This window comes from Vibrio sp. dhg, assembly GCF_003443775.1.
Classification (GTDB): domain Bacteria; phylum Pseudomonadota; class Gammaproteobacteria; order Enterobacterales; family Vibrionaceae; genus Vibrio; species Vibrio natriegens.
On sequence record NZ_CP028943.1, the window covers coordinates 1,383,863 to 1,441,533 of the forward strand.

The following is a 57,671-nucleotide window of genomic DNA, read 5'->3' on the forward strand; positions in this document are numbered from 1 at the left end:
TTTTACATCGTCTATTGAATTACGAAGATATGTACCAGAAGAAGTTGCATTCACAGGGTCTTCAATAGAAATAAACGATTCATACGACTTAACCAGCCTTGCACTAGAGCTCTACAAAGTCACCGGGATTATTACACCCGGAGGGAATCCAGAATATATAGAACACTCGGGGTACAACTCCCTGGGCGCAATGCTTTATGTTCTTGGTCAATTTGGCTTGCAGTGTAAAGTTGTCATTCGTGACGATGAAACAAACCGATACTTGCGTAAGGTGTTTCCTGTCGAATTCCAGCTGATGGAAAAATTACAGGTTCCGGTGAGCATTCTGGATATGGAGGAATCTACCCCAAATAAAACGATGCTTATATCCGTCATTTCGGTGGAGGATTCCTTGCATTACATTCTCAATAGTGCCCAAGGCGAGTGGTTCGACTCAGGCGTCGATGGCGTGACGAACTCCAAGTGGGCTTTCATTGAAAATTGGCAATCTTCAAACGATAAGAGAGAGGGGGCGTCTTGGCTAGGGGTATCCGTTCAAATTTCATATTAAACGCGAAATAGCGACCAAACTGGATGTGTTCTCAAGTGATAATTTATTGCTAGATATCGGCAGCTATTGCGATATCTAGCAATATTTCATCTACGCCAATTTACCGAGTTTTAACTAACTGGCCTTCATCGTTCTGACGAATGGTACGCCGTCGTTGTCATGATGAACATTCGCTTCCACTTGATAGATGTCTTTTACTAACTCTGTGGTTAAGACTTCTTTTGGCGAGCCTACGCTAACCAATTCCCCCTGTTTTATTACCAATAGATTATCGGCGTACTGCGCGGCGAGGTTGAGATCATGCAATACCATGATGCTCACGTAGTTCTCGGCACGGGTTTGAGTCACGAGATGATCAAGCAACACATGTTGGTGATGAAGATCAAGCGCGCTGACGGGTTCATCAAGCAGCATAATTTGTGGGTTACGCATGATGGCTTGCGCGAACAAAATCATTTGACGCTGACCACCACTTAAAGAGCTTACGTTCCGGTTCGCTAAATGCGCCATACCAATACTGTTTAGTATTTGTAAGCCTTCACCAAGTAATTTGTCATCGATGCGCAGGCTTAAACTGTCTAAACGTCCCATCAGTACAACTTCAAGAACGGTCAAACTAACCTGTAAGCCGATGTCCTGTGGCATGTAACCAAACTTGGCACGCCATGAGGAGAGAGACTTGCTATCTAGCTCGTCACCGTAATGAGAAATGGAACCACTGGCCAGATTCACATCTCCAAAAATGGCTTTGAGTAGCGTACTTTTACCCGCGCCATTTGGACCAAGAACGGCGGTTACCTGACCCGGTTCCAATGTGAAATTGAAGTTCTTGGCAAGGGTAAGTGACTCAATCTGAATATTTACATTATTTGCTACCAGCATCATTAACCTCGCTTCGCCAAAATCAACCAGAAAAAGAAAGGTACTCCGATGATCGCCGTAACGATACCGATCGGAAATAATGCACCTGGAACGATGATCTTTGACAGTACAGAAGCACCAGAAAGCAAGAACGCACCAATTAAGAAGGAGAGCGGTAAGAAGAAGCGCTGATCTTCTCCCACCATAGATTTGGCCATGTTTGGCGCGACGATGCCTACAAATCCGATGATCCCGACGAAACTGGTGACAGTAGCCGTGATGACAGCAACGATAAACAGTGTTTTCATGCGTAAGCGAGTGATGTTCACGCCGACGCTTTTCGCTCGCTCTTCACCCAGTCGTAGGGCGGTAAGCTTCCATGCGTCTTTCAGTAATAATATCCCGCCGACGAAGACAACTGCAGAGGTAATCGCGACTGTATTCCAGGTTGCTTTCGTTAAGCTACCAAACAGCCAAAACAGGATCTGCTGGCTAAGCTCTGGAGAGGAGACAAACTGCACCAGAGATAAGAGTGACTGGAATAAGAACAGTAGGGCAATACCCGCCAGAATGAGTTGTCCCGAGCTAATATGACGCGCTGAGGCTAACGAGAATAGAAAACACGCTGAAAGCATACAGCATAAGAATGCGCCCATCGGCACCGCGTAATAGCTGCTTAAACCGAAGGACCCCATATATAGAGTAATCGCAGCGCCAAAACCAGCCGCCGCAGCCATACCCAAGGTGTACGGACTGGCCATTGTATTATTGAGTAAGGTTTGCATCTCTGCGCCGCCCATACCAAGCGCGCCGCCAACAACAATCGCCATTATCGCGATTGGCAGTCGTAACTCAGTCACAATGATTTGGGTGGATGGCGCAACTTGGTATGGCAAGCCGATGAACTCAAACAGAGAGTGGAGTACTTTGGTTGCATCCAGTAAAGAGGGGCCTGTCATGATATCAAGAATGAAGGTCGTCAGGATGAGTAAGCCAAAAGCTCCGATCACCAAGATTCGACGTTTTTCACTCTTACGTTGTTGCTGAATAAGTTGTTCTAAAACTGCAGATTGCACGACTTACTACCTAATTATTATTTATTTTACGACCAGTAGAGGAGCCTACAGAGCTCGTGAGAAGGTGGCGATATTAGCACTAATGATAGTTAGTTGCATTATCGTTAACAAAAGAATTAATATACGCCACGAGGGTGGAAGTGTCTCTGCCTGACTCATGGAATAAAAAGGAACCTTCTTGATGTTGAAACACTTATTCGCGCTTGCTGCTGTTTGCGTTAGCACGTTGTCTTTTGCCGAACAAACTACCGTTACAGATGTATTAGGGCGTGAGGTTACGTTTGATTCGCCGGCGAAAAGAGTGGTAGTCGGATTCTACCCAGAAGATTACATGGCAATCGGTACCGAAGCGGCGTATGACAACGTTGTAGGCATGTCAAAGTACATTTGGCAGGCACGCTCAGCAAGTTGGCAGGCGTATGTGGCGCATCGACCATCATTGGATAATATCCCTGAGATTGGCCGTGTCGATACCAATGCGTTTTCTGTTGAGAAGGTAATAAGCCTGAGCCCGGATGTGGTAATGCTTGCGGATTGGCAGTTCAAAGCACTGGAGTCAGACGTTGAGCGCATGAAGAGCGCAGGTATTGCCGTTATCGTGGTGGATTACAACGCTCAAACGGTAGAGCGTCATGTTCAGACGACTAAGCTGATTGGTGAAATCACCGGCCAGCAAGAGCGTGCAGAGACCATCGCGAATGAATACAAACAGAACGTTGAGATGATCAGCGAGCGATTAGCCAAAGCCAATCTGGATAAACCGAAAGTTTACACCGAATACGGTGCGTCTGGTGTTAATGAGGTTGGCTACACATTTGGTAAAAACATGTGGGGCGCTATTGCGACAATGGCGGGTGGCGACAACATTTCTGCACCGTTTGTTGAATGGTGGGGCAAACTGAACCCAGAACAGATCATTGCAGCAAATCCTGATGTTATCGTAATGACTGGCTACGAGTCTGGCAGTGCGGATGATTCGATGATCATGGGCGAAGGTGTTGACGAAGCATTGGCAAAAGAGCGATTAGCGGGCTTTAAAAATCGTATTGGTTGGTCTTCAATTTCTGCGGTGAAAAACAACCGTATGTATGCAGCTTACCACGGTGCTTGCCGCACGATCATCGACGGCGCGTTGATCCAGTTTTATGCCAAAATCATGTACCCAGATGTGTTTAGTGACTTAAATCCAGAAGCGGCTTACGACAACTTTTATCAGAAGTACCTGCCGATCAAACCAGCTGGCACTTTTATGACCGAGCTTTAATCTAAAGCCTTAATATTTAATAAGCCGAAATGAGTCACTCTTGATTCACTTCGGCTTTTTATTTCCCGCCATTCATTGACTACGTGCTATTCCATTGACTAACAGTGGCTAGGCGATTAAGTTTTTAAGTTAGCTTATTTTTTAAAACTGAGCGGCTCTGGATTGAAATACCTGCTAGATCAAAACGAGCCATTAACGGCTTTTCATGCCCCTGATACCAGCTCGCCGGCATATTTGGCTTGAGCTTTACGTGCTCTTGCTTGCTCACCACCACATAGTGCAAAAACGTGTCTAGTGTTTTCGCCATAGCGTCGAAAGACATTTCTCCATCTTTGCTTAGCGTTTTAAGCAAACCAACGACTGCGTCTTCCGGAACCAGCGGATCAATCACACTGTTTTTTCGAGCTTGAACTGAGCTTGATGCAGGTAATTCATTACGCGCGGTTTCCCAACACGGCTTATTCGTTTTACTAACGAGGTTGTGTTTGTAGCAGTAAAAACTAAACAGGAAACGAGGGATGTTGTGCCAGCGTTCTGCCTGAACTTCCAGCCAAATGTGTTGAAGCTCGATATCAGCGTCGGTCATAGAGTTTTACGAAGTTATCAAAAGTAGCGCATTTTAGCGTGGGGCGATGGTATTCGTCCATAAAACGCCGCTTTTGAGCGATGTGAGTGTTTTGGATGCAGAATAAAAAAGGCTCTCGACGAAAGCGAGAGCCTTTGTATCCAACCAGTATCGCCAGTAAGAGGCGATATCTCTGTTTTCGATTATTTCACCAGGTAGTGCTTGATGAACTGAGTGATTTTCACCATATCGTCAACGGCGATGTACTCTTCCGTGGTATGCACTTTTGCCATCCCAGTAGAAAGGTTTACGGTTGTCAGGCCTTTCTTGTTGAAGTTGTTCGCATCGCTACCGCCACCCGTGCCTTTGGTAAACGCTTCGATGCCCATATCCGCGAATGCCGCTTTGATATCAGCAACGTGTGCATTGTCTTCTTCAATAACAAACGCATCGTATGCACGTTTAGATTCGATGTCGACTTCTGCACCGTGTTTTTCTGCAACAGACTCAAAGGTCGAGATCATGTGGTTGACTTGTGCTTCCAGTTTATCGCCATTTAGCGAGCGCGCTTCAGCGACAATTTTTAGCTCAGGCATAACAATGTTGGTCGCCTGACCACCGTTTACCATACCGATGTTAGCCGTCGTTTCTTCGTCGATACGAAGGAGTTTCATCTGATTGATTGCATCTGCCGCAACCATGATTGCGCTGATGCCTTCTTCTGGCGCAAGACCTGCGTGTGCCGGACGGCCTTTGATTGTAGCAACGATCTTTTGCTGGCCCGGAGCCGCTGTCACGATCGTTCCGATTGGGCCACCTGTATCAAGTACGATTGCCTCTTTTGACGTTACATGTGTCATGTCGAAGTACTCAGAGCCAAACAGACCACCTTCTTCATGCACAGTGAAAGCAAGTTCTAACGTTTTGTGCGCTAGATTTTCCGCTTGAATGCAACGTACAGCTTCCATAATTGCGGCGATACCGGATTTGTCGTCACCACCAAGGATCGTATTGCCTTTCGAGCGAATAATACCGTCTTCAATGATCGGTTCAATACCGATACCTGGCGTGACTGTATCCATGTGGCAACTCATCAGGATAGAGCCTTCTTTGTTGCCTTCCAAACGCGCATATACGTTGAAGCCATTGGAAATATGTTCTGGAACAGGAAGCTTTTGAGCGGTAAAGCCTAACTCGCCCAATTGTTCAGCCAGCGTTTCTGCAATTTGCTTTTCATTCATCGATTCGCTGTCAATGCGAACCAGTTGGCAGAAGTGGTCAACTAGACGTTCTTGATTAATTTGTGTCATTTGGAGGTCTCATCTTGTAGGGCGAGGGCGTAAACGGGGAGTTAGAACACGTCCTCTAAACAGAGTCGTTGTTATTACATACAGGAGAGTCAGGGATACTGAGGTGAATCAATAAAGTGAGGAGGCTGACACAATTATAACCAGATATGCTGAGAAACTGATCGCATTGTCAGGCTATGAGAGAAAGGTCATGCAAGCTGAAGGCGCTGCTTTAATGTAAGTGAATGATTTGTTTAAAACATCACCACACTGCCAATAAATATCACCACGGTAACAATCTGTTTACATTATTCTGTGTGGTTGTAATTCAATTAAAATAGAATAAGTAATTGAAATTAAAGTTTAATATTGTGAAATTTACGGGCAAATATTGCATAGAGATTGCGCGTAACAAATATTTTACATTTACACCTTCCAAACCTGAAAACAGAGATTTTGGTTGATGTATTCCAATTTTCTTCCGCCTGCGCCAAGTTAGAAAAATAGTTTAGAAACGCTGTAAACAAATTAATGACGCAAGGAGAAAGTCATGGTGGACGCATACAACCCATTAGGTACAGACGGATTTGAGTTTGTGGAATACACGGCTGCAGACAGTAAAGGCATCGAACAACTCAAAGCACTGTTTGTATCGTTAGGCTTCGCAGAGATTGCCAAGCACCGTTCGAAAGAAGCTTGGTTATATCGTCAGGGTGACATCAGTTTTATCGTCAATGCGCAGCCTCATAGTCAAGCTGAAGCGTTTGCGAAGGTACATGGCCCGTCAGTGTGTGGGATGGCATTTCGAGTAAAAGATGCCACGGCGGCGCTTGAGCACGCAATACAAAACGGCGGAACAGAATACAAAACCGAAATCGGGCCGATGGAACTCAGCATTCCAGCCATTTATGGTATCGGCGAGAGCTTGCTCTATTTTGTTGACCGATACGGTAAGCAGAGTATTTATGATGTCGACTTCCGTTTTTACGATGATGCGCAAGCGCGTCTGGCGAAATCTGATGTGGGTCTTTACGAGATCGATCACCTGACCCATAACGTTAAACAGGGCAACATGGATGTGTGGTCTGGTTTTTATGAGCGCATCGGTAACTTCCGAGAAATTCGTTACTTCGACATTGAAGGTAAACTCACAGGCCTTGTCAGCCGTGCGATGACCGCACCTTGTGGCAAGATCCGAATTCCTATCAATGAGTCCTCTGACGATAAATCGCAAATCGAAGAGTTTATCCGTGAATACAATGGCGAAGGAATTCAGCATATCGCTCTGACAACGGATGACATCTATCAAACCGTTCAAACGTTACGCGACCGTGGTATGGACTTTATGCCAACACCAGATACCTACTACGAGAAAGTTGACCAACGTGTTGAAGGTCATGGAGAAGACGTCAGTAAACTTCGTGAGCTGCAAATCCTTATTGATGGTGCACCAACGAAAGACGGTATCTTGCTGCAAATTTTTACGCAAACCGTGATTGGCCCGGTGTTCTTCGAGATCATTCAGCGCAAAGGTAACGAAGGTTTTGGTGAAGGTAACTTCAAAGCGCTATTTGAATCGATTGAAGAAGACCAAATTCGCCGAGGAGTACTGAACGATGCATAAATGGATCACATTCCCTCATCGGGAGGGAGTGTGCTCAAAGCAAGCACATGCTGATTTCCCGGAAGAGGCAATTTATGAACGTGAAGCAGGTCGAAGTGGATTCTTTGGCCCTGCGGCACATTTTCATCATCAACACGCACCAACAGGTTGGTCTGAGTGGGAAGGGGAGCTTCGCCCACGAGCGTTTGATTTCAATCTCGTAGAGAAAGCCAGCCACATAACGCCTTGGGCAGTGCCGCATTTACTGCATAACGCTAACTGCAAAATCCGTGTTTGGCGTATGGATGAAAAGATGGATTTTCTGGTAAGAAATGCGGACGGCGATGAGCTGCTGTTTATCCACCAGGGGACTGCCGATCTTTACTGTGACTACGGGCACTTAAAGGTGAGCGAAGGGGATTATGTCATGATCCCGCGCTCAACGAGCTGGCGCTTAGAGCCAAGCGAGCCGATGTTTATTCTAATGATAGAAAACACCGATGCGGCTTATACCTTGCCAGAAAAGGGCATGGTGGGAAATCACGCTGTGTTTGATCCTGCCGTACTGGAAACACCGTCGATAAACGATGAGTTCCGAGCGCAATATTCTGAGAACCGTACACAAGTACAGGTGAAACGTCACGACAAAGTTAGCGTGATCACCTATCCGTTTAATCCGTTAGATGCAATTGGCTGGCATGGTGACTTAGCGGTAGTCAAAGTGAACTGGCGTGATATTCGTCCACTTATGTCGCACCGTTACCACTTACCACCGTCCGCGCATACTACATTTGTAGGAGCAGGATTTGTGGTGTGTACCTTTGTTCCTCGTCCGATTGAGAGTGATCCTGGCGCGCTTAAAGTACCGTTCTACCACAATAATGACGACTATGACGAAGTCTTGTTCTACCACGCAGGCGACTTCTTTAGCCGTGACAATATTGAAGCGGGCATGGTGACATTCCACCCTGCAGGCTTTACGCACGGTCCTCACCCGAAAGCATTTAAAGCGGGTCAGGAGTACAAGAAGAAGTTTACCGACGAAGTGGCGGTGATGATAGATACGCGCCACGCGCTTCAGTTCTCGGATGAACTGGAAAAGGTAGAAAACAAAGAATACGTCTACAGCTGGCAAGAAAAATAAGAGGCAAGGATGAAATTAGCAACCAAGAAAAATGGTACTCGTGACGGCCTGTTGATGGTCGTGAGTAAAGATCTAACTCGCTGCGTACCAGCGACAGAAGTGTTCCATCCAAGAAATTTAGCGCCAACGATGCAAGTCGCGCTGGACAACTGGGAAGTAGTAGCGCCGCAATTAGAAGAATTGTACATCGCACTGAATAATGGCACCGTCGCTGGATTTGAAGAATTCGAAGCGCACTATTGTGAATCTCCTTTGCCACGAGCCTATCAGTGGGCAGATGGCAGCGCGTACGTAAACCACGTGGAGCTAGTTCGTAAAGCTCGTGGAGCAGAAATGCCTGAGAGCTTCTGGACAGATCCTTTGATGTATCAGGGTGGTTCAGATGCGTTTATCGGCCCTTGCGACAACATCGAATTTGCCAGTGACGAGTGGGGCATTGATTTCGAAGGCGAAGTCGCGGTAGTGACGGGTGATGTGCCAATGGGTGCGAGTATTGCCGAGGCGCAAGAATCGATCAGGCTCATCATGTTAGTGAACGATGTCTCACTACGCGGACTTATTCCTGCCGAATTGGCAAAAGGGTTTGGCTTCTTCCAATCTAAGCCGTCATCCGCATTTTCTCCTGTCGCGGTAACACCAGATGAACTCGGTGATGCATGGTACGAAAACAAAGTCCATTTACCATTGGTTTCGACCTACAACCACAAGCCATTTGGTTGTCCGAATGCCGGGATAGACATGACATTCGACTTCGCGGATCTCATTGTCCATGCGACTAAAACGCGTCCGCTGTCCGCTGGAGCGATCATCGGCTCTGGTACCGTGTCTAACAAACAAGGTACTGAACATGGCACATCGATTGAAGAAGGTGGCGTCGGTTATTCTTGTATTGCTGAAGTGCGCATGATTGAAACCATCCGCGATGGTAAACCGTCGACGAACTTTATGTCGTTTGGTGATGCAATCAAACTTGAGATGTTTGATGCAGATGGCAACAATATCTTCGGTTCGATTGATCAACAAGTTAGCCAGTACTTGAAGCATTAATGCAGGGAAAATGAATGAGCGAACAGATCACGCTTTATGGATATTGGCGATCCTCCGCGGCTTATCGTGTGCGCATTTGTCTGAATCTTAAAGAGATCCAGTATGAATCAAAATCGGTGCACTTGGTGCGTGAGGGAGGAGAGCAACACAGCGAGGAGTATCACAAACTGAATGCCTCTGAGCTGGTGCCGGTGCTGGTGGATGGTGAGCTTCGATTAAACCAGTCGCTGGCTATTATTCAGTATCTCGATGAAAATTATCCGGATGTTGCTGTCATTCCAAAGCGTTCGCCTTTACGATATCAAGCGCTTTCCATGGCACAGGATATTGCCATGGAGATTCACCCTTTGAATAATTTGCGCGTCTTGCAGTATTTGGAAGGGGAGTTGGCGTGTGATGCAGAACGTAAAGTCGCCTGGATTCATCACTGGATTAACAAAGGGTTTTCTTCATTGGAGGAGAAACTTGCATCCCATCGAAAAACGTATGGTGATTGTAAGTTCAGCCTGACCGATTCGCCGTCTATCGTTGATATTTGCTTGGTACCGCAAGTGTATAATGCGTTGCGCTTTGGTGTTGATTTGGCCGCTTATCCGATAATCAACTCGATTGTTGAAGCCTGTTACCAACTTCCGGCTTTCATTGATGCAATGCCAGAGCATCAACCGGATGCCAACAGTTAGATCTTAGAGCTTAATAGAGGCCTCTGTTAAGCTCATTTCCTACCTTGAATCTCACCATTATTGCAAAATTGAGCCCTTTTGTTGCTCTGGTCAACGTTTCGATTTAGGCTTGAGCAACTTGTTGTTTTCGGCTCGATTTCTCTATGACCAACATTTTTATCATCGTAGTTCTTCTGGTTGTTTTTTTCTTCATTATTCAAAAGTATGTGCTCAAGCATGATGACACCCGAGACTACTCATATCGCTCAAAAGGCGCTTTGTTAAGAGGGCAAGAAGCTGCGTTTTTCAATGCCTTAAGAACCGCTGTTGGCGATCACGCGGTGATATTTAGCAAAGTTAATATGTCCAGCTTGGTTGCGCCGAAGGACATTAAAAACAAAAGGCAGCTTTTTGTGGCGAGTAACCGTATTTCCAGAAGCTATTTTGACTATGTAATTTGTGACCCGCGTACGTTAGAACCGCGAGTGATCTTAGAGTTGGATGATGGAAAGCCTCTTAACAAAGGCAAGGCTGCGCGACAAAAGCTGCTGATTCACGTGTGTAAAACAGCCAATTTACCGTTAATTGGTACATCGACGAAGCACAGCTATCAAGTAGGGCGATTACGTCGTTTACTTGCGGCCCACATCGATTTGATTGAGCCGGATAAAGAGGTGCGTTTTTGTAAAAAGTGCAGCAGCCCGATGATAATTAAGACAGCCAGCCAAGGCGAATTTAAAGGCCGACGCTTTTTCACGTGTAGCCGTCAACCAAACTGTACTTACACCGAGAACTACAACGTGGTGTTTGATGTTCCAAACGAGTAACAATAAACGATTAGTGATCTAGAAAACGATAAGTAAAATTTATCTTGGCTGAGGCTTTGACTTGTTTGAGTCAAAGCCTTTTTAGTAACTTAGGACCAAGCATTTAGAAGTAATTTGGATATCAGTCCTATACTTTGAAAAGAGAAACAAAAAGTAGGTTAGTGCTATGCGATATGGATGGATTTTTGCTCTGCTGCTGTTCGTTTCAAATGCTAATGCTTTTCCTAATTTAAAGCCGTTGGAATGTAGGCTTACTGATACACCAGAAGACCATTTTTTGTTTTATCGAGATCAAATGGTTTATCACAGCGAGCAGTTTGTCATTTTTCAAAACTTCAAAGGGCGAGTTGTCACTCAAGTGGATCTTAAAACTGGCGAATTGATTCGTACCACCTATATCGGTGAACCATTTGAGCCTAAATACCAAATTCTGTTCGGTTCTTGTCCTGATGTTTCCTACACCTTGCAGATCTGGATATTGAGTGACGTACCTTATGATAATTAAGCAAAAATTCGAAAGTTACCTAGATCACGTTTTTATATCTGAATTGGATGCGTTTCGCTTATAAAAACGCCTGAAAACGAGGCTTGAGTTTACATTTTCGCCAAACGATTCAAAGTTAGTGAATTTATGCTTGCACCCCAGATAGCTTATGGCTAATATCCCACTCGTTCCAGAGAAATGCGTCCGTAGCTCAGCTGGTTAGAGTATCGCCTTGACATGGCGGGGGTCGGTGGTTCGAGTCCACTCGGACGCACCATTCTGATTTGAATGGTAAGCAGGAACACAAAATTTGGGTCCGTAGCTCAGTTGGTTAGAGTACTACCTTGACATGGTAGGGGTCGGCGATTCGAGTTCGCCCGGACCCACCAAATTTTATGCAAAGCCCGCATTCGTGCGGGCTTTGTTGTATCTAGGGTTTATCTAATCCAGCCCAAACTTTCTCATCTAGATTTTGCATATTTATGTGCATAATATGCACTGAGTCATACCTTATTAGGCACAGATGGTCACCATTGTGACCATTTGGTGACCACGAGTTCGCCGATAGCAATAAAAAGCAAAGCCGAAATGGATAGCCAATCAGGTTGGTTACGAAGATATCTGTGCATGTCGAAAGGTCTTTATCAATGTTGTTCGATTAACTCCACGAGAATTTCAAAAGAGATTTTGCTGATTCTGGTTGAATCGAATCTGTCCAAAAGTGTGCTTGAGAGCAGTAAGTGCTGTTCACAATTCTTGGTTATTTCGCATAATTCAAAAGCTACATATTTGCTACATGGAATTTTGTTTCTGGTTGAGTTTAATTGATTAACTTGTTGATATTGTATTATTTTTATTTATTGTTATTACACCTTAACGCGGTCTTTTATCAGATTATCTACTAGGAAATCACGCAAGTTTTATTACTGGTAACGACATCATAATCGACGGTGGTGTAATAGCGGCGATGCGTACCAATAAAGTTCAGTTGCCGGGTTAATATCTGCGATATTCCTAAAGGTTGTTACAAAACCCCCAACAGCAAGTAGTACAACAACGCCAATCTTTAATTTCGTGCTAGCCATTATTCAGGCACAAAATTATCCCCCCCGTTGTGTGTAAGTCATCACCAAATTCGTGCAGTAGTTTGTTGAGAGCTACCATTTCCGTGTTGAGAAACGAAAAGTTAAAATTTACCAATTTAGTGCATTCAGTGTGTAAAACTACTTAATAAAAAAATAAATATAATCAGTTAGTTAATAAAACAACACGCGTTGACTAAAACGTAAGTTGTTAGCTTGACCATTCATCACCCGCGCTTCTTTCTGTTCTAGATTCACCCGTGATTGTTCCTTCACCCCCAGTGCTGGTGCAATGCTTTATCGATAAAAGTGCAACAGATCTCAATGCATCTAGTTTTTATGCAATATTTATAATATTCATCACATAATGGGAATGTATTTTTCATTTTATGTTTAAAGTGAAAAATATATTCCGTAAAAATAGAACGTCAAATGCACAAAATATAGGTGAACGACATGAAACTATCCCGATGTACAGAAGTTCCTTCTGATTTCTCCTTCAATGGAACGCTGACTAACAAGCCCTTACCAAATGACAAATATACACATACGGAGGTGGTATGAATACGCAACGATATAATGCAACTTACGTTTACTGGCTTTGCTGTATCGCAACTTTGGGAGGCATTCTGTTCGGTTTCTCCACTGGTGTGATTGCGGGGGCCCAAGAATTTATACAACTTTATTTTGACTTAGACTCCACAGAGACTGGCTGGCTAGTATCCAGTATATTTTTTGGCTGCATCTTAGGTGCTGGTATTGCCGGAAAGCTGGCCGATAAGCTTGGTCGTAAAAAGACCTTGTTCCTGTCGATGTTGGCGTTTTTTATCTCTACCATTGGCTCCACATTTGCTGATTCCTTTACTGTTTTTTCACTTGCCCGCGTTGTGTCGGGAATTGGTATCGGCCTTGCGAGTACAGTGGCTCCGATGTACATGGGAGAAATTGCACCAAAAGAAATCCGCGGTAAATCTTCTGGGATCTGGAACGTTTCTCTAGTCGGCTCCCAAATGCTGATTTTCCTGATTAACTTTATTATTGCGAAAGGCATGGCGGAAACTTGGCTTGTTGAGCTAGGGTGGCGTTGGATGATGGGGGCTCAGTTTATTCCTGTGGCATTAATGTTCGTCGGAACACTGCTTCTGCCGGAAACACCTGAGTGGTGTATCAAAGCTGGCAGGGCTAAAGAAGCGGTGGATGTGCTTGCAAAAATCTATCCAGATCTAAATAAAGAAGAAGCACAACAGATATTTGAAGCTCGTAAGTCTGACAGTGATTCTACCTCTAAAGGTGCTAACAACCTGCGATTTATATTCCGTACTCCGGTCTTACGCTATGGCATGATCGTCGGATGTACGGTGGCGATGTTACAGCAAGTCACAGGTGCTTCTGTTGTACTTTACTATGCCCCGGTCATCCTACAAACGGGAGAGGTAACCCAAGAAACGATCCTTTTCCAGACGATCTTCCTTGGACTGCTGAATGCTATTGGTGCGTTTATTGGCATGAACTTGTTTGATCACTTTGGTCGTAAACCGATCATGAAAATCGGTACTGTCGGCTCGATCATTTCCTTGCTGATGATTTCTTACAGCATGTACACGCACCACACTGGTTACTTTTCGATTATGTCGGCCTTAATTTTTATTGTGATGTTTGCAATAAGCTGGGGTTCCGGCTGCTGGGTACTGATCTCTGAAATTTTTCCGGCACGAATCAAAGAGTATGGTATGGGCTTTGCCGTAATGCTGATGTGGATGGTGAACTTTGTGGTTGCTCAGGTATTTCCGATGATCAATGACATTCCTATTCTTCAGGAAACATTTAATGGTGCCTTTACTATGTGGATCTTCGCTGCTCTCAACGGCTTCTGTCTGTTCTTCCTGTCGCGATATGTTCCGGAAACCAAAGGCGTCGCACTAGAAGACATCGAAGATCTCTTGCAGCAGCACATGCAAAGTTTATCTAATCAACAACCAACTCAATCTACCGCTACAACGAAATAAGGTAAAAGGAAATTACTATGCTTAAAACACTACATGGCATTTCTACTCATTACTGTAATGTATTAACTGAAGTACGTATCGCGGCAGAAACCGGTTATGACGCTGTTGAGTTTCTCCATTATAAGCTATTGCGATATCTGGATAACGGTGGCTCAACTCAAGAGTTGAAGCAAACTATTGACCGCTATGGACTGAAAACCGGCTGTTTGAACGCACTCATTGATATTGAACGTTATCAAGGTGAAGAAAAACAGCAGTTGTTGGCAGATGCCACACGATTAACGCAGATTGCCGCAGAGTTAGAATGTCCTACTATCCAAATTCTGGCACAACACGGAATTGATCATTTACCGGCTGACCAAATCATGGACATCATTACAGAAAATGTCTCTCAAATTGCTGATATCGGTCTTGAATACGGAGTTCGCTACCAAATTGAAGTGATTGCTCACACTAAATTTAATACGTTAGGTCAGGCTCTTGAAGTCATTAGACGTATTAATAAACCCAATGTCGGTTTAGTCATCGACTTCTGGCATCTTTACGCCAGTGGTTCAACTCCTGCTGATGTGGCGGCACTGGATCCAAGCCTCATCTTTGGTGTTCATTTCTGTGATGGTCGAAAACCAGAGTCTGGAGAAGCATGGAAGGAAAACGTATTACGTGCCTATATGCCAGGTGAAGGAGACATTGATATTCAGGCATGGACGGACGCTGTAAAAGCGACTGGCTTTGATGGTGTCTGGTCTGCAGAACTTTTCAGTCCTCGTTGTTGGGAAATGGATCATCACGAATTGGCGCAAGCCGTGATTAAAAACATGACTGAGTATACCGGGTAAGCACTTAATTAAATCTAATAAGCGGTTATTCCGTTCAAATCTATGGCGGCATTTTTAAACGGTGCCGCCCGTTTCAATTTGAAATACACCTTCTTTATTTGGGGAAGAGCAATGAGCTCTCATCTGAGCTTGAAAGTACTATTAGCGTAACAACCAAACGGCTTTGTTGCCGAATTCGAATGAAAGGCACTACTCACCTAAAACGGCTGTATTTTATACAACGTACTGGGTTTCAGGCATACCTAGACTAGTGAGCTTGTTAAACGCTTTGATCATCGCGTAAGTTTCTCCAACTTGGGTATTGTAGATTCGCAGGATTAATGATTACCAAATAGTTTATTTACATAATGAATCGTTGTCTCTAACAGTGGACGTTTATGATAGCCGTACGTCTTCTTCCATTTCTTGTTTTAGCCATACAGCTTTTGACAACCAACAGCCTGATTACGCAGATATCCCTTTTCCCAAAAGGCAGCACCTCCACGCAGAGGGAAATGTGAGTGAGCCACGATTGATAAGAGAGGTATTGTACTGGAGCCAATTGGTGGTTTTGTAGCGGGGCTTCGGAATGAAATCATAGTCAATGAGTGAATGTCTCTGATCTAATCGTAAGATTCGGATTTAGTTCTCTCGATTTCTGCAAAAAAGCCAAGTTATTGTTAATGCGTGAGGATTAAATATTTCGTAATATTTTAAAATAAAAAATATATTTTATTGTAATACTTGTTAAACGATTGCGATAATTCTGTGACTTAGATAACATTGGACTTCTTGTTACATTCTGCAACACTTATTTACGAGTTATTCATTGGTGGAAACATAGATTATCCCATGTGGCTATTCTTGTTCTTCCGAATTGGTTAATCGTAAGTCAATGATTTAACCCAAAATGGAATAAACATTCCGCATTGCTTGTTGGTTTGTAAGTGTATTCCATACTTTTGACATGTATTTACATGAACGCAATAGGTTGATCTCACAATGGATAGAAGAAGTGCATTGAAACTTCTAGGTCGGGCGGCGTCCGCACTAGTAGTTGCACCACACGTTAACGCACGTGAAATGAAAGCGGTACCACATGAAACGGCAATGAGTGAGGACCACTTACCCGTGCCTGCTCAAGCTGGTTGGAAAGTCTTCGTTGACCCGAAAGATAGAGCTGTACTAAGTGCGATTTTCGATCGTCTGATCCCAGCTGACGAGTATGGTCCTTCAGCAAGCGAAGCGGGCTGTATCGAGTTTCTCGATGACCAGTTGGCTGGTGACTATGGTTCAGGCAAAGCGCTGTATCTGGAAGGTCCGATAGATCGCAAAAATGAAGCGGCAATCATGGGTAAACCGCAATTTCTCGCTACGCCTAAAGAACGCTACCTCTCAGGAATAAAAGCGCTGGAAGCATACTCAAAAAATAACTTCGGGTCTTCGTTGGATGCGCTATCTCCTGACAATATGGATCAGTTTCTGCTCAATTTAGAGGCTGGAAAAATTGAACTGGGCAAAGAGGTTGACGGTCAGGCCCTGTTCGAACTCATGCTACAAAATGCTCGCGAAGGTTACTTGTCTGATCCGCTTTACGGCGGTAACCGAAATATGGCTGGCTGGAAAATGATTGGTTTTCCTGGTGCACGCTACGACTACCGCCCTTATATCGCCCGAAGAGGCGAAGAGCTTGACTTGATTCCAGTCAGTTTAATCCCGAACGATTAATCCGGAGCAATATAATAATGACAATTCAAAGAGCAAAAGCCGACGTTGTGATCTGTGGCTTAGGGTGGTCGGGATCGATCATCGCTGAAGAACTGACACGCGCTGGTTTAAATGTCGTTGCAATCGAACGAGGCGCATGGCGCGATACATCAACCGACTTCCCACCAGCAGTGGACCCCGATGAACTGCGCTGGCAAACTCGCCGAGCGATGACTCAGCCAATGAGCGTAGAAACGACGACATTCCGTAATCGTACAGGTCAGGCTGCGGCTCCAGTGCGTAATTGGTCTGCGTATCAATTTGGCTGGAACGTGGGTGGCGCTGGTACACACTGGGCTGGAATGTCATGGCGCTTTACACCATGGGATTTTGAAGTCGCCACTCGAACTCGTGAGCGTTACGGGAAAGATAAAGCGAAAGATCTTCAACTTCAGGACTGGGGAATCACCTACGAAGAACTGGAACCATATTATGATCGCTTTGAACGTATTGCAGGTACTTCCGGTAAAGCAGGTAATATTCAGGGAGAAAAGATAGCGGGCGGTAACGTATTTGAAGGCCCTCGTTCGCGTGATTACCCAACGCCACCACTACTAGACACGAACTGGATGTCTAAATATCGTAAAGTCACCTCAGACATGGGATATCACCCATTTACCGTACCTGCGGGTAACTTATCTCAGGCCTATGTGAATCCACTTGGTGTTTCCATGGGACCTTGTACTTACTGTGGTTTCTGTGATTTTCATGGATGCGGTAACTTTTCTAAATCTTCACCGCAAGCTTGTATTCTTCCGGTTCTGATGCGTCGTAAGAATTTTACTTTGCTTACTGAAACCGAAGTGTTGCATGCCGTTAAACACAACGATGGCAAGAGCGTCAAAGGTGTTAAATTCATTACCAAAGAAGGTAAAGAAGGATTTCAACCTGCTGATATCGTGTGTATCACAGCTTACCAGATGGATAACGTTCGTCTGATGCTGCTTTCTGGCATTGGTGAGCAATACGATCCAAAAACTGGCAAAGGCACTATCGGTCGAAACTACAGCTACCAGACTTGTTCTAGTGTGACTGGCTTCTTCGATAACGAGAACATGAACCCATTTATCGGTGCTGGCGCGCTGGCGGTTCAAATCGATGACTTTAACGGTGATAACTTCGACCACAGCGATGTCGACTTTATCGGTGGCGCGGGCATCATGGCGTTTAATACCAACGGCCGTCCAATTCAGAATGCCGACGCTATCCGTCCGGGAACCCGACGTTGGGGTAGCGAGTGGAAGAAAGCGTACTCTCGTGATTACCAAAACGCTGCAACTATGTTCTGTCAGGGAACATCGATGCCATCACGGGATTCATATCTAAGTCTCGATCCAACATACCGTGATCGTCACGGTCAGCCATTATTGCGACTGACGTTTGATTGGAACAAGAACGACCAGCGTATGGCGAATTATGTGACCGACAAAGCGGTTAACATTATGAAGCAGGCTGGTGGTAAAGACTTGATGATCGACAATCAGGCAGAAAGTAGCTGGAACCCATACAAACAACACAGCTCTCATACCATTGGTGGGGCAGTAATGGGCGCGGATCCGACAACTTCAGCGTTAAATCCATACTTACAAAGCTGGGATGCACACAATGTGTTTGTGGTTGGTGCTTCTGCGTTTCCGAACAATGGCGGCTACAACCCAACGTTAACAGTGGGTGCGTTGGCAGTACGCGCGGCTAGAGCCATTCACCAGACCTACATTAACAATCCAGGTCAGTTGGTGAGGGGGTAAGAAAACATGAGTATCGCGAAAAAAGGCTGGTTCAAACTCGTAACCGTAGTCGTTGCTATTGCGTTGATAGTTTCTGGCTGGATGCTTTGGAATACGTTTGATCTTTCACGTTCTGATGTCGCTGATGACACGGTTAAGTTATCTGATTACAAAACTGATGATTTAGATGCGATTGAGCGCGGCGAGTACGTAATGCGAGTCGGGGATTGCTCGGCCTGTCATACTGCTGGTCACGGTGAAATGGCGGGTGGCTATGACATCGCAACGCCGTTTGGCTCTTTGTACAGTTCTAATATCACACCCGATCCAGAAACCGGTATTGGTAACATGACTGAACGGGATTTCTTCAATGCCGTGCGTCAGGGTATAGGTTCACACGGCTTCTTATATCCTGCGATGCCTTACACGGCGTACGTGAAGTACTCAGATCAGGATATGCACGATTTGTGGGCGTATTTCTCAACGGTTGAGCCTGTTAAAAACGACATTGAAGAAACGAAAGATATGCCGTTCCCATTCAATGTTCGCCTGTCGCTTGCTGGCTGGGATATGCTGTTCTTCCACAATGAAGCATTCTCTGTAGATGTAAACAAAGATGCAGAGTGGAACCGAGGTAAATATCTTGTAAATGGCGGTGGTCACTGTTCTGCGTGTCATAGCCCGCGTAACATTATTGGTGCAGAAATTGATAGTCGCTATCTGCATGGAGGAAACATGGGAGACTGGTATGCGCCGGATTTAACTCCTAACCAACACAGTAGCATTAGTCAGATGACGGTTGATGAGATTCATGAATATCTTAAAACTGGTTCAAATGGTATTGCGGTAGCCTCCGGTCCAATGGCGGAAGCGGTTCAGCACTCGACTCAGTACTTTACTGATGACGATTTGAAGTCTATTGGCCACTATCTGAAAAGTCTGGCTCCTTCAGGACAAGGTAAATCTTATTCTAAGCAAGGTGTAACTGAACAAGCTGCACTGGAGTACGAAGTAAATTGCTCAGCATGTCACGGACTCAAAGGAGAAGGTATTTCCGGGATGGTCCCTGCATTTGCGAACAATAAAACCATCGCAGCAGAAGATGCGACTAACTTAATCCATGCGATGCTTAAAGGGACTCGTGCCCCTTATACCGAGACTCGCACTACAGCCGCAGGAATGCCTTCGTTTGCTTGGAAAATGAGTAACCAGAAGATCGCTGATGTTCTGAACTATATCCGTAATACCTGGGACGAAAGCGGCGCACGCATAATTAACGTTCAGGAAGTTGCAGAAATGCGTTCTAAAGTAGAAGCAAGAGAAAAGCTAGAAACACCTTTGCAATAAGTCGTTGATTCATTTTAGACAAAAGAGGTAGCAGCGATGCTGCCTCTTATTCCAACCCCGTCGAGAATGAAATGTAATACCACTGGATAATATTTCTGTGGTTAAGTGAGCTACAATACACTTTTACACAGTAAACGCTTAATTAACCAGTAAAACCTTATTCAGCCTCACTGATTTCTACATTCCACGGCAGAAGAACGGAGAGATCTTCATTTGAAGAGCGCTTCGGTAATTCCCTGAAAGGTGTACTAAGTAGAAGTACGGATTGATGTCGTTCGCACGACAAGTTATGACCAGACTATAGAGGTTTGCACTTGCCGTTGATCCACCAACTGAAGTCGAGAAAATCCAATTTTTCGCCCAGTCGTAAAGGGACACACATCTCTTTCAGTCACGTTGTTATCGAGGCTTTGTTTCGTAATTCAGTTGAACTTAATCAGGAACTTACGATCTGATCGTGTAAACACCAAGCGATTCTGTCGTATCTTTTGTTTTTTCATATTCTTATTATTTATATATAAAATGTAACCGTTTACATTTTGGTGTGTTATATAAGTATGATTGCTTATAAAGTTATGCGGTGAAATCTCCGTTCAAACGACGAGTCTTGTAATCCTTGGAGTAAGGTAACTAAACACGTACAAGATGATACGTCGTTGTTCCGTAAATCGAACTGAGGTGAAACTAAGAATAGCTGGCTAATAGCGCAATATTTTTTGTCGTATGATGAGTTTATTCGAGAGCCTTCCTCTGCAGCGTAACCATCTAAGCGTCGTCTAAATTCATATTTCTCAGAGCAATTTTTGGAGTTCTCAATGAATTCAAATGGTACACACATTACATCGAATCGTTCACGCGGCGTAATTCTGTTTGTGCTGGCGATTGGCACTTTTCTTTTGGGGTTGACTGAATTTTCGGTGATGCCAATGCTACCGCTGGTGGCGGATAGTTTTGATGTCTCAGCGGCTAAATCTGGCCATATCATCAGTGCCTATGCTGCAGGTGTAGTGGTCGGTGCACCATTATTAATGATGCTGACACCTAAAATGAATCGCCGCAGTGCTTTGGTGTTGTTCGCTTTTTTGATTTTTGCTTTTAATGGTTTAAGCGCTGCCGCAACCTCGTTTGAGCAAATCGTATTGTTTCGCTTTTTAAGTGGCTTACCTCATGGTGCTTATTTCGGTACGGCGTTGCTTTTTGGCGCTCGCCTGGCTCCAGAGGGACGAAGTACGTTATATATGTCGCGGGTATTTTCTGGTCTTACCATCGCCACTATCGTCGGTGTGCCATTAGCGACATTATTGGCGCAAAACATTAGCTGGCGTTGGGCGTTGTTGCTGGTTTCAATTGGAGCTTTCGTCGCTTGTGTGCTGTTGTGGCGTGTATTGCCTTCGCTGCAGGCTGAAGGCGAGGGGCTAAAAAGTGACTTGGCAGTATTGAAAAATCCGCTGATCTGGCCAATTGTATTCATCGCGGTGATCGGCTTTGGTGGCGTGTTCTGCCTGTATACTTATCTAGCTGATACCATGATTGATGTAACTCAAGTGCCTGAATACTACATCTCGATTGCGATGGTGATTTTTGGTGTGGGATCGACTTTGGGCAACTGGTTGTTTGGTCATGTGCACGATAGGGTAGTCGCGAAAGTGACAGGCGTGGCTTTAGTTTATTGTGTGTTGCTAGCCATTCTGTACGTATCGGCTGCCGATAATCTTTGGTTCTTGTATCTGGTGGTATTTTTGTTGGGTGCGAGCCTAGGCTTAAGCACAGTGATACAAGCGATGTTGATGCGTGTTGCCAAAGGGGGACACGCGGTGATTGGGGCATTACTGCAGTGTGCCTTTAACTCGGCTAATGCGATTGGTCCATTGGCGGGTAGCTTAGTGTTTATCAATGGTTATAGTGCCAATTACACCGGTTATGTGGCAGCCATGTTATTTGCTGGTGGCTTTGTGATGTGGTTGGTGAGTCGACTGCAGATGCGCCAACAGCAAGCCGAATCAGTAAGCTAATGAAAATAAAATACCTGTCGTGACACTTCATGCCATTCAGATAAGCGCTGTTGGAGAGTCATAAAAATCATACTAAAATGGCAGCGACTTCATTGATACGCTGCCATTTGTACCACTTTTCTCCAGGCGACCTTCACCAGAGATATCATTACGCCAGTAGTCTTCTGTGTTAAATCCACCTTCATCAGCATCCATATATACATAAATATTGCTATTAAAAGCACCGAAACTATCCGCTGCGTCAACCAAGTTCAGACGACCCTAGCCACGAGAATCATTAATAATAGGGTAGTTAGACTCGATTTCTGTTGTCGCCAGTACCGCATGCCGCTGGTTATCACTCAGATATGGGAAACGAGATGCCAGAAGAACTTCAGATCCCTTCGGTTGTGTGACCATTTGGTGATTACGAGTTCGCCGAAAGAATCAAAAGCAAAGCTGATCGAATTCAAAGTTGTTTCGTGTAAACTTGACTATTTTTCCCATACTTGGCTCGTTTCCATCGACAATAAAATTACATGCAGATTCGTCTCTACAACAAATTTGGCTTCCAAGTAAATTAAAGTCCAAAGCAGCATATTGCTCGATGAAAGGAGTGGTGTGTTCAGGAATATATTTTTGAACCGAGGGCATTAATGCATAAGATGTTGAAGTATAGGAGTGAAGTTTCATATTAAACACGTAAGTAACTTCCGTTTCTTACCCAAACTAAGCTCTCATATCTGAGAGTTGTCCTATGATACGGGGTCTAGATCCTAAAGAGCGAAACAGGTCTAACTTATCGATTAACCTGTCACTCACCAGCGAATACTAAATCTGGACTAACTGCCACACTTTTTAAAAATTTATTCTATCCTTCTTTTATTAGATCTCTATTGTTTTACGACTAAATATGGATATTCCTCTTCCCAATGATGAATAACACAATTAGCTAGTTTACAAAAGGCTCCACTAGCTGATCACTTCTTCTCATGGTAACTGTGAAGATAACTTTGTGGTCTATTGTAATTGGCGTCAGATGGTAACGAAACGAGTCAGCTATTAACTCATAAGGAAATCACCATGAAATCAGTTATCAAAGCTATTGTAATTGTATTCGCAGCTACATCAATGAATGCTTTTGCAACCAATGTCATTGAAAGTTTGAGTATCGAAACGATAAAGCAAACCATGACAAAGGACCAAATTGAGCTTGTATTAAATAAGTGGAAAAATGAAAGATTAGCGAACATAGAGATAGAGTTAGAAACATCACTAAGCACAAGTCAAGTTCCTGCTGGAGCACGTGGTGGGATACTGAGAGCTCAGATTGAATACGAATATGAAAAGTTAGCAAAATCCCTTGGTTTATAAATCACTAGTCTATGGCTTATGGCAAACACAAATTTGCTACATTCTGTTCTAGCTCCTGAACCGACAACTTTAAGACGCTAGCAAGTTTGCATGAATTCATCTGATAAATTGATGGGGGTTTTAGAGTAAAACCCCCGTAATTTTACCTATTTTGAGTATTACGGCAGGGGGGAGTAGGTCTTTACGCACCAAGTAAAGGGAAACTTGCCAGCATATTTTTCAGACGGAGTGCATCCCAAGGTAAATGTTCTGTCACACCTAAACCAACAACCTCGACAGAACAATCTGCAATATCATTGATTAAACGTTGAACGGCTGCAAGCTTCATTGCACCTTGAGTTAAACCTTCAAATTTATCGGCAGGGACATCACGCTCAGCGAAATACAACGAGCCGAAATCGGCAATAGACATTACATCTAAGTCCAGATGAATGGCGACTTTAGTAATGCCTTTCGCTTTTATCCAGCCTGTAACTGGTGCACTGGTTTCAGCTAACTCTTCAGGTCCAGCAAAAGCCATATTATTTTTTTGAATAAAATCTGTTTCGTAGGGTAGGGTTGCTCCCAACCCAGCGAATATTACATTTTCAGGTTTGACGGGAGTTTTAACTACGGCTTTAAATTCATCGTCTCCGATGCCCATCAAGTTGCCGAGAACCATTGCATGAGCGTGGTTGTATTGTTCTGGTGTCAAAATATCCGGGTGTGCATCAACCCAGATGATGCCAAGGTCACCTTCATACTTTTCATTTAAATAGTTGAAAGGAGCAAGATCAACTAGGCAGTCACCACCTAAAACAACAATATTGTCTGGCTGGTGTTTTTCAATAATTGCCTTAGCACTGTGTAGTTGGTCTAGCAGTTGGGAGCGACCTCTTAGTCCTTCCTCTTCTGCTAGTTCGTTACCTGTTGGACGACTGACCGGAACTTCTTCAACCGGACCTTTCGGATCTGGTGCTAAAAATGCCAGCATTTGTGAACCAAAATGATACGCTTCGTTATTACCACCTTGCCATTGAGGGAAATGTAAACGCAGTGTTTTTGAGTCAGACATATATTCTCCTTTGAATTAGATAAGCCCCGAAGTTTGGGGCTAAATCGTATTTGAAAATAGATTTTAATTGTTGTTATGAACTTGCTGTCAGAGATACCTGACGGCGTTGAATTTTCACAGGTGCCGTTTCAATGAATAGCAATGAAAGAATTGCAATCAGAGCAAACGCACCACCGACAATTTCCATTGTGATATGTAAACCAAACAGGTCAGCTAATCCACCAGCGACGATAGGCATGATCACACCGCCTGCCATTTCTCCCACACCAGTAGGAATCCCGACAGCACTGCCAGCCTGTTTGGAAGGAACGCTTTCTGCGGGGATGATTGCCAAGTAAATAGGGGCAAGACCAAAGCCGAAGATGCCGGCAAAGCCCAAAAGTAAGAACATTTGAATTTGGCTAAGGCCAGTACTAAATGCGAATAAGAACATTAGTGCGCCGTAGATAGCTGAACATACAAATACGACAGGCTTTCTTCCCAAGCGATCTGAAAGCGAAGGCATAATGATCATGCCTAATGCACCACCAAAGCCCCAGCCTGAGATAATAAAGCCAACATCCGAGAGCTCTAAGTGAACAACCTGAGTTAGGTATAAAGCAACAAAGGTAGAGAAAACGTAAAGCCCACTTTGGAAACAACAGCTCATTAGTGTTGCGACCCAAACATTTCGAACTTTAAGTACTGATAGTGCGCTGCTTTTTTCAGGTTCAGATGAGTCTTTATTACTTGCTGACTGAGCTATTGGTTTATTTTTCATTACCTTATGTAGGCCATATGCAAGAAGGATCCCCGGAATACCTACGACGAAAAATACGGCTTCCCATGGAATAACTTCATTAAGCTGGGTGGCAATGATAGGGCCAAGACCAATTCCTAATAACGGGAAGAATGCCTGATGAACCCCCATCATTAGGCCTTTTTTCTCAGGTTTAACGTTCTCTGAAATGGTTGCGACACTTGTACTGAACACACCTCCTTCACCAATTCCCAGCAGGCCACGGATAGCCAGCATAGAAGCAAATGATTTTGCGATACCAGTAAGCCATGTCATAACGGAAAAGAAAATGGTAGAAAAAATTAGGACGCCTTTACGGCCATGGCGGTCAGAATAACTCCCAAGTAACCAGGTAGATATGGCGTATGTAAATGCCAATATTGAGGCTATTGCTCCAGCCTGAGCATTGTTAATTCCTAATTCAGGAACAATAACGGGGAACAGATATACAACGGCAAATCGATCCAACCCAATGATGCCAAACAGTATGGCTAGCAGAAGTACAAGCTTCCACTCAGAAGTCATTTTTTTCATATTACATCCATGTAAGTTAATAAATGTTCCATTAAGAACACTTATTAAACATATCGAGCTGCGAATATTCTTGACTCAGTCAGACAGGAAAATTTACTCAAAATGACAAATTAGAGTGAGGTGTTTAGTTGTCCAAATAAGTCAATAGAGATGGTAGTTAGAGTCAATTTATTAATGTTCGGGGGTGCTAAGTTGGCGGTGGTTAGTTAACCAAATGGTTAATGGAACAACAAAATATGTCAGAAATTAAGGAGTAATAATGCATACCGTCGCTTATCTCATGAAGAGAAAACCAGGGATGACAAAAGAAGAGTTTTTAAAATTGTATGAAGAGCATCGTGAAGTGATGGTTAGTAATGCACGAGGCTTGGTCAGTTATACCCAACACCCAATCAGAAAGCCGGAAGAAACGGGCGATACTTACACCACTAACGAATACGATGAGTATGATGCGCTATCTATCTATACGTATGAATCACCTGAAGATTCTGAGTTTAGTAATCATTTGACTGCTATTTCGAATGATAGTGCGAGATTTATCGATTTTGAAAGCATGATTTCGCTTCCTCTCAATAAAATTCAAGTCAAATAGATGTAAAAAGGAAGATTTGTCTCAGTATGAATCTTCCTTTCCGTTCGCTATTACCTATCTATTTTATTTTCCTGATAAAAGTTCTTTTGGTGTCATTCCATAGGCTTTTTTGAAAGCTCGGCTGAAATGCGAAAAGTCATTGAAGCCGCAATGAATGGCAACGTCCGATACACGTTTTACTTTTCTTCCTATCAGCATTTTGTAAGCCAGTTCTAGCCGTTGTTCCCATAGCCATTTAATTGCTGTTGTTCCTTCAGTTGCGAACAAGCGGTTAAGTGTGCGTGTTGTCATATAGTGCATTTCTGCGATGGTAGTGGTGCTCAGGTCTGTATCATGAAGGTTATGAATAAGAACTTGTTTAATCTTATCCAGCTTTTCTTTTTTCTTAGTATCCGTTGCACGATTGTCTAAATCAAACTCGACATTCAGAGCGGTGGATATGATATCCATAAGGGCTGAAGACAAAGTCAATTCTGAGGAAATATCATTGAGTTTAGGTAAACTGGCGTACTCTCTAATCGTTGAAGCCGCCAGTTTACCCATCGTACTGTTAGATTTTAGAGTCCGAGCGATAAACGGTGATACGTTATCAAAGTTGGTACGTATGAGACTCTTCGGAAATTTGATATTCAGAGCGCGATGATTTTCAGAGTAGTCCAGATAAAACGGTTTAGAAGAGTCGTACAAAACCATGTCACCACTGGTTATCTCAGCTTTACGCCCCTCTTGTTTAATTTCCCCAAACCCGTTCAATAGCAGGAGAAACTGGAGGTCTTCACTTTGATCCGAAGAAACGTCTTTTTCTGAACGATAATATTTCATAGGTACATTTATTTGGTGGTCGTTGAGTATCACTCCGCCAAAATGATGACCGAATAAAGAAGCATCTACAGTGCTGTTTTTACTATTCCCTAACTCACAATGAATCTTCACATAATTGTCAGAAATGACATTTTCCCAATAGTCGAACCTCTCAGAAGAACTGATCATATCTGTATTATGCATTAAGTTCATAATTACACCCTAAATTACGTTGGAAACGTGCAAATAATGCAAGAATTAAGCCTTTTTTAAAGTCAACAAAAACAGATGTATGGAGAAGATTTGCTTTATTAATTGAACCAAATTGATTGTTTTGCACTAAGTTGGTGCCTTGAAAGGGGTTCGATAGTATAACTATCTACTGACCAATAAGTCGGTAGGTTATGGCTTACGTCGTTGGTAAAAATACTGAGTGGCGCTCCAAATAACAGTAATGTTTTTCAAATCAACAGTAAGAAAAATTGTGCATCCTGAATCAATACCTGACAATAGTGATAGAACAATAACCTCAGAAAGCAAGGTTTAACTAATGGGCAGAAGCTATTCCACACGTGATGTTAGAGCACAAGAGAGTTTTGAATACTGGCAGAATTTAGTTGGCTCAACTTACTCGGCCTTTACCAAAAACAAAAACCTGACTGAAGGTGATTTTCAGGGGGAGTTATCAGTGAAATCTCTAGGGCGAAGCGCATTAATCACTCGTATACGCTCTACGCCCATGGAATACCATGAAATGGAAGAAGCGAGTTATACGGATGATTATTTCATTTGTTTATCGCTTTGTCCTTACGCACAACTGACGCAAAATAATACGACTACCGAACAATTGGCGGGCGATATTGTTGTTTATGATAACAATCAACCGTTCTCATATCGCTTTCCACAAGGTGACAACCAGATTGTGATTTCTGTTCCTCATTCCGTTTTTAACGTAAAAGTAAACAGCTCGGAGCGTTTGTTAAATAAGACATTGAAGAGTGACTCCCCGTTAGGGCGTTTCGTTGGCTCAATGATCGAACAGGCGTGGGAAAGCGAAGAGCAGGAAGACATTTTTGGTGACAAAATGCTCTCAGCTATTTTGTCCATGCTGAGCAGTGCTTTTGAAGCGGTTTCGCCAGAAGGTAATCGTGCGGTACAGCGTGACAAAAAAGACAATTTAACCTTGGTTCAGCAGTATGTTATTGACCATATCGGTGAACATTCGTTGTCTGTTGAATCAATTTCTCAGCAGTTTCATATGTCTTCAAGAACGCTGAGTCGGTTGTTTAGTAAAGAAAACACTTCGGTGATGAAGTGGGTATGGCAACAGAGAATTAAAGCAAGCTACAAGCTGATTATGACAAATTCAGATATACCAATAAGTGAGATTGCACACCAACATGGCTTTTCCAATATTTCTCATTTTAGCAAGATGTTTAAAGAAACCTACGGTGTCACACCTTCTCAACTTCGACAAGGCTAAGCTTGTCACTCAGAGCAAACAGGTTGTCCGTCAGAGAGTAACGCTGCTGTTGTAACCTCATTCATAATTTCTCCGTTTTTAACGAGGTTGCTGTGTGCAGCGTATGAACATTTTCGGAATAAGAATGAAAGCATTAGTCGCGAAGCAATTAGGTGCTCAATCGGTTCTTCAAATAGAAGAACGCTCAACTCCTCAAACTAAGCCAGGATTTACTCTGGTTAAAATGCATGCTGCAACAGTCAACCCTTTATCAAATCAGATCAGACTGGGGGCAGTACCAGCCGCAAAAGCTCCATTAGTGTTAAGCAATGATGGAGCTGGTGTCGTCGTAGAAAGTGACCTATTCAAAGCTGGGACAGCTGTCGCCATTTATGGTGGCGGCACATTGGGCATTACAGAAGATGGCTTGCAGCAAGAATTTGCTCTGGTAGAGAACAAATGGATTGTAGAGCTTCCTGCAAATACTGATCTGAATGTAGCCGCTGCGCTTCCGATTAATTACGTATCCGCGTATCAGGCAATCAGTCGAGTCGGTCAATTTAAAGCAGGCCAAACAGTGTTGATTTCTGGTGCAACCGGCTCTCTAGGTCACGCTCTGATTCAACTGGTTAACGCATTGGGAGGCACACCTATCGGTGTCGTTTCTACAAGTGGAAAAGTCGCTAAAGCTCTTGAGTCAGGAGCTAAACATGTCGTTGACCTTTCGTCACAAGACATGCTTTCTACCGTGATGGGTATTACGGAAGGCCAGGGTGTTGATTTAGCTTTCGATACTGTTGCGGCTGACGTTCTGGGGCAGTTGATGAAATGTTTGAAGACCCGCGGAGCAGTCGTATCGATAGGTTTCGCTGGCGGAGTTACATCAGAAATCGATATTGTTGATGTTGTCGTATATGAGAAAAAATTACTCGGATTTGATGCGCACTTAGAGACGGATGAAGATGTTGAACATGTTTTTCATGTTCTGAAAATTCTTTTAGAACAAGGCAAAATCAAACCACGGATAGACAGCGTATTTCCGCTAGAGGAATATGATGACGCTTATCAACATTGAACATCTCGTCAGGCTCAAGGGACGATTTTAGTTAAGTTTAACCATTAAGCGCAGTGCAAAACTTGGTTAGTTCGTAGTGGACAGCAAGCTTGGCACTGACAAACAAGTATTTGTCTTTTTCAGCCAAGTTTTCGTGTCTGGATTGCGTATATTAGTTTTCAAAGGAACAGAAATAATAAGGAAGGACTCAATGACTAAGATAGTTGTTAAGGAATTTATCGAGCTTAACCATAAACTTGAACATGGAATGGAAACCTATCCGGGACTTAGCCATGTTGAGGTATATGACCATTTCCCACGATTCGGCAATAACGCATTAATTGATGGTATTAACTTATTGGGTATCTCAGGTACTTACATTGATGCGCCTTATCACGAAGACCCAGATGGTGACAAGATTTGTGATTACCCGTTAGAAAAATTAGCCCACCTGCCGCTGATTGTGGTGAATAAGCCAGATAGCAGAGTTTCTTTTGAACGAGAAGACTTTGATGGATTAGAAGTATCAGGTAAAGCGGTACTGCTTAATAGTAAGCATGACCAGTTTTTCGGTAAGGAAGAGTACGGAATTAATACACCATACCTTTCTGTTGAAGCGGCTGACTATTTAGTTGAACAAGGTGTGGTATTAGTCGGGATAGATTCTCCACTGGTAGATAATATCGAAACATCTGAAGCTGCAATTCCGGTTCACAATATTCTCTTAAGCAACGGCATTGTTATCTGTGAAGACATGACCAACATCGCTGCCGCAGAAGGTAAAGATGCTTATCTGACAGCCGTTCCTCCCAGAGTTCCGCTAGCGAGTTTCCCTGCACGTGTATTTGCAACAGTTTATGAGTGATACAGCGGTTAGTCTGTATTCCAATTTAAGGTAATTTATTATGTCTGTAGAAAATAAAACCCTAAGACTGCTAATGCCACAATGGCAAGGCGGCAACAATCATGCTTATTATTTTGGCGCTCAACTATTAGCTTGGTTAGCACCTGAAACGAATGGTCCGGTTGAAGAAGTAAACGTAACTTTTGACGAAAACCGTCAATTAGAAAATGAAAACGGCATCGTTGGCCGCTCAGAGATCATTCCGCAAATCCAGAATTCAAAAGAGCTGATTGAAAAACACAGCCCAGACAGTTTAGTTGTGTTAGGTGGTGACTGCTTGGTTGACCTGGCACCATTTGCTTACTTACAAGAAAAGTATGGTGATGATTTAGGTATTCTTTGGGTTGATGCTCACCCGGATATCATGACTTCAGAAGAATTTGAGCATTCTCATGCTTCTGTATTACGTGCATTGATGGGTGAAGGTGACAGTGACCTGACTGATTTCGTTAGCACACCAATAAAAGCTAATAAAATCATGTACGCGGGTGTTAATAACGAGAGCGAGTTTGAAGCTAACTTTCTGAAAGACCGTAATATGCGCGTATGTCGCCCTGAAGAAATCCAAACTGAAATCACTTCGATCCAAAAATGGGTAGAAGAAGAAAACATTAAGGTTCTTGCTATTCATTTGGATTTAGATGTACTCAGCATTGCTAACTTTGGGTCACTTCTCTTCAAAAATCCAAATGTTCCTGAGGATGCTTATGAAGGCATCGCTCAGGGCCAAATCACAATGGATGATGTTGTAAAAGTTATTAGTGTAGCCAGTGAAAATACTGAAGTTGTCGGCTTGGGTATTGCAGAACACCTGCCATGGGATTCATTGAATCTGAAGAACATGCTCGAAAAATTACCGTTGCTTGGTAACAAATAAGTAGCTCTTCCTAGTATTGTTGATGATTGTGTCTGTTTGGATAAGTAGTTTTACTGCTTATCCTTTTTTTGTATCTGATTATCTTGTTATGTTTCTTTGGCTCTGAATTAAGGCGTTTAAATTCAGGCTCCGATTTATGTCCTAATTATCATAACTCTTGTCTCGGTCAGACAAGTATCACTCCGCTTTAGAACGCTAAGATGTCCTTAATGCATGATTTAGATGTATAAATATACGGCTTACGTAAAAACCATTTCGATGTAAATGAAAGTGAGCCCTAAATCTCAATAATTTTGAGAAAGGACAACAGCGCAATGGAAGCAAAAAATATACTGACGGCGAATAATATATCTAAACGATATGGTGGCGTATTTGCTTTAAATGATGTCAGTTTTTCTCTCCGCAGCGGAGAAATTCTCGGTCTATGCGGGGAAAATGGAGCGGGCAAAAGCACGCTGGTAAAAATTCTTGGCGGTTATGTCACACCAGACACAGGAACATTAGAAATTGGCGGCATGAACGTCGAGCTAGGTAAACGTGTCGACCCCTCTTTGATTACTATCGTCCATCAGGAACTTTCAATCCTGCCGCATCTGAGCGTGCTGGATAACATTGTTATCGGGATGAAAGAAAATGGGCAAATCTATCGTAGAGGTCGCTATACAGAACAAGTCACTAAACTGCTTGCCGATGTGGGTTTAGAACATATTTCTCCTCACCAGCTTGCGGAAACACTCTCTTTAGCAGAAAGACAATTGGTTGAGATTGCACGTGGGCTTGCAAGTGGTGCACATGTACTACTTCTTGATGAACCGACTGCAACTCTTTCTGATGCAGAGATTGAAAAAGTCTTTTCTATTATGCGTAAGCTGAAAGCAGCCGGAACCACGTTGGTCATTATCAGTCACCGTTTGGATGAAGTCTTTACCATCACCGATCGCGTTACGGTGTTCCGTGGCGGTAAACATATCTTTACCCGTAATACCAAAGATGTCACAGGACCGGAACTGGTTAGTGCCATGCTTGGTCATGAAGTTGAGAGGGGCGTTATCAGGCCTCAACGACAGCATGGGGACGTATTGCTTGAATGCAAAAATGTGCAAATAGAGAATGGTTATGGTCCGTTAGATTTTACCTGTCACAAGGGTGAAATCGTCGCCATTGTTGGCCAGCTTGGTGCCGGAGCGGATTTATTCTTGCGTACATTAGCCGGTTTAGCACCAGCAGAGCAGGGGGTTGTATTGCTCAATCAGAACCCTATAGCACTCAACTCTATATATGATGCTGAGCAACACGCTATTTCTTATGTACCAGAAGATAGAGCCGGTAAAGGCGCATTTCTGGAAGCGCCAATTGGCATGAATCTAACTTCAAGAGCGCTGGATGTTCTGTCTCATTGGGGTGTGATTTCAAAACCTAAGGATACAAAAAACGGTGTGGAGCTAGCAGAGTCATTTACTCTCAATCCGGATCGAAATCATGAACCTGTTTCTTCACTCAGTGGTGGTAACCAACAGAAAGTGGTTCTGGGTAAAGCCATTGCAACGAATCCCAATTTACTGCTGCTAAATGAGCCAACCCGGGGCGTGGATATTGGTGCACGTGCCGATATTTACCAGCGCTTAAGAGATCGAGCGGATCAAGGGCTTTCAATTGTCTTTTACTCTACCGATCTGGAAGAGATTCTCGACTTTGGTGATCGTATAGTCACGGTATTTAAAGGCGAAGTAATAAACAGCGTATTAAAGAAAGATGCGACTCAGGAAAGCATCTTACAAGACATTCTGCACGGAAAAGCGAGGGATGCAGCATGATTGGAGCAACCTCTTCAAAATCATCCTTACCATTTATCTCCCTGAACGGCGCGGCGTTTTCTCCAACCCGTATTCAGGCAACATCGGTAAGGTTTGCCATCGTGATTGTTGCGGTGTTGGCAAGCGTATTCATTGACGGCTTCGCTACCACGCAAAATTTAAGTTCAATTCTATTTTCTACCGTCTCGGTCGGCATAGCCGCTTGCGGACTGGCTTTGGTAACAATTAGTGGCAATTTGTTTATGTTGTCGATCAGTGCGACAACGTCTATATCCACCATTATTTTTGCTAGCTCATTGCAGTTTGGTATTCCAGCGGCGATTGTTTTGACTTTGGCCGTCGGCATCATCTTCGGTGTTATTCAGGGTACGGCAGTTGGCGCAATGAAAACCAATCCAATTATCACGACGATTGCAGCGTCTTCGGTGATTACCGGTATTGGTTCCTGGGTATCGGGTGGACGAACCATTACTAGTGATGTCAGCGTTGAGTGGCTCGGTGTCGGTCATATCTTCCCGGGAGTACCAAACCAGTTATTTATTTTGATATTCGTGTTGTTTGCGTGTGAGTTCTTCTTATCACGCATGCGTTTAGGGCGAGAAATTCAGCTAATTGGTATCAATGCAACCACTGCAAAACTTTCTGGACTTCGAGTGGGATTAGCCGTTGCGATGGCTTATATCATCGCGTCTTCAACCGCTTCTTTAACCGGTATTCTTATCGCATCGCAAAACTCACAAGGGAATTTGTCGCTTGGTGCAGGACTGGATTTTAGTGCAATTGCGGCAGTACTCGTTGGTGGCGTTGCTATTGCTGGTGGGCATGGCCGTATAAAAGACGCAGTATTTGGCGCTCTGTTCCTGGCGATAGTTGGTAACGTTCTGTTGTTGGCTGGTTTTTCTCTGGATATGCAGTTGATGGTAAAAGGCGCAGTTGTACTTATTTCTGTAGTGCTGGGTGCATTACTGTCTCGTAAGCGTAAATAAAGGAGATGCAAAATGAAATCTAAATGGAATTCGTCAGACATATTACGAGTGTTTCTGTTTATCGCTATACCTGTCTTTTTTGCTTGCATGAACAGTTTCTTTTTAACCAGTGGGAACCTGTTTGCTTTAATGCAGAATTTCGGTTTAGTTGGGCTGGTGGCTTTAGGTCTGGTGCTCACTATGATTGTTGGTGAGTTCGATCTTTCAGTTGCTTCAATGGTTGCTGTCGGTGGTCTTATTCTGGCTAAAACAGGCGTAGATAGCGCCATTATAGGTGTGATGTGGGCGATGGTGTTTGGCCTTGTCGTCGGACTTATTAATGCTGCGTTCATTATTAAACTCAAAGTTTCTTCGTTAGTAAGCACACTAGGCATGATGATTCTGTTATCGGGTTTTGCTTACTGGATCGCTGATGGCAATGTCGTCCCTTACTACAACTTTGATGCATCAGATGTTTTGGATGCACAGATAGCGTACGTATTCTCACCTCGCATCCTTATTACGATTGCAGCGATGATAGTTGTATACCTGCTTCTTAGCTTTACTCGCTTGGGAAGAGACCTGTATGCAACAGGTAGCCGCAGACAATCCGCAATCATGAGCGGTGCAAATACTTCTGCTGCTTTGTGTGTTGCATTTGGTTTATCTGGAATGCTAGCCGCCTTAGCAGGTGCTTTGATTTCAATCAGTCTGGCAACAGGCTCGCCAACACTTGGTGATACGCTCCTAATTCAAGCTGCTTCTGCCGCGATTCTGGGTGGTGTCTCTCTTGGTGGTGGCGTCGGCAAAATTCATCAGGTAGCGGTAGGTGTGATGATTCTTGCTGCTCTTGGTAATGGGTTGAGCCTTATGGGCGCAAGTTCTGCGACCACATTATTAGTCAATGGTTGTGTTCTGGGATTCGTCGTTCTGATGAATGGTGATCTGAGTTCACTACGTATAAATCTTGTTAAAAAAACACATGGATAATCAACGGACAACGGAGATGTCACGATGAAAACAAAATTATTTCTAAAACACTCTTTAACTGCGCTGGCTACGACAGCCGCGCTTGCTTCAGCCGCAACTGTGTCGGTGGCACAGGCTGCGGAAGGTAAGTCAGTGATACTGCTTCAGCCAACTGAAGAATGTACGTACTGTGCGGACTACTTACGTTTCTTCAAGCAAGAAGCAACCGCTGCGGGTTTGGATTTTGAAACAACAACCAGTCCGTTTGATCCAGCGAACCAGGCTAACCAGGTTGAACAGGCGATTGCGAAACGCCCAGATGCGATTATCTTATGGCCGGTAGATGCAAACGCGCTCATTCCATCTATGCGCAAAATTCAAAAAGCGGGTATTCCACTCATCATCAGTGACGCGTTACCAGCAAAACAGTCTGAAAGATTCTGGGATGTGTATACAGGCGGAAACAGTGAAGACATTGGTCGTGAATCTGCGAAAGCGATGGTCGATGCGTTTGAAGCGAAAGGCTATGGTAAAAAAGGCGAAATTTTTGTGATTACCGGTACTCCGGGAGCCCCAACGTCAATTGGTCGTATGAAAGGCTTTACTGAAGAGCTAAGCAAGCTAGCACCGGACATTAAAATTCTCGGTGAACAACCAGGTAACTGGGATCAGAACGTCTCTATGACAGCCGCGTCTTCACTATTCACTCGCTTTGGTGATCAGGTTGAAGGTGTCTACGCGGTAGAAGATTTAATGATGGCGGGTGTGATTGTCGCAGCTGAACGCGCCAATATTGATGCTTCTAAGCTCGCTTTAGTCGGTGTTGGTTGTGAAGTCCCAGGGTACAAAAATATCAAAGCGGGTATCCAGTATGCGACAGTATTGTCTGATGCTTACAGTGACGCCAAATACGCAGTAGATGCGGCGGTGAAATTGTTGGATGGTGAGAAGTTAGATAAATACATCTATATGCCAAACCCTATTATTACTAAAGATAACTTGAGTGACTGTAAAGGTATTCAAGATCTTTAATAGGGTATTGGGGTAGAAGCAAAAGGGATAAGTAGCACAGTTACTTATCCCTTTTTTATTTTTACTCATTGAATTTTAGATGGTTATCGTGTCAATTCTCGTGGAGAGTAACCAAATTGTTTTTTGAAAGTGCGGCTAAAGTGAGAAAGATCTTTATAACCAAAAGTGAGTGCCGCTTCAGTGATGTTTGTTACACGTTTATTTGCCAGTGCATCGTAGGCACAAGATAGACGCTGGGATTGCAACCAATTACGTGGAGTTTCTCCAACTTCGGCAAATAGTCTGCTTAGTGTTCGCAAAGAAATACCCTTTTGAGAAGCAACACTTTCAAGGCTTAACTCTTCATCAGTAATATGATTGCGGATGTAAGTTTTGATTTCGTTTAGTTGTTTATTGTTAGACGCGATAGGGCTATCGTTTGCCGTTGCCCGACTGATGGCCGTTGTCAGCATATCGAGTGTTGGGACAATAAAATCGTCCTCGTTTATCAGCTCTGGAGATGAGGCTATAATTGATGTCTCGTTCATTAGCGACTTGATTAAGCGACCAAATGATGACTGATCATTTAAAACAGTGCCACCCAAATTATCTAATCGGGTTACTTTCGCCTGGATTAACGGACGAGGAATACGCAGAAGCATCGCTTTGTAGGCGGAAGTATAATTGAATGAATATGGTTTGCCAGAATCGTATATTAGGATGTCACCAACATTGTGTGATACCTGACGGTCATTTTGCTCGAAATAACCTTCGCCCTCTAACATAACAGAAAGAAATATGTCTTCGCGTGGTACATTGCGTAAATCTGTAGTGCGACGATCATAGCGAATACTTTCTGAAGCGACATGGCTTAATTCTGTAGAGCCAACGTGTTGAACAGATGTCGTCGCTTTGAATTGAGTTGTATCACTGGCGATACCCAGACAAGGTGCGTAGTGTTTAGTTACCACGTCATTCCAGTAGTTGAATCTATCTTTTTGATCCAAAGTGTCAGTCGAAAAAATAGTGCTCATCATTCAAGTGTTCCCAACTAAAACCAGTTACTAGCTATAAAGCAATATAAGTGCCACTAAAAAGTCTTGGTTAATTTCTGTGCGCAAAAAAGGTGCATATTGCATAAATGTCGGGAAAACAGTGAGATAGCTTTGCTGATAAGAAAAGTTTGAGGAGAAAAAATGTGATGTCAATAAACTAAACGCACTCACTTGGTGCTATTTTCACCTTGGGAGTGCGTTTGTGATTTGTTGTGTTCAGTGTTGGTGCGTTAACTTTCTAACTCAGTTTGTACTGTATAAGATTCGGTTTCGTTCGATTCTGAAAGAAGAATTGAACCGGTTACCATCAGCAGTGCAATTCCGTCTGTCATCGTCAGTGACTGGTCAAAGAAGATGATAGAGAAGAAAGTTGACGCTACAGGGATAATCGCAAAAGCCATACCAGTCGCACTTGCCGGAATTTTTGTTACGCCGTTGAAGAAGCAGAAGTAAGGGACTGCCCATACCAGAATACCGTAGTAGATCATGGTCACTGTGTTTTTGCTATCAAACAATAGTGACAGGTCAATGTCTTTGGTTTCAAGCAGAAACATTAGCGGTACAGTAAAAACCATGCCGGTAAAACATACGCCTGTCGCCATAGTTAGTGCAGGAAGCTGAACGTCATATTTCTTCGCTGCAATCACACAACCTGAAGTTGATAGTGTTGATAGTGCTAGTAGAACGATGCCGTAAATCGATGTACTACCTGATGTGTCACTTGAAGGAATTGTTAGAGCTAACACGCCTGCTATCGCTAACAGAATCGCAAAACCTTTTCGAGTGCTGAGTTTTTCTTTAAGCAAGAAATACGACAGTGTCAGTACTACTGCCGGAGCGATACTCGTAAAAATTGAGGCAGAAATTGCGTTCGAGTATTCGAATCCGTACAGTAGAAATGCAGTGTATAGTACAGCCCCAAGCAGTGACTGTAAGCTTATGATGGCCCAGGTTTTAAAGCTGAGTGAAAAAATAGCCGGAGCACCAGTCGCACGACCAATGATGTACAAAAACGCAAAACCTATTGCGAAGGTGATAGCGATGAATGTCCATACTGGTATGCTGTTCATTGATTCTGCTGCGATAGGGTAGCTAATACCAACCAGCAGGTAACACATTAATACGTTTAAGTATCCCATATTCATGATGATTTCCTCTTTCCTTGAGATGTAAAATCATCATGCCTCGATATTCTCAGGCTTACTTGGCTGTATCTGCCAAGGTGTGGTTTATTTAGGTCAAAGTTCTATTGAGGCGGTGGCTGTCATTCGATCTTTGGCAAGAGGAAGTTCCATAGCTCAATAGTGCCTAATAGCCACATCTTTGATGTCTTCTACGCTGAGTCTTCTGAGTACTCGGGATCAACAGCCTGGTATCTTGAGGTTATTTGGATATCTACAGAGTTATTTCTTTTATTGAATCCCGAAGTACAAGCTCACCGTGTATATCATCGAGTAGGTGTAAGTCACACTCTATGTTTTCCATTTTTTTGAAGAGCATCTTACAAGCGCGTTGCACAATGTCGTTAACCGGCAATTTAACCGAAGAAATCGAAGGATTTGTATAGGTAGATATATCATCATTACCAAAACCAAATATAGATATAGTTTCAGGAACTGGAATACCTTCCTGTTGTAACGCTTTTAGGGCACCTATAGCTATAGCGTCACTGTGACATGCAATTGCGGTAAACTCGACCTGACGTTGAAGTAATTGTTGGCAGGCGGTATACCCACCGTCAAAAGATGATGAAGCTTCTACGATTAAAAAAGGATCTATCTCTAAACCACTTTTATGAAGAGACTGTTTATAGCCTTCAAAGCGTTGTCTTGATGTGTTGATATTCATAGGACCACAGATATAGGCTATTTTTTTGTGTCCCAATTCTAGCAATTTGTTCACTGCTAAGCTTTCAGCTTCTACCTGATCATACCAAACGTAGTTGTTTGGCTTATCCGCCAATTTATAGTTGATAACAACGAGCGGAATAGGGAGTTCATCGATAAGGCTTGAAAGTTGTTCTTCACCATTACCTGCCTCAATATGTGAGGTTTTGTAGTACAAAATCCCGTCACAGCGTCGATCAACTAATTGGTTTATAGAGCGAATGCCACTTTCAATGTTATTGGTATCAGTTTGAGTGATGATCAAAAATTTGTTTGATTCTCTTGCCATAGCATGAGCCAGATCCATTATTTCCATGACGTTTTGAGAACTATGATAGCCAGAAGGAAGGATTAAGCCCACGCTATTGGTTGTTTGATTGGATAAAGATTGTGCAAGAATGTTTGGTCGATAATTGAGTTCCTCTATCGCTTTAAACACCGCGTCTCTCGTTGCTTGCGATATACGTCCTTTCCCGTTCATCACACGAGACACTGTCGTTTTAGATACTCCTGCTCGTCGGGATACATCCAACAATGTTGTCATATTTATCTTTCCAAAATTTCTAATGATGTGATTGTAGCGAAGAAGAGCTAAATGCCAAACAGGTAAAGCGTTAAATTTATAGATAGTCCATAAAACTTAGTAAGTTAGATAAATAAATATCGGTACGTTAAGGTTTACAGAATCGGGGGATTAATACCCATAAATTTATGGACAACCGGTTGTTCAGATTATAGGTTTTTCATTATATATCAATCAGTTATTTATTTGTCCTTTCAAATTTTTCTAACTTTATCTGACAATTATCAAATTGAATTCTATCTATAACAGCAATCTTTATGCAACCTGTTTGCATTTTGAACAAATATTTTTGTCTTATTGTGATTTTATTGTGACTCAAAGCACGAAAAATGTTCTTTTTTGTATTTTTTACTTACACTGAACAACCGGTTGCGCTTAGTATCCGATTTATGGCGACGAGGTAGAGAAATAGAAACTGAGCTTGGCTGACAATCACAGATCGTTAGGTCAGAAAAGAATTAGTTCTTTAAATACAAGGCATTAACGTTGTGAGGTTTTGTTTGTTCGCACCGGAATGTGACCATTTTCACTCGTTTCCTAATTGATGGTTTTGTTAGTTTGTCTCACAGAGACAATAAAATGGGTTAACTCAGTCAAGTCTTACTACTTAGTTATCTGTATGTTTGGGTACCAGGAACTTGATTAGTTCTTAGTTAGCTTTTAAAAGGAATTAGTATGGACAATAAGAAAATTGCCAGTGAGATCTTACCGCTTATCGGGGGTAACGGTAACATCGGCCACTTAACTCACTGTATTACCAGACTCAGAATCACACTGAACTCGTTTGATTCTGTAGATAAATCTTCGATTTCCGAGATTCCAGGCGTTCTCGGCGTTAATGAAAACAGTGGTCAACTACAGGTCATACTGGGTAACCGCGTTTCTGATGTATTTGAAGAACTAAAGGCTATTGTTTACGGAACGGATTCTTCTGCGACAGATGAAAGTAAACCAAGCAGTGTAGAAGCAGAGAAAAAAGGGCTGCTAGCAACGATTCTGGACGCTATTGCTGGTATCTTTTCTCCGATCATTCCTGCAATTGTCGGTGCCGGCTTATTAAAAGGCATTATCGTAATGCTCACCTCTTTTGGCCTTGTTCCTGCAGACAGTGAAACTATCAAAGTTCTCACTGTTATTGGAGACGCAGCGTTCTATTTTTTGCCCGTTATTCTTGGTGTGAGTTCTGCTCTGAAGTTTAAATGTAACCCATATATAGGCGCGGCTCTTGGCGGAATTCTCATCCACCCTCAATTGCAAGCATTGATGCAAAGTAGTGGTGATTTTATGCATCTATTTGGCATCCCACTTAAATCAACCCTTTATATGAGCTCAGTGTTACCGATCATTCTTACAATATGGTTTATGTCATACGTTGAGAAATTTTTGGCATCATTCGTACCTAGCTCTTTAAAAGGTGTTTTCCAGCCTGTGTTAACTCTTATGATCGTTGCGCCAGTAATGTTGGCTGTTTTGGGTCCTCTAGGCTCTGTTATTGGTAACGTGATTGCTTCTACTTTTATTCAAATATATAGCGTTGCGGGTATCTTTGCCGGTGCTTTACTTGGTGGTTTGTATGCGCCAATCGTTATTACTGGTATGCATTACGGATTCCTCCCTGTGATGTTTGAATCTATTTCGCAAACCGGCTTTGATTACATTATGGCTATTGGTATTGCGGCGAACTCTGCTCAAGCAGGTGCGACTTTCATGGTCTTCCTGATGACCAAAAATAAAGCATTTAAATCGATTGTAGGTGGTGCTGGTGTCAATGCCATTATTGGTATTACAGAACCTGCCATCTTTGGTGTAACCCTGAGATTGAAAAAACCACTTATCGCGGCGTGTATTGGTGGTGCTTTGGGTGGCGCTGTTATGGGGCTATTCCAAATTGGTTCTACCGGTATTGGTACTGGGCCACTAGCTGGATTGGCATTCTTCTTTGGTCCTAAATTTGTCTATTTCATTGTTGGATGTTTGGTGTCGTTTATCAGTGCAGCAGTGTTAACCAGACTTATTGGCTTTGAAGATGTAAAAAGTTCAGTTGTAGAAACAAATAAATAAAGACGAGATGTATATGAACAAAGACAAAGTATTTCCAGAAGGCTTCCTATGGGGTGGCGCTCTAGCGGCTAACCAATGTGAAGGTGCTTATAATATCGATGGAAAAGGCCTGTCTGTTGCCGATGTTCTGCCTAATGGTATTGCCGGTAAAATTATGGATTCAGATGAAGGTCATTATCCTTTTCATGATGCGATAGACTTTTATCACCGCTATAAGGACGACATTGCATTATTTGCCGAAATGGGCTTTAAGTGTTTACGTCTTTCTGTCGCCTGGACTCGTATTTATCCTAACGGTGATGACGCTGAACCGAGTGAAATTGGTTTAAAGTATTATGAAGATGTGTTTAACGAACTGCTTAAACACAATATCCAGCCTATGGTAACCATTTGTCATTACGATATGCCGTTAGCTTTGGTTAAAAAATATGGTGGTTGGCGTGACAGAAAACTGATTGACCTTTATGTTCGCTACTCAAAAACTCTATTTGAGCGTTATAAAAATCAGGTGAAACTGTGGTTGACGTTTAATGAAATCAACATCATTTCTCACTTCCCATTTACTGGTGGTGGTTTGTTGTTGGACGAGTCTGATGAAAATCGCGAACAGATTATCTATCAGGCAGCACACCATCAATTTGTTGCCAGCGCGTTGGCTGTGGGTGAGTGTCATAAGATAATACCGGATGCGCAAATTGGTTGTATGTTAGCCTTTATTCCATTTTATCCGTATAGCTGTAATCCGGCTGATGTTCAGGCGGCTTACGAGCAGCAACAAGAGCAATTATTGTTTAGTGATATTCAGGCGCTAGGTGAATATTCTAATTTTGCCAAAGGCTACTTTGAGAAAAAAGGCATCAAAATAGAGTTTGCAGAAGGGGATGTAGAAGCGCTGAAAGATAACATGGTCGATTTTGTTAGCTTTAGTTACTACATGAGCTGTGCGTACAGTGCTAACCCTGAAGATAAAGAAACCACGGATGGTAACATTCTTGGTGGCGTTAAAAATCCTTACTTAGCGACTTCTGATTTTGGATGGCAGCTCGATCCTCAAGGTTTGAGATACACGCTTAACGTACTTTACGATAGATATAAAAAGCCTCTGTTTATTGTCGAAAATGGTCTTGGAGCAATAGATACCATTGACGAGAACAACCAGGTAAATGACGACTATCGAATCGAGTATTTGAAAGATCATCTTATTGAAAGTAAAAATGCCATTGATGATGGTGTCGAACTTCTTGGTTATACAAGTTGGGGACCTATTGACATCGTAAGCTCATCTACTGGTCAGCTTAAAAAACGCTATGGATTTATTTACGTCGATATTAATGATGAACGTGTTGGTACATTAAATAGATATAAGAAGAAAAGTTTTAATTGGTATAAAGAAGTAATCAGTACCAACGGTAAATCACTCTTTAATAAATAACTTAAATTCAGTAATTAATATATATTCAGCGCCTGTGTAGAGCAGGCGTATGAATTCTTATTGCATATTTATAGGGAAATAAAATGTTATTAAACCAAAATAAATTAATTAAATGTATATCTTTAGCTTTGGTTTTAGGCTCCAGTAGCAGTTATGCCGTTGACTTCCATGGATACGTTCGTGGTGGTGTATTTACTTCAACAAACGGTGAAATGAAAAGTTATCGCTTAAACAATTTAGGAAGATTTGGTAATGAAGTTGATGGTTACTATGATATAGCATTACAGCATCAAATTTTCAGTGATGATACCGAGCGTCGGTTTGATATTCGTGTTGATGCTGAGGGTAATATGGATATGCGAAACAACTGGGAGTCAGTGGGCGTTGACTCATCTTCTGACGATGAGAGTTTATCGTCAACCAATAACCCGATGGCAATTACACAGTATTTCTTAGAAGGGTATGGATATATCCCTTCTCTACCTGATGCTTCCGTTTGGGTAGGTAAAAGAAGTTATAAGTCTCGTGAATTGCAAATGTTTGACTATAAACTAATCGGTGTATTTGGCCCTGGTGCTGGTATTGATCATATGAGTATTGGACCTGGAGACTTATCTCTAGCTTGGATACGAAACGATTCTTATGCTGATGTGAAAGTTTCTGATTCAGAAGCAAGTAATACTTTAAATAATACTAATATATTAGATATTAGGTATGCGAATTTACCTCTGTTTAATGATGTAAAAGGAGAGGTTTTAATTGACTATGCTCTAGTGAATAAAAACGATGCGCAAAAATATAACGAAGATAATGGAATAAATTATAAGTCGGAAAATTCATTGCAGACTTCGTTTATTATTACTGCTCCTTTAGACAATGGGTTTAACGAAACTGTTATTCAGTATGCGGATCATGGTTTTGCACCTAATATGGTGAATCATGGTTATTATCTGCAGGCAAATTCAGATTTTGGTAGTGCTAAAGGCTTTAGGGTAGCCAACTATGGTGAAGAGTACCTGTCGGATAACATTATCGCCAATCACGCTATCGCTTATGCCTACGCTGATAATTTAGGTGATGGCTTAGGCTATGATAAGGCTCAAGAATTATCAGTAGCTTTCCGTCCCGAATACATTTGGAATAAATACAGTAAATCCGCCATTGAGGTATCTTGGTTTGGTCGTGAAGAAACGTCTGGCTCAACAACTGAAGAATACCAAGGCCATAAAGTAACGCTAGCACAGGTTCTTTCAGTTGGTGAAAGCCAATTCCTGAGACCTGAGATCAGAATTTATTCTACATATCTAAAAGCGAATGATGAAACGCCTTTTGCTGATAACAAGGATAGTCAACTGAGCTTTGGTATACAGATGGAAGCTTGGTGGTAAGTCCATAAATGTTAAGTTTTAGAAGCTGTTATTGCACTGAATAATTATTAGCAGTACGTGGAACTCATCCATGGCAGCTATAATTCAATACAGATTTTAATCGGACCATTCCCCCCTAGTTGTCCGATTATTAAAAGTGTCTAAGAGTACAACCTACCTAGAGAGGCTAAATAGCTCCTGAGGGCCTCTCTAGTTATCATATATTTTGGCTAATCTTACTCTATTTAAAATATTCCTATTATACGTTAAACCTATCATTATAATTAACCCTACCAAGTACTATGGAATATCAATGAGCGTGATCGGGTGTATTATTAAAAGAAATATAAGTTTGATAACACAGTTATTAAAAGCGACTAAGACTTAAATACACTTCTTCAAATCAGATATGATCGCATTAAAGCTCTAAACATATTTTCTCATCGTCCTTTCCGCTATACCTATCTGAATTATTTATGCCCCTTTGTCATTAAGCAACTAGCGAAAGATACGTTTCTTTTGGTCGAAATTGACCTATTTTTCCTAATGTACGGTTATATTCTTACTTCGGTACGGTGTTTCAGATAGACATGACAATGTATTATTGATGCCATACCTGTATTTTGCAGTGTAGAACATCTCAATATATTAAGCGGGCATCGTCTGTTAAGAGGTAAACCTTTACCATAAATTGATCTAAATTAACGTTTGTGAGTAATGGCTAATTTGTCATAGTCGAATGGCTTTTTTAGACGAGTTAACCTGTCAGCAAGTTCTTACTATGTCTCCAGATTAAGAAAAACGTTCTGGAGTGATTATGAGCTATACAAATCTACTGAAGCCAGGTCAGATGGGCCCAATTAGCATCAAAAACCGTATTGTGATGCCAGCTATGGAAATTTTGGCGGCTGGTTTTAATGGCGAAATGTCAGATGATTTAATCAAGTATTATGAAAAACGCGCCAAAGCAGGTACTGGTCTAATTGTCACGGCTTATGCGAGTGTGGATGACGAATTTTCTCAGTCGTTTGCGGGTGCTCAGTTAAAACTTACCGATCCTCGTCATACTGCTGGTTTTACCAAGCTTGCAAGAAACCTGCATAAATACGATACCAAAGTTTTTGTACAAATTTATCAGGCTGGTCGTCAGGCTGTACCGTCGAAAATCACAGGTAAGCGTATTGTAGCGCCAAGTGCTGTTGGCTTTTCTCTTTACGATCAAATTCCTGAAGAGATGACAGTTCAAGAAATCGAAAGCTCGGTACAGAAATTCATCCGTTCAGCTCGAATCCTCAAAAATGCCGAAATTGATGGTGTAGAAATACTGGCAGCTGGTGGCTATTTGATTAACCAGTTCCTTAGCCCATACAGTAACAAACGTACTGACCAATATGGCGGAAGTTTTGATAACCGTATTCGTTTCCTTACTCAAATTATCCAGGGTATTCGCGCAGAATGTGGTAAAGAGTTTGCGATTAGTGTTCGCTTTAGTGCCGATGAGTTTACTGAAGGTGGTTACGGCCTTGATGAAGGGGTACGTATTGCGAAACGTCTTGAAGAGTTGGGCGTTGACGTATTGAGTGTTAATAACGCAAACCAGGAACACCGTTACTACATCATCGAGCCAATTACGATCAAAACCGGCTGGAAGTCTCACATTATTCGTACTATCAGCGAAGCTGTAAACATTCCGGTTATGGCGACTAACGTGATTAAAACACCTGATCAAGCTGAAGAGATGTTGGCCGATGGCTTGATGGATTTTGCTGCGATTGCCCGCGGTATGATGGCTGATGATGAATGGTCTCGCAAAGCCTATGAAGGCCGAGGCAATGAAGTTAAACCATGTATCGGTTGTTTATACTGTCTGGATCAAACCGCAAAATTCCAGCGTAGTATCTGTGCCGTCAACCCAACAGTTGCCCGTGATAATGAATTCCCTCCACTAACACGTGACCTAGAAGGTAAAGTTACTGTAGTTGTTGGTGCAGGTCCTGCCGGTATTGAAGCTGCGATGGTTCTTGCCAAACGTGGATGTGAAGTAACGATTTTCGAGAAAAACAGCTACCTGGGCGGTGCAGTAGAGTTAGGTGCACGTACGCCTGATAAAGAAGTTTTATCTACACTGATTGATTACTATCGTATCCAAATCGACAAACTTGCTATCACGGTTAAGTTCAATACAGTCGCTACTGCTGATATGTTATTGAGCATGAATCCATACGCAATCTTTGTTGCGACAGGTGCGGAGCCAATTATTCCTCCTATTGAAGGTGTTGCTTCTGACTCTGTTTATACAGTGGACAAGGTTCTTCATGAAGAATTCTCTATGGCTAACAAAAATGTCGTAGTGATTGGCGGTGGTATGACAGGGTGTGAAGTGGCTGAACATTTAGCACTACAAGGCAATTCAGTTACTCTTGTTGAAATGCAGGAAAAATTAGCTGCAGAAGTTTCTCCAGATAATCTATTTACCGTGTTGAAGAATCTGGATAAACACGATGCATCCATACTGCTTTCTCACCGTCTGGAGAAATTCGAAGAAGGGCAAATTGTGGTTAATGATTTGGCTAATGGTGAACTTAAAAATATCCCGGCAGACGCTGTTGTACTGTCTTTAGGTAACCGCCCTGATAAGAACTTATTTAGCGAACTGCAATCTTGTCACAATAAAGTGGTTGCGATTGGTGACTGCGTGAAACTAGGGCGTGTGGCTCAGGCGGTACAAAGTGGCTTCGAGAAAGCTTATGTTCTTGAATAAGTAGCACAGAGTGAAGATGATCCGCCTTCTTATCGAAGGCGGATTTTTATTTACCTTTCTGGTTATTCGTTCTTACCATACTTGGTGATTGACCAAACTGTCGTCTGAATAGTCGACCGAAATGTGATACATTGTTAAAGCCATTCATTAATGCAATATCAGTAATTGAACGGTTTGGCATACTGGTTAACATTTGGTGAGCATTAGTCAGTCGTGTTGATTGAAGCCACTGCATAGGTGTTTCACCCACTTCTGCAAATAGGCGGTTCAACGTTCTTATTGAAATATGTTGTTCTTCCGCAATGGTTTTCAAACTGAGCTCATTGTCGAGTAGGTTTTGCTGCATAAACGTCTTAATATTATTTAGCAATAACTCGTGGCGAGTATCATCTGCCAATTTATTCGTGGCATGCCTTAGACAAGTGCTCAATAAAGATGTGATTGGTTCAGAAAACTCGCAACAAAGACTGTTGTCCGATTCGCTACTAACACTATAAGCACTTTGCAAAAACGAAGATATCGCGCTGGCATAAGGAGAGCCTTTAGGGATGATGGTTCCCCCTAACTTATCTACACGAGGCAGTTTCCCTTCTAATAAAGTACGAGGGATTTTATAAAAAATAGAACGATAGTAATTCGGGTACTGATAGAGATAAGGGTAGGCCGAGTCATGGATAAGAATGTCTCCTTCGTTTTGCCTCGCTTGTCTGTCGAATTGGGTAAAATAGCCCGCACCTTTCAGCATCACTGATATGAAAATATCATCTTTATGATCCTGACGAATGTTATGTAATGTCCTTTCGTAGTCAACGCCTTGAGATTCAATATGACTGAGTTCAGTAAGACCAAATTCGGTTATTTCAGCCCTGGCACTGAAGCCATTTCTGAGCAATATGTTATGGCAAGGCGCGTAGACCTCGGAAACAACGTCATTCCAATAGCCCACAATTTCTTTAGGCTTTAAGTGTTCCGTTGATATAACGGTTGTCGCTTCCATTTCTGCTCCAAGTACTGCTCGTACGGCGATGAACGCATATTATACCAAACACAGAAGGACTTAATTGATCTTATTCATAAATTGAATTTCAATATTAACTCTGATTCATATGGTGTGAGTCATTAGTTTATGAAAGACATTGTTTAACGCTAAGTGTAAAAACGTCAAACGCTATATGGTTAGCTTTAATGCACTATAGCTTAAACGATGCGGGGAGCTTATCTACGGCAACTTGAACAAGCAATTCGCTTTCTATTGCTGACAAATCGCTATCACACAGTCTTTGAGCTAGTATTGCCAGTTGTTCTTTGGAACTTACGCTGACTTCTCCTACATACTGCCTTGAGCCTGTACATGAAGACAATATTGAGACTTCTTGCATTTCAGTTAACAGAGGCCTTAATTGTGGGCCACCTTTTACAAGCAAGATAGCCAGACAAGATTGTTCAAAAATTAGGTCATCGACCACAATCGTCGAACGTATTACACCTGAGTCAAACAACGCCATACTGCGGCGTCTAACTATGCCATAAGGACGGTTAAGCCTTTCAGCAAGCTCTCTGAATTGTATTCTCGGAGTGTTGATAAGCTCACGAATGATGTCGAAATCTTCTTCGGACAAAGATAAATTATCTAATACTTCTGAGCTTACTGATGGGGAGCGCGTATCTTGACGCCACTTGTCAATGTGAAGCATTGGCCAAACTTCAACATTGGTAACGTTTGGTGCACAACGAAGTTTTTCGACGATAAACTGATGTGCAGAAAAATCGGATTCACTGACCATCTCACCAAAAAAATCAAAACTTCCTAATGTTCTGGCAAGGTGAATAATCTCTGCTTGTTGATTTGCCCAGCGAGTAAATTCATCCGGGTCACCCTGAATTTTTACTCCGATTGATATCCGTGTAGATTTCCCAACCAGAGCGGGATCAACCAAAGTTACCAATTGTATTACTCCGTCTTTAATCAGCTTTTCAACTCTTGAACGTGCGGCATCTGCGGAAAGAGAAATCGATGAACCCAGTTCAGAGTAGGATAAACGTGCATTTTCTTTTAAATATTCAACCAGTAACTTGTCTTTATCGTCAATTCGTTCAGGCGTTTTTCCTGTTGTAGCGTTCGTCGGAGTATTGGCCAACCGATTTCCTTTCATTTTTTTAACTTTCCTGGATTGAGAGCTCTATACACAAATAAGATTGATAACAACAGTTCACATACTATCGTTGTTTTCTCTCAAAGCGCAAGAAGAGACAAGGAGTTGTAGAGAGGGAACATAGGGTGGCATACGACTATGTCACCCTATGGGTTTAAATCATCTTGCTTCGATATTTAAATGCTAAAGTTGCGGAAAAGAGCGTTAAGACGACAACTAAAGTCGCTATTACAACCATTGCACCACTTGTTCCCATCGTATCGTAGAGAGGCCAGGAAGCAGCGATAGAACCACCTGAAGCGCCATATCCTACGGTGTTTAATATGGCATATGCACCTCTGAGTTTTGGAAGAGGCGTTATGCGTCTGACCAGCGTGAGTCCGACTAATTGCCCCAACCCCTGAGAGGAACCACTTAGTATCGCAGAGATGAAAAACGCGACAGGCGAGTCAATATTGGTACCAATAACCAGTAGTATTGCTCCTATCCCCCCAACGCATAGCCCAATACTTGCCTGAGTCAACGGGGAAAGTTTTGAAGCCAGCATCTGAGCGGTAAATGCAGAACCAAAAACCAGAAATACCAGCAGACCGGATAAAGACGCGCTATTTAATCCAAGCGTATGCTGTAAATATGAAGGTCCTACAGACATGTAAATCGCACTGGTTATATAACACGAAGCAAAGATCAATGTGATAGCAACAAATAATCCTGTTTGCTTAGGTTGTGGAACGTCAGAGCCTGTATCTAGATTCTTGGTATTTTGGTGCCTGAAATTGGCCGCTTTTCTTAATTTGTCATCATTAAACAGTGCAAATGCACCGATAACCAGTAACACCGCTTCGCACATAAACACGGTCTGTGTCGGCTTTGGTAAAAAGTCGGCAAACAATCCACCTAATAACGGTCCGAAAGCTAAACCAATGGATATAGCCAATGATCCGACTAATGCAGGTTTTCTGTGTTTATCATTTTCGAGAATCGCTGTGACTGCAGCAGGGCCACATGACACAAAGATACCAGCAGCAATGCCGCTTAAAAATCTTGCCAACATGAGTACAGTTGACGAGTCGGCACAGGAGAATAATACAGCAGCGCAAAAGCTCACTGCTGTACCTCCGATAAGAGAGGCTCTCCAGCCAATCTTATCGGCAAATCTTCCTAGCCCAAGAAGTCCTATCAGCACGCCAGCTTGATAAAGCGAAAACAACAACGTAATGGTCGATGTTGGATATCCGATTTCATTTTGCCATAACGGGTAGATAGGAGATGGCATATTAGACAACAGGAATATGCCAAGCAACATGGCTGCAGGGATCAATATTTTTCCTCCGTACTGGTAGTTTGAGTAAACCAGTTAGGTGCAACCCAAGTCTGGCGACCATCATCAAATTCTGTGGTACTAGCCATTCTCATTTCAGCTCGAAGTGTTTCTGTTGCTGGAATATTGATGTGAAGCGTTTCGTAACGTGAAGGATCACCGTTGATAACGACACCATAAGCTGCTTTTGCACGCTCTATACTAATATACTCGTCCATGACATCTTCTAGCACCTGCTCTGGTTCGCGGAGTAATGGTGAACCATAGCCGCCAGCGCCAGAGCCAAGCGAAAAAATCGTATCTTTGGCTGCGAGTTTCACTTCAGCCACAATGTCATTAACTTGAAGACTTTCACCATTTTCCTTAACTATCCAGGATTCAGGTCCGGATGCAATACCACCACCATGTACACCTTTTGGTCGGTTGTCGACGCCTTCTAAGTAGTAGTGAGATTCGGCTCCTGCCAGTCGAGGACCATAAGCTGAAATAGTACCTGTTGCTCCACGGAAGTTACCTGCGCCCTCTGAATCAGGACGCACAGTTGCATGCTGCCAAACGACAAGAGGGTAGCGTTGTTCAACAATTTCAGAGGAGTCAATACGTGGAATACCTGCCCCCATAATGGTTGCAAATGCCAGCCAGCCATCTGAATCGGCTGTTGCAGGACCGCCAGAAGAACCTGAAAAAATCTGCAGAATATATTCTTCATTGTCACGACGCGGATCTGTTCCAGAGACAACGGCCTCATGTGGCGGACAGCCCAGAGGTGGCTCTGCTGCACCAATATCCTGCTCTGACATGGATGAAATACCTGCTAAAAGCATACCGGTAACACGGTCAGTGATTGTTCGGGTTGCCGCAGAACATGACGCCGGATGACGCGGAATACCGACCACGCAGTTTTCTCTGACGAGGACTTCAATTGGACGATGGCTGCCTGAGTTATTCGGTACATGCAATGATGATGCATTTTTGTCGGTATTGAGCGCCATAAGAACAGCGGTCACAGCATTATTTTTTGATGTGGCTTCGGTAAGGTTTAAGCCTGTTGGAATACAGTCCGGATTATTTCTCAGATCGATGACGACTTTACCTTCTTTAGGCTTAATATCAATCGTTGCCTGAAGATCTAACCCATCAGGAAGGCCTGGGAAGGCATCCATGTGAGTTTTTACTTTTATGTGGCCTTCTGGCAGTTTTTCGATACCAGCCATCGCCATTCTTTCACCATAGTCAAGCCATTCTTTTACAAACGCACGAACCTGTTCGATGCTGTCTAATGATTCACAAAACGCCTGTAACCGTTTTTCAGCCAAGCGAAGAGCACCTAAAGAGGCAAGGTAGTCACCATACCAGGTATCAAAGGAGCGGATACGTAGTTTAGCAATGCCGATAATGTCCTCTATGTCGGAAAACTCAGATTGAACTTTCACACAAGGAAAGATGATTGCACCTTCTTCATAGACATCTTTCGCTTTAGGCATGTAAGTGGTTGGTAAGGCACAGCCCGCGTCGACCTGGTGAGCTTTTGCCAGTACAGTGAAAACATGTTCTCCCTGATAAAATACCGGAACCATCAAAGTGTGGTCTGCTGCGTGCGTACCGCCATCATAGGGATCATTGTGCAGGAACGCGTCGCCTTCTTTAAAATTAGGGTGCTTACGTGCCATTGTTTGGCTGACCAGTGATGAACCGTAAACGTGCACAGGGATAGCACCCGGAGCAGACAATAACTCGTGCTCGCTGCTGTTGATTGAACATGAAAAGTCTCTCGCAGCCATTGTAGTCGAACGGGCTGTGCGAATCATAGAATTTGTCATTTCACGGGTGATACTATGTAGTCGGTTAGCCATGATACTTAGCGTAACTGGGTCAATTTTCTTCGTTGTTGTTTGGTTTACCATGATTACAGTTCCTTGTTATCTTATTTAAGTGAGATGAGGTAATGAGTTGCACGAGTTAAAGCAACTGCACCTGGCGGGAGTACGATAGTCGTCGTCGGTTCTTCGATAACTGCCGGGCCTTCTATCGTCACATCACTTGGTAGCTTTTCTACCCGATATACCGATCCCTGAATGGTTTCATTGTTGAAGAACATTTCTCTATATGTTGGTTCGATAGCGGCTTCACTATTAGAGATCAGGGGCATAGCAAGTGATGGCTTTTGACGGATTACTTTGCCCTCTGCTCGCCAGCTGACAATCTCTATTGGGGCGCCTGGCTGGTTAACCGAGAAGTATTTAAGGTGAGCTTCATCAAATTTGTCATGTAGTGACTGCAGCGAACTATCAAGGCAGAAGTTTGGAGAGTCTCCAAGCTCAACATCTATTTCAGACAGTTGTTGATCATAGCGAGCTTCAATCACGACATTTCGTGTTCTCTCGCCTGGATTTTCCACTTCGTCAAAGAAAGCCTGAAGTTGTTCGTTGAGTTTGCTTACCACCTCATTGGCACTTTCTCCGTTGAAGTTATTGGTGGTCATATATTGGCCAGCAGACACGGTGGCACTAATGTCGGTACACTGACCGCCCACAGCACTCAGACCTGATGCGAGACGAGGAATGATGATATTTTTAATACCCAAATCCTGAGCGATGCGAACTATATTCATGCCTGCGGCACCACCACCGGCGACCATAACACAATCCCTTGGGTCGATACCCTGACTGATCGTCATATCGGTAGTGAAGCCACGCATGTCTTCTGAAGTGATTTTCAGTACAGCTTCGGCACTATCTTCAATTGAAATACCCAGTGGTTCAGCAAGTCGGGTTCTGAGCGCTTCGCGTGCCGCTTCTAAATCAAGCGTCATACGACCACCGAGGAAGTTGGAAGGATCTAAGTATCCCAGAACCAGCGCTGCATCTGTTACTGTTGGCTCTTTACCTCCACGGCCATAACAGGCTGGACCCGGATTCGCACCAGCACTGATAGGACCAACTCGAACAAGGCCACCGTCATCGATATAAGCAATCGAACCGCCACCGGCACCTAAGGAGCGAGTATCAACAGCAGGTAGCCCAGTCATATGACCGCTCCACTCTGGACCCAGCCATTTATCTCGACTGTAAGCAATTTGTCCGCCAGAGGTTAAGCTAACATCGTAGGAAGTACCACCTGTGTCGACGACAATGATATTTTTGTCTTTAGCTAAAGGTTCTGCCAAACCGTATTGAGCGCCTGCAACGGGAGCCAGTGCCGGGCCTGAGTCAATGGTTTGTATTGGTCTGTCAGCCATTTGTTCAAGGCTCATAACGCCACCACTAACATGAGTCACCATTAATGGGTCACCTTTAAAGCCAGCTTCTCTGAACCTATGTTCCAGGCTTTGTAGGTGTTCTTTCATTAGTGGTTTAATTGATGCGTCAATCGCAGTTGATGAGGCACGGCGATATTCACGTACTACGTTATTCACTTGATGGCTAAGTGAATAAGAGACTCCCGGTAATTCTTCTTCAATTAATTCACCAATACGCAATTCATGGTTTGCGTTTGCGGTAGAGAAAACCAGACAAACTGCGATAGCTTCGACGTCAAGTTCTTTTAGACGTTGTAAAACATCGCGTACGGAATCTTCATCTAAATCAACCGCGACACTACCGTCTGCAAGTATGCGTTCTTTTACTTCAAAACTTAGTCTTCGAGGAATATAGGCTGTTGGGTAAGGTGTAGACAGGTTATATGGGTCTTCTTTACCACCTTCACGATATAAAAGAACGTCTCGGAAGCCTTGAGTAGTAATAAAAGCAGTTTTTGCCACTTTACCTTCAAGGACGGCGTTAGTTGAGCGTGTTGTTGAGTAGACAAATACCTGGCTCTCTTCCAGCAATTCAGTTAACGTCATGCTATTTTCTGTAGCCGCCAGCTCAATGGAGGCTGCGATACCGTTAAAAAGGTCATCAGGAGTAGACGGTGATTTATACAGACCAATCACACGATTTTGGTCTGACAGGATTAAATCGGTAAATGTACCGCCTGTATCTACTGAGATAGTAAATGGTGGTGTTAGCGTTGATTGATTCATAATATCCCTACTTTTTTCTTTGTTAACTTATCGGTTGCGTGCCATTTTTTGTCACGCATCCGATAGTTAATTCCCTGATTTGTTAGTTACGTAATGGATTAGCTACTGCCTGGCTTTTTGTTGCTAATGCGGTAAGCGGTGTAACGATGAGTGTGATCCCGAAGGCGACGAAAGGTGCGATAGTGGCTCCGAATGGACCAGCAACACCAAATGAAAGTGGTAGAGCAACAACTAGAGCGGCGACTAACGCAATCAACCCGGTAGGATTCACGCTTGGAAGCTGCTTTTTGCTATATAAAAAGTCTTCTGGTACGAGTTTCAGCATGTAACGGTTGATAAGAATGTCGGCGAAGACGATACCAACCCATGAAATTAGGAAAATTCCCCAGATACCTAAAACCATGGTTGCTTTGCTATACAAGTCAGCAGTCAGAATGACTACACACATGATGCATGAAATAACCACCCACCAGAATCGTGACAAATTGATGTTGAATAGACGATTGGCAACAGTGGCTAAACCAACCGCTGCGGAATAGACGTTATTGGTATTGATACGAGCTTGAGTAATGATGATAAGCAGTACACCAAAAGCGCCAAAAGCGTGCGTGAAATACACGGCAGGGTCAGATTCCTCGAATGATGCCCCCAACCATGCCCCGAACAATAAAGGAACAAGGAAAGTGAATAGCGTAAACACTGGACCCATCATAAAACCGCCAGCTTTAGCGTGACGGGAAGGGATAAAACGTCCGAAGTCACTCGCGGTTGCTGCAATGCCCGAGATACCAAACATTGCGACCATGACTTGAAGAATTGGCGAACCAGCCGCTTCGTTGAATTGAGAAGATGGTTGTAGAGACCAAAACTCTGGAGCGCCACCTGTATTTAGTGCTTCGAATGCGATAAGTACAAAGAATACTAGTAAAACTGGAAGTGACCACGACATAATTCGGGTAACCAGTTTGACGCCAAAACAGGTAAGCGGGATGAAAATTAAACCACAAGCTACTTGTAGAAGTAACAGAGGTATTTCGGGGAAGTAGGCATGGACAGCGTTGATCATGATGCCACCTTCTAAACCAAAATACAGAAGGTTATTGGTTGCAAAGATGATGGCAGTGACCGTCGAGCCCATATAGCCAAACCCACAAGCTCGGGTAATTAAGTCAGAATTGAAGCCGGATTTTGATGAAAAATTGACCCACACATAACTAATGATCCCTACGATAACGGCTGTTGAACTAGCTCCAATAATGAAGTTTTTTGTGCCAAAAGAATGTACTAGTTGAGCGCCAAGTGAGAACCAAATTAGAGCCGTGGTAATACCTAGCATTACGCTAAAAATAGATAATGCTCCCACCGTTTTTTCTGCTTCTGGTACTGGAGCATTTGCATATTCATCCGCACGATCATCTTGTGCCGATTGTGATTTAGATATGTCCATTAGAAATTCCTTTTCTATGAGTGAAAATATAAGTACTGCCCTTGTTAAATATCCTTGTTGTTAATTGCCATGGTGATAAAAACACTGGTTTAATTGGTTGTCAATGAAAATAAAGCTTGTTTAATGTATTTTTTAGTTTATTTTCTGAACTTTAATTGCATTAATTTTGGGCGAAAGTTGCACTGTAATTGAGCATATGCACCGTGTGACTTTTAATATGAGAAATGAGTTGTAGTAAGGTTAAATGCGTACAGAAGTTGATTTATCAGGTTTACATTGTGTTTATATGTAGCCCTGTATCTGCGAATTGCGGCGAAACTGAATTGATGGGAAATGCACTACTGTTGGGAGAGTTGTATCGTCAAAAATCAAAAGATAACTGGTCTTACCTATTTGATGTGTGTTCGGTTTTTTAAGGCCGTTACGTAATGACTCTCAATACACCAATGAGGAGGGGCGTATCAACGCCCTTGATGGGTTAAATGTATTTGTGATGAATGACGTTGCTGGCGAAGTAGCAGAAACACCGGATGTTTCATTTATGGAGGATTTCTTTCTATTAACCGTAATGTTTTAGTTATCCTGTCTTGGCCCCTTTGACTAATATTTCATTGGTGTTTGGTTGACCCCTGATCTAGCTTGTCAGTCGTAGAAAAACTTAGATCCAGACTAGACTCGCTGAAGGCTTCTTTAACCGAGTTTATGACTTCTAAGATTAAACTATCTTTTGCACGTATTTTATGCCAACTAACGGACACTGGATAGTTATCAAATTTCAGCGGACAGGGGAGATTAACTAGTCCACAGACATGGCTGATCGCTTTAGCCGCGTGGCTAGGGACCGTTGCTAATGTTCTTGGTCCTTTGAGTAAAAATGGTAAGGCGGAAAAATGGGTTGTTGCCATGGATATATTGCGCTTTTGCCCATTTCTGGAAAGTATGTCATCGACGATTCCTGTTAGACCATCTCCTGATACAAGTAAATGATTCGACGCTAAATAGGTTTCGAGAGAGAGTGTTTCTTTTGTTTCGGTAAAAACGAAATCGTTACTAACAAGACATGAATAATTTCCATAAGCGATGAGGTCGCTATGTATTGAGGAGGAGTGTAGGTAACTGGAGGTGATGGCAATATCGATTTGCCGTTCTACTATTGCATTAATCACTTTTTGGCTATTCGTTTGCCTAAATACGACCTTTAGCATTGGATATTTCGACTTAATTTTTTCCGCCAGTAGAGGGCCGATGGATAATTCAAAATCATCAGACAGACCTATTATAA

Annotated in this window: 47 protein-coding genes, 2 tRNA genes and 2 pseudogenes (2 of these 51 running past the window's edge); 30 read left to right on the forward strand and 21 right to left on the reverse strand. The window is 42.9% G+C overall.

What is annotated here, in order from left to right:
* On the forward strand, window positions 1–550 hold the 3' portion of the coding sequence (locus DBX26_RS06445) for a hypothetical protein (protein WP_118118325.1). 95 nt of this gene lie to the left of the window's left edge; 550 of the gene's 645 nt are visible here — the last part of the coding sequence; its start codon lies off the left edge, out of view; it ends in the stop codon at window positions 548–550.
* Between the two features lie 114 nt (window positions 551–664).
* Here the strand turns inward: DBX26_RS06445 and DBX26_RS06450 are convergent, their stop codons facing one another.
* Both DBX26_RS06450 and DBX26_RS06455 read right to left on the reverse strand, forming a co-directional pair.
* On the reverse strand, window positions 665–1,435 hold the full coding sequence (locus DBX26_RS06450; protein ID WP_254063515.1) for an ABC transporter ATP-binding protein: 771 nt from the start codon (window positions 1,433–1,435) through the stop codon (window positions 665–667).
* Window positions 1,435–2,487 (reverse strand): iron ABC transporter permease, encoded by a 1,053-nt coding sequence (locus DBX26_RS06455; RefSeq protein ID WP_020333135.1) that lies wholly within the window; start codon window positions 2,485–2,487, stop codon window positions 1,435–1,437. The genes DBX26_RS06450 and DBX26_RS06455 overlap by 1 nt, the downstream gene beginning before the upstream one ends.
* 181 nt (window positions 2,488–2,668) lie before the next feature.
* On the opposite strand from DBX26_RS06455, the gene DBX26_RS06460 reads away from it, so the two are divergent.
* Entirely contained in the window at window positions 2,669–3,751 is a 1,083-nt protein-coding gene (locus tag DBX26_RS06460) for an ABC transporter substrate-binding protein (RefSeq protein ID WP_065302282.1), read from the forward strand.
* 124 nt (window positions 3,752–3,875) lie between these two features.
* On the opposite strand, the gene DBX26_RS06465 is transcribed toward DBX26_RS06460, so the two are convergent.
* Together DBX26_RS06465 and DBX26_RS06470 are read right to left on the reverse strand one after the other, a co-directional pair.
* On the reverse strand, window positions 3,876–4,337 hold the full coding sequence (locus DBX26_RS06465) for a hypothetical protein (protein WP_118118329.1): 462 nt from the start codon (window positions 4,335–4,337) through the stop codon (window positions 3,876–3,878).
* Window positions 4,338–4,519: 182 nt separating this feature from the next.
* Window positions 4,520–5,626, reverse strand: coding sequence for a M20/M25/M40 family metallo-hydrolase (locus DBX26_RS06470; protein WP_118118331.1), 1,107 nt, complete (start codon window positions 5,624–5,626; stop codon window positions 4,520–4,522).
* A gap of 529 nt (window positions 5,627–6,155) precedes the next feature.
* Between DBX26_RS06470 and hppD the strand changes: the two genes are divergently transcribed.
* The 10 genes from hppD (at window position 6,156) to DBX26_RS06525 (ending at window position 15,299) form a co-directional block, all read left to right on the forward strand.
* Window positions 6,156–7,229 carry a 4-hydroxyphenylpyruvate dioxygenase gene (gene hppD, locus DBX26_RS06475; RefSeq protein WP_065296749.1) on the forward strand — a complete coding sequence of 358 codons (1,074 nt, stop codon included), beginning with the start codon at window positions 6,156–6,158 and terminating at the stop codon, window positions 7,227–7,229.
* Window positions 7,222–8,352 carry a homogentisate 1,2-dioxygenase gene (locus DBX26_RS06480; protein WP_014231671.1) on the forward strand — a complete coding sequence of 377 codons (1,131 nt, stop codon included), beginning with the start codon at window positions 7,222–7,224 and terminating at the stop codon, window positions 8,350–8,352. The genes hppD and DBX26_RS06480 overlap by 8 nt, the downstream gene beginning before the upstream one ends.
* Before the next feature lie 9 nt (window positions 8,353–8,361).
* Window positions 8,362–9,399, forward strand: a complete 1,038-nt coding sequence (locus DBX26_RS06485) for a fumarylacetoacetate hydrolase family protein (RefSeq protein WP_118118332.1) — start codon at window positions 8,362–8,364, stop codon at window positions 9,397–9,399.
* A 14-nt stretch (window positions 9,400–9,413) separates the two neighbouring features.
* Window positions 9,414–10,082, forward strand: a complete 669-nt coding sequence (maiA, locus tag DBX26_RS06490) for a maleylacetoacetate isomerase (RefSeq protein ID WP_118118334.1) — start codon at window positions 9,414–9,416, stop codon at window positions 10,080–10,082.
* A 143-nt stretch (window positions 10,083–10,225) separates the two neighbouring features.
* Complete coding sequence (locus DBX26_RS06495; RefSeq protein ID WP_118118336.1) at window positions 10,226–10,888, forward strand: DUF2726 domain-containing protein; 663 nt, start codon at window positions 10,226–10,228, stop codon at window positions 10,886–10,888.
* Window positions 10,889–11,054: 166 nt separating this feature from the next.
* Window positions 11,055–11,393 (forward strand): hypothetical protein, encoded by a 339-nt coding sequence (locus DBX26_RS06500; RefSeq protein ID WP_118118338.1) that lies wholly within the window; start codon window positions 11,055–11,057, stop codon window positions 11,391–11,393.
* Window positions 11,394–11,572: 179 nt separating this feature from the next.
* Window positions 11,573–11,649, forward strand: a tRNA-Val gene (locus DBX26_RS06505).
* Window positions 11,650–11,684: 35 nt separating this feature from the next.
* A tRNA-Val gene (locus tag DBX26_RS06510) sits at window positions 11,685–11,761 on the forward strand.
* Window positions 11,762–13,014: 1,253 nt separating this feature from the next.
* Window positions 13,015–14,460: a sugar porter family MFS transporter gene (locus tag DBX26_RS06520; protein ID WP_118118340.1), complete on the forward strand. Its 1,446-nt coding sequence runs from the start codon at window positions 13,015–13,017 to the stop codon at window positions 14,458–14,460.
* 17 nt (window positions 14,461–14,477) lie between these two features.
* Entirely contained in the window at window positions 14,478–15,299 is an 822-nt protein-coding gene (locus DBX26_RS06525) for a sugar phosphate isomerase/epimerase (protein ID WP_118118342.1), read from the forward strand.
* Between the two features lie 213 nt (window positions 15,300–15,512).
* On the opposite strand, the pseudogene DBX26_RS06530 reads toward DBX26_RS06525, so the two are convergent.
* Window positions 15,513–15,784: pseudogene (locus DBX26_RS06530) on the reverse strand (IS5/IS1182 family transposase); the annotation flags it as partial.
* A gap of 496 nt (window positions 15,785–16,280) precedes the next feature.
* Between DBX26_RS06530 and DBX26_RS06535 the strand changes: the two are divergent.
* From DBX26_RS06535 to DBX26_RS06545, 3 genes are read left to right on the forward strand one after another with little or no spacing between them, the layout of a single operon-like run.
* Window positions 16,281–17,006 carry a gluconate 2-dehydrogenase subunit 3 family protein gene (locus tag DBX26_RS06535; RefSeq protein WP_118118344.1) on the forward strand — a complete coding sequence of 242 codons (726 nt, stop codon included), beginning with the start codon at window positions 16,281–16,283 and terminating at the stop codon, window positions 17,004–17,006.
* Window positions 17,007–17,023: 17 nt separating this feature from the next.
* A complete protein-coding gene (locus DBX26_RS06540) occupies window positions 17,024–18,793 on the forward strand; it encodes a GMC family oxidoreductase (RefSeq protein ID WP_118118346.1) in 1,770 nt (589 codons plus the stop codon).
* A gap of 6 nt (window positions 18,794–18,799) precedes the next feature.
* Window positions 18,800–20,119 (forward strand): cytochrome c, encoded by a 1,320-nt coding sequence (locus DBX26_RS06545; RefSeq protein WP_118118348.1) that lies wholly within the window; start codon window positions 18,800–18,802, stop codon window positions 20,117–20,119.
* A gap of 157 nt (window positions 20,120–20,276) precedes the next feature.
* Here DBX26_RS06545 and DBX26_RS06550 read toward each other — a convergent pair.
* Window positions 20,277–20,529: pseudogene (locus DBX26_RS06550) on the reverse strand (transposase domain-containing protein); the annotation flags it as partial.
* A gap of 405 nt (window positions 20,530–20,934) precedes the next feature.
* Between DBX26_RS06550 and DBX26_RS06555 the strand changes: the two are divergent.
* Window positions 20,935–22,131 carry an MFS transporter gene (locus DBX26_RS06555; RefSeq protein ID WP_020333149.1) on the forward strand — a complete coding sequence of 399 codons (1,197 nt, stop codon included), beginning with the start codon at window positions 20,935–20,937 and terminating at the stop codon, window positions 22,129–22,131.
* A gap of 72 nt (window positions 22,132–22,203) precedes the next feature.
* Here the strand turns inward: DBX26_RS06555 and DBX26_RS25425 are convergent, their stop codons facing one another.
* Together DBX26_RS25425 and DBX26_RS25430 are read right to left on the reverse strand one after the other, a co-directional pair.
* On the reverse strand, window positions 22,204–22,380 hold the full coding sequence (locus DBX26_RS25425; RefSeq protein ID WP_020333150.1) for a hypothetical protein: 177 nt from the start codon (window positions 22,378–22,380) through the stop codon (window positions 22,204–22,206).
* Window positions 22,381–22,392: 12 nt separating this feature from the next.
* Window positions 22,393–22,530: a hypothetical protein gene (locus DBX26_RS25430; protein ID WP_155521825.1), complete on the reverse strand. Its 138-nt coding sequence runs from the start codon at window positions 22,528–22,530 to the stop codon at window positions 22,393–22,395.
* A 663-nt stretch (window positions 22,531–23,193) separates the two neighbouring features.
* On the opposite strand from DBX26_RS25430, the gene DBX26_RS06560 reads away from it, so the two are divergent.
* Window positions 23,194–23,484 (forward strand): hypothetical protein, encoded by a 291-nt coding sequence (locus DBX26_RS06560; RefSeq protein WP_020333151.1) that lies wholly within the window; start codon window positions 23,194–23,196, stop codon window positions 23,482–23,484.
* Window positions 23,485–23,665: 181 nt separating this feature from the next.
* Here DBX26_RS06560 and DBX26_RS06565 read toward each other — a convergent pair whose 3' ends face one another.
* Together DBX26_RS06565 and DBX26_RS06570 are read right to left on the reverse strand one after the other, a co-directional pair.
* Window positions 23,666–24,538: an arginase family protein gene (locus DBX26_RS06565; RefSeq protein WP_118118350.1), complete on the reverse strand. Its 873-nt coding sequence runs from the start codon at window positions 24,536–24,538 to the stop codon at window positions 23,666–23,668.
* Window positions 24,539–24,611: 73 nt separating this feature from the next.
* Window positions 24,612–25,850 (reverse strand): MFS transporter, encoded by a 1,239-nt coding sequence (locus DBX26_RS06570; RefSeq protein ID WP_118118352.1) that lies wholly within the window; start codon window positions 25,848–25,850, stop codon window positions 24,612–24,614.
* 259 nt (window positions 25,851–26,109) lie between these two features.
* Between DBX26_RS06570 and DBX26_RS06575 the strand changes: the two genes are divergently transcribed.
* Window positions 26,110–26,442 (forward strand): EthD domain-containing protein, encoded by a 333-nt coding sequence (locus DBX26_RS06575; protein ID WP_118118354.1) that lies wholly within the window; start codon window positions 26,110–26,112, stop codon window positions 26,440–26,442.
* Between the two features lie 63 nt (window positions 26,443–26,505).
* Here the strand turns inward: DBX26_RS06575 and DBX26_RS06580 are convergent, their stop codons facing one another.
* Window positions 26,506–27,456, reverse strand: a complete 951-nt coding sequence (locus DBX26_RS06580) for an AraC family transcriptional regulator (protein WP_118118355.1) — start codon at window positions 27,454–27,456, stop codon at window positions 26,506–26,508.
* A gap of 337 nt (window positions 27,457–27,793) precedes the next feature.
* Between DBX26_RS06580 and DBX26_RS06585 the strand changes: the two genes are divergently transcribed.
* The 8 genes from DBX26_RS06585 to DBX26_RS06620 all read left to right on the forward strand — a co-directional run bounded on the left by DBX26_RS06585 (window position 27,794) and on the right by DBX26_RS06620 (window position 36,320).
* Window positions 27,794–28,726, forward strand: coding sequence for a helix-turn-helix domain-containing protein (locus DBX26_RS06585; RefSeq protein ID WP_020333156.1), 933 nt, complete (start codon window positions 27,794–27,796; stop codon window positions 28,724–28,726).
* A 124-nt stretch (window positions 28,727–28,850) separates the two neighbouring features.
* Window positions 28,851–29,780: a zinc-binding alcohol dehydrogenase family protein gene (locus DBX26_RS06590; protein WP_118118357.1), complete on the forward strand. Its 930-nt coding sequence runs from the start codon at window positions 28,851–28,853 to the stop codon at window positions 29,778–29,780.
* Between the two features lie 190 nt (window positions 29,781–29,970).
* Window positions 29,971–30,624, forward strand: coding sequence for a cyclase family protein (locus tag DBX26_RS06595; protein WP_020333158.1), 654 nt, complete (start codon window positions 29,971–29,973; stop codon window positions 30,622–30,624).
* A 40-nt stretch (window positions 30,625–30,664) separates the two neighbouring features.
* Window positions 30,665–31,540 carry an arginase family protein gene (locus DBX26_RS06600; RefSeq protein ID WP_020333159.1) on the forward strand — a complete coding sequence of 292 codons (876 nt, stop codon included), beginning with the start codon at window positions 30,665–30,667 and terminating at the stop codon, window positions 31,538–31,540.
* Between the two features lie 314 nt (window positions 31,541–31,854).
* Complete coding sequence (locus tag DBX26_RS06605) at window positions 31,855–33,354, forward strand: sugar ABC transporter ATP-binding protein (protein WP_118118359.1); 1,500 nt, start codon at window positions 31,855–31,857, stop codon at window positions 33,352–33,354.
* Window positions 33,351–34,340 carry an ABC transporter permease gene (locus DBX26_RS06610; RefSeq protein ID WP_118118361.1) on the forward strand — a complete coding sequence of 330 codons (990 nt, stop codon included), beginning with the start codon at window positions 33,351–33,353 and terminating at the stop codon, window positions 34,338–34,340. Before DBX26_RS06605 ends, DBX26_RS06610 begins: the two co-directional genes overlap by 4 nt.
* 12 nt (window positions 34,341–34,352) lie before the next feature.
* Complete coding sequence (locus tag DBX26_RS06615; protein WP_118118363.1) at window positions 34,353–35,309, forward strand: ABC transporter permease; 957 nt, start codon at window positions 34,353–34,355, stop codon at window positions 35,307–35,309.
* 24 nt (window positions 35,310–35,333) lie between these two features.
* Window positions 35,334–36,320: a sugar ABC transporter substrate-binding protein gene (locus tag DBX26_RS06620; RefSeq protein ID WP_020333163.1), complete on the forward strand. Its 987-nt coding sequence runs from the start codon at window positions 35,334–35,336 to the stop codon at window positions 36,318–36,320.
* Window positions 36,321–36,403: 83 nt separating this feature from the next.
* Here the strand turns inward: DBX26_RS06620 and DBX26_RS06625 are convergent, their stop codons facing one another.
* The 3 genes from DBX26_RS06625 to DBX26_RS06635 all read right to left on the reverse strand — a co-directional run bounded on the left by DBX26_RS06625 (window position 36,404) and on the right by DBX26_RS06635 (window position 39,784).
* On the reverse strand, window positions 36,404–37,336 hold the full coding sequence (locus DBX26_RS06625; protein WP_020333164.1) for a helix-turn-helix domain-containing protein: 933 nt from the start codon (window positions 37,334–37,336) through the stop codon (window positions 36,404–36,406).
* A gap of 248 nt (window positions 37,337–37,584) precedes the next feature.
* A complete protein-coding gene (locus DBX26_RS06630; RefSeq protein WP_020333165.1) occupies window positions 37,585–38,499 on the reverse strand; it encodes a DMT family transporter in 915 nt (304 codons plus the stop codon).
* Window positions 38,500–38,749: 250 nt separating this feature from the next.
* Window positions 38,750–39,784: a LacI family DNA-binding transcriptional regulator gene (locus tag DBX26_RS06635; RefSeq protein WP_118118365.1), complete on the reverse strand. Its 1,035-nt coding sequence runs from the start codon at window positions 39,782–39,784 to the stop codon at window positions 38,750–38,752.
* A gap of 714 nt (window positions 39,785–40,498) precedes the next feature.
* Here DBX26_RS06635 and DBX26_RS06640 point away from each other — a divergent pair.
* The 4 genes from DBX26_RS06640 to DBX26_RS06655 all read left to right on the forward strand — a co-directional run bounded on the left by DBX26_RS06640 (window position 40,499) and on the right by DBX26_RS06655 (window position 47,444).
* Window positions 40,499–41,884 (forward strand): PTS transporter subunit EIIC, encoded by a 1,386-nt coding sequence (locus tag DBX26_RS06640; protein WP_118118367.1) that lies wholly within the window; start codon window positions 40,499–40,501, stop codon window positions 41,882–41,884.
* A 13-nt stretch (window positions 41,885–41,897) separates the two neighbouring features.
* A complete protein-coding gene (locus tag DBX26_RS06645; RefSeq protein ID WP_118118369.1) occupies window positions 41,898–43,316 on the forward strand; it encodes a 6-phospho-beta-glucosidase in 1,419 nt (472 codons plus the stop codon).
* A gap of 83 nt (window positions 43,317–43,399) precedes the next feature.
* Window positions 43,400–44,704 carry a carbohydrate porin gene (locus DBX26_RS06650; protein ID WP_118118370.1) on the forward strand — a complete coding sequence of 435 codons (1,305 nt, stop codon included), beginning with the start codon at window positions 43,400–43,402 and terminating at the stop codon, window positions 44,702–44,704.
* Window positions 44,705–45,500: 796 nt separating this feature from the next.
* Window positions 45,501–47,444 carry an FAD-dependent oxidoreductase gene (locus DBX26_RS06655; RefSeq protein ID WP_118118372.1) on the forward strand — a complete coding sequence of 648 codons (1,944 nt, stop codon included), beginning with the start codon at window positions 45,501–45,503 and terminating at the stop codon, window positions 47,442–47,444.
* Window positions 47,445–47,490: 46 nt separating this feature from the next.
* Here DBX26_RS06655 and DBX26_RS06660 read toward each other — a convergent pair whose 3' ends face one another.
* The 7 genes from DBX26_RS06660 to DBX26_RS06690 all read right to left on the reverse strand — a co-directional run.
* The gene (locus DBX26_RS06660; protein ID WP_118118374.1) at window positions 47,491–48,441 is read right to left on the reverse strand and encodes a helix-turn-helix domain-containing protein; all 951 of its coding nucleotides are present in this window, start codon (window positions 48,439–48,441) and stop codon (window positions 47,491–47,493) included.
* 193 nt (window positions 48,442–48,634) lie between these two features.
* Window positions 48,635–49,597: an Lrp/AsnC family transcriptional regulator gene (locus DBX26_RS06665; protein ID WP_118118376.1), complete on the reverse strand. Its 963-nt coding sequence runs from the start codon at window positions 49,595–49,597 to the stop codon at window positions 48,635–48,637.
* 154 nt (window positions 49,598–49,751) lie between these two features.
* Window positions 49,752–50,918 carry an MFS transporter gene (locus DBX26_RS06670; RefSeq protein WP_118118377.1) on the reverse strand — a complete coding sequence of 389 codons (1,167 nt, stop codon included), beginning with the start codon at window positions 50,916–50,918 and terminating at the stop codon, window positions 49,752–49,754.
* Window positions 50,915–52,822 carry a hydantoinase B/oxoprolinase family protein gene (locus tag DBX26_RS06675; protein WP_118118379.1) on the reverse strand — a complete coding sequence of 636 codons (1,908 nt, stop codon included), beginning with the start codon at window positions 52,820–52,822 and terminating at the stop codon, window positions 50,915–50,917. Before DBX26_RS06675 ends, DBX26_RS06670 begins: the two co-directional genes overlap by 4 nt.
* Before the next feature lie 20 nt (window positions 52,823–52,842).
* Window positions 52,843–54,942 (reverse strand): hydantoinase/oxoprolinase family protein, encoded by a 2,100-nt coding sequence (locus DBX26_RS06680; protein ID WP_118118381.1) that lies wholly within the window; start codon window positions 54,940–54,942, stop codon window positions 52,843–52,845.
* Between the two features lie 82 nt (window positions 54,943–55,024).
* Window positions 55,025–56,389, reverse strand: coding sequence for a cytosine permease (locus tag DBX26_RS06685; protein WP_118118383.1), 1,365 nt, complete (start codon window positions 56,387–56,389; stop codon window positions 55,025–55,027).
* 608 nt (window positions 56,390–56,997) lie between these two features.
* Window positions 56,998–57,671, reverse strand: partial view of a LysR family transcriptional regulator gene (locus DBX26_RS06690; protein ID WP_118118385.1) — the 3' portion only. The gene runs 304 nt beyond the window's last position; only the last 674 of its 978 coding nucleotides appear in the window; the start codon falls outside the window, past its right edge; the stop codon is at window positions 56,998–57,000.

Excerpts from the sequence above, each read along its gene's own strand:
- DBX26_RS06450 (WP_254063515.1), bottom strand. The coding sequence starts at position 1,435 with ATGATGCTGGTAGCAAATAATGTAAATATTCAGATTGAGTCACTTACC.
- DBX26_RS06460 (WP_065302282.1), top strand. The coding sequence starts at position 2,669 with ATGTTGAAACACTTATTCGCGCTTGCTGCTGTTTGCGTTAGCACGTTG.
- DBX26_RS06465 (WP_118118329.1), bottom strand. The coding sequence starts at position 4,337 with ATGACCGACGCTGATATCGAGCTTCAACACATTTGGCTGGAAGTTCAG.
- DBX26_RS06470 (WP_118118331.1), bottom strand. The coding sequence starts at position 5,626 with ATGACACAAATTAATCAAGAACGTCTAGTTGACCACTTCTGCCAACTG.
- hppD (WP_065296749.1), top strand. The coding sequence starts at position 6,156 with ATGGTGGACGCATACAACCCATTAGGTACAGACGGATTTGAGTTTGTG.
- DBX26_RS06480 (WP_014231671.1), top strand. The coding sequence starts at position 7,222 with ATGCATAAATGGATCACATTCCCTCATCGGGAGGGAGTGTGCTCAAAG.
- DBX26_RS06485 (WP_118118332.1), top strand. The coding sequence starts at position 8,362 with ATGAAATTAGCAACCAAGAAAAATGGTACTCGTGACGGCCTGTTGATG.
- maiA (WP_118118334.1), top strand. The coding sequence starts at position 9,414 with ATGAGCGAACAGATCACGCTTTATGGATATTGGCGATCCTCCGCGGCT.
- DBX26_RS06495 (WP_118118336.1), top strand. The coding sequence starts at position 10,226 with ATGACCAACATTTTTATCATCGTAGTTCTTCTGGTTGTTTTTTTCTTC.
- DBX26_RS06500 (WP_118118338.1), top strand. The coding sequence starts at position 11,055 with ATGCGATATGGATGGATTTTTGCTCTGCTGCTGTTCGTTTCAAATGCT.
- DBX26_RS06520 (WP_118118340.1), top strand. The coding sequence starts at position 13,015 with ATGAATACGCAACGATATAATGCAACTTACGTTTACTGGCTTTGCTGT.
- DBX26_RS06525 (WP_118118342.1), top strand. The coding sequence starts at position 14,478 with ATGCTTAAAACACTACATGGCATTTCTACTCATTACTGTAATGTATTA.
- DBX26_RS06535 (WP_118118344.1), top strand. The coding sequence starts at position 16,281 with ATGGATAGAAGAAGTGCATTGAAACTTCTAGGTCGGGCGGCGTCCGCA.
- DBX26_RS06540 (WP_118118346.1), top strand. The coding sequence starts at position 17,024 with ATGACAATTCAAAGAGCAAAAGCCGACGTTGTGATCTGTGGCTTAGGG.
- DBX26_RS06545 (WP_118118348.1), top strand. The coding sequence starts at position 18,800 with ATGAGTATCGCGAAAAAAGGCTGGTTCAAACTCGTAACCGTAGTCGTT.
- DBX26_RS06555 (WP_020333149.1), top strand. The coding sequence starts at position 20,935 with ATGAATTCAAATGGTACACACATTACATCGAATCGTTCACGCGGCGTA.
- DBX26_RS25430 (WP_155521825.1), bottom strand. The coding sequence starts at position 22,530 with ATGGTCACACAACCGAAGGGATCTGAAGTTCTTCTGGCATCTCGTTTC.
- DBX26_RS06560 (WP_020333151.1), top strand. The coding sequence starts at position 23,194 with ATGAAATCAGTTATCAAAGCTATTGTAATTGTATTCGCAGCTACATCA.
- DBX26_RS06565 (WP_118118350.1), bottom strand. The coding sequence starts at position 24,538 with ATGTCTGACTCAAAAACACTGCGTTTACATTTCCCTCAATGGCAAGGT.
- DBX26_RS06570 (WP_118118352.1), bottom strand. The coding sequence starts at position 25,850 with ATGAAAAAAATGACTTCTGAGTGGAAGCTTGTACTTCTGCTAGCCATA.
- DBX26_RS06575 (WP_118118354.1), top strand. The coding sequence starts at position 26,110 with ATGCATACCGTCGCTTATCTCATGAAGAGAAAACCAGGGATGACAAAA.
- DBX26_RS06580 (WP_118118355.1), bottom strand. The coding sequence starts at position 27,456 with ATGAACTTAATGCATAATACAGATATGATCAGTTCTTCTGAGAGGTTC.
- DBX26_RS06585 (WP_020333156.1), top strand. The coding sequence starts at position 27,794 with ATGGGCAGAAGCTATTCCACACGTGATGTTAGAGCACAAGAGAGTTTT.
- DBX26_RS06590 (WP_118118357.1), top strand. The coding sequence starts at position 28,851 with ATGAAAGCATTAGTCGCGAAGCAATTAGGTGCTCAATCGGTTCTTCAA.
- DBX26_RS06595 (WP_020333158.1), top strand. The coding sequence starts at position 29,971 with ATGACTAAGATAGTTGTTAAGGAATTTATCGAGCTTAACCATAAACTT.
- DBX26_RS06600 (WP_020333159.1), top strand. The coding sequence starts at position 30,665 with ATGTCTGTAGAAAATAAAACCCTAAGACTGCTAATGCCACAATGGCAA.
- DBX26_RS06605 (WP_118118359.1), top strand. The coding sequence starts at position 31,855 with ATGGAAGCAAAAAATATACTGACGGCGAATAATATATCTAAACGATAT.
- DBX26_RS06610 (WP_118118361.1), top strand. The coding sequence starts at position 33,351 with ATGATTGGAGCAACCTCTTCAAAATCATCCTTACCATTTATCTCCCTG.
- DBX26_RS06615 (WP_118118363.1), top strand. The coding sequence starts at position 34,353 with ATGAAATCTAAATGGAATTCGTCAGACATATTACGAGTGTTTCTGTTT.
- DBX26_RS06620 (WP_020333163.1), top strand. The coding sequence starts at position 35,334 with ATGAAAACAAAATTATTTCTAAAACACTCTTTAACTGCGCTGGCTACG.
- DBX26_RS06625 (WP_020333164.1), bottom strand. The coding sequence starts at position 37,336 with ATGATGAGCACTATTTTTTCGACTGACACTTTGGATCAAAAAGATAGA.
- DBX26_RS06630 (WP_020333165.1), bottom strand. The coding sequence starts at position 38,499 with ATGAATATGGGATACTTAAACGTATTAATGTGTTACCTGCTGGTTGGT.
- DBX26_RS06635 (WP_118118365.1), bottom strand. The coding sequence starts at position 39,784 with ATGACAACATTGTTGGATGTATCCCGACGAGCAGGAGTATCTAAAACG.
- DBX26_RS06640 (WP_118118367.1), top strand. The coding sequence starts at position 40,499 with ATGGACAATAAGAAAATTGCCAGTGAGATCTTACCGCTTATCGGGGGT.
- DBX26_RS06645 (WP_118118369.1), top strand. The coding sequence starts at position 41,898 with ATGAACAAAGACAAAGTATTTCCAGAAGGCTTCCTATGGGGTGGCGCT.
- DBX26_RS06650 (WP_118118370.1), top strand. The coding sequence starts at position 43,400 with ATGTTATTAAACCAAAATAAATTAATTAAATGTATATCTTTAGCTTTG.
- DBX26_RS06655 (WP_118118372.1), top strand. The coding sequence starts at position 45,501 with ATGAGCTATACAAATCTACTGAAGCCAGGTCAGATGGGCCCAATTAGC.
- DBX26_RS06660 (WP_118118374.1), bottom strand. The coding sequence starts at position 48,441 with ATGGAAGCGACAACCGTTATATCAACGGAACACTTAAAGCCTAAAGAA.
- DBX26_RS06665 (WP_118118376.1), bottom strand. The coding sequence starts at position 49,597 with ATGAAAGGAAATCGGTTGGCCAATACTCCGACGAACGCTACAACAGGA.
- DBX26_RS06675 (WP_118118379.1), bottom strand. The coding sequence starts at position 52,822 with ATGGTAAACCAAACAACAACGAAGAAAATTGACCCAGTTACGCTAAGT.
- DBX26_RS06680 (WP_118118381.1), bottom strand. The coding sequence starts at position 54,942 with ATGAATCAATCAACGCTAACACCACCATTTACTATCTCAGTAGATACA.
- DBX26_RS06685 (WP_118118383.1), bottom strand. The coding sequence starts at position 56,389 with ATGGACATATCTAAATCACAATCGGCACAAGATGATCGTGCGGATGAA.